The organism is Bradyrhizobium sp. Rc2d (assembly GCF_900099855.1).
Lineage (GTDB): Bacteria > Pseudomonadota > Alphaproteobacteria > Rhizobiales > Xanthobacteraceae > Bradyrhizobium.
The window spans coordinates 1-56,746 of sequence record NZ_FNCU01000051.1 but is presented as its reverse complement, the minus strand read 5'-3'; the positions used below and the strand labels follow the sequence as shown (position 1 = coordinate 56,746).

Here is a 56,746-nt window from a genome sequence, read left to right as displayed (position 1 = left end):
ATTGTGCTGGCCTATATCTGGGCTGGCCTCACCGAGGCCGCCGCGATCGCGGCAATCGCCATCAACAAGCTGCCGACCGCCATCGTCACCTTGCGCGAGGGCGCCCGCGCGCTCGACCGCTCGCTCGACGAGATGGCGAGCGTATTCGCGATGCCGCGCTGGCGCGCTTTCCGCCACGTCGTGCTGCCGCAGCTTGCGCCCTATATCGCAGCCTCTGCGCGCTCCGGATTGTCGCTGGTATGGAAGATCGTGCTGGTCGCCGAGCTGTTGGGCCGTCCGAACGGCGTCGGCTTCGAGATCGGCGTCGCCTTCCAGCTGTTCGACACGCCGCGGCTGCTCGCCTATTCGCTGACCTTTGCCGCCGTCGTGCTCGTCATCGAAACCTTGCTGGTGCAGCCGTTCGAAGCCCGCGCAACACGGTGGCGGCCCCGTGCGGCTTGAGGTCGAGATCACAGGCAAGACGTTCAAAAGTGCCGCCGGCGGAACGCACGAGGTGCTGGCGCCGGTCAAGTTCACGCTTGAATCCGGCGAGGTCGGTGTGCTGATCGGCCCCTCCGGCTGTGGCAAGAGCACGATGCTGCGCATCATCCTGGGGCTCGATCATGAGTTTCAGGGGCGGATCGCGCGGCCGCCGCAGGCGCGGATCGGCATGGTATTCCAGGAGCCGCGGCTGCTGCCGTGGCGTTCGGTCGAGCAGAATGTGCGGCTCGCTGCACCCGATGTGACCGATGCCAGGCTGTCGGAGCTGTTCAAAATCCTGGAGCTGGAGGCGCATCGCAGCCATTTCCCCGGCGAATTGTCGCTGGGGCTCGCCCGGCGCGTCGCGCTGGCCCGCGCCTTCGCCGTCGAGCCGGATATTTTGGTGCTTGACGAGCCGCTGGCATCGCTCGATGACGCTCTCGCTGGACGCCTGCGGGATGAGATTGCGACGCTCGTCGCGAGCCGGCCAGTGATGACGCTTTTGGTGACACACAGCCTGGACGATGCAGTGCACCTGGGCGATCGGCTATTCTTCCTGTCGCCCCGGCCAACGCGGATCGTGGCAGAGGTACCTATCGACATCCCGCGCGACACTCGCGGCGAAGCCGAGATTGCGGCGATCAAGGCCGGCCTCGCCCAACGAACTCAAGGCGACCGCGCCGAGCGAGATATCTCATAGCCGGTCGCCTGGCGGATGTGCTAGATAGGCTGGCGGCGGAGTTGATGATGACGCGGACGGTCGCCCTCTCAACGCTTGCAACGCTTGGGCTTGCACTCGTCACGATGACGGCGGGCGCGCAGGACATGATGCGTGGCGTCGACCTCACCTCCCCCGCGATGGTCTCGGCCGAAATGACCAGGCCAGAGGTCGAGGCCGTGCTGGCCAAAGCGAGCGCCGCGCAGCCTGCCGATTTCACCGGCAAACGCCTGTCGGGCCTCGATCTCTCGGGGCTGGACCTGTCCAACGCCGTTCTCCGCGCCGCGCGGCTCAACAAGACAATACTCCGAGACGCCAAGCTCGACCGTGCTATCCTCGATCAGGCATGGCTGCTGGATGCGGATCTTACCGGCGCAAGCCTGAAGGGCGCCAATCTGTTCGCATCGCAAATGGCCCGCGCGCGTCTCGACGGCGCGAACCTGTCGGGAGCGCGCATCGCTGCGGATCTCACAGGCGCAAGCATGGTCGGCGCCTCGATCGCGGACGCGAAGCTTGGCGCCGATATGCGCAACCAGTCGATGGGGCTGATGCGCGCCGTGCTCAGATCCGCCAATCTGGAACGGCTGAACGCGCGCAACGCCGATTTGTCGCGCGTCGACCTCCAATTCGCGGCCCTCAGGGGCGCCGACCTGAGCGGCGCATCACTGAAAAACGCCGAACTCGGCGGAGCCGATCTGACCGGCGCCATCGTCATCGACGCCGATTTCGACGGCGCCGATCTCGTGTCGGCGAAGCTGATCGCACCGAACGGCCTTGACCGCGCCAAAAATTTCGACAAGGCAAAGAACCGCGAGCGCCTGATCAGGGAATGACGGCCCGCCTTTGGGAGGACTGGCTGATGCGTTGGGTTCTAGCTTTGATCGCGTTGTTGACGCTTGCCGGCGAAGCCGCCGCGCAGGCCAAGGGCAAGGGCATCCGGCTCTGGAATCTGACGACTGAGACGATCTCCGGCTTCCAGCTCGCTCCCGCCGGCAGGACCGACTGGGGTCCGAACCAATGCTTGAACGACAAGGACAAGGAGGTCGACCACGACGAGCGGCTGCGCATCACCGGCGTCGAGCCGGGCCATTACGACGCCAGGGTGAGCTATCCCAATGGCCGGCAGTGCATCGTCCGCGGCATCGAGATCAGGGCCGACGCGGTGTTCTCAATCGCCGATAAGGATTTGAAGGATTGCACCAGGTAGCGCCGCCGCTCACGCCTTGTCATGCGTGTGCGGGTATTCGCAGCGCCACCTCACCGCCTGCCACTTCGGATGCTCGCCCACCCATTGCGCGATATAGGGCGGCGCGGCCATCGCGCATTGTCGCGGCGACCCGGAATAGTTGAACACCAGATGCTGCTCCTCGCAGGTCGCAGGCGAGAGCACCGCACACACAGTCACCACCAGGTCGATCGGGTTCATGCCGGGATCCTCTCGCCTCCGCGATCAAGAAGTAGCACAAAGGCTACGTCCACAGCAGACGGAAGTTTCAATTCCGTGCGAGTAGAACCGGGAACCTAGCAACTGCGGCCTCTCGTGAAAGTGCCCCGACCTTTGCCTATGCTGGCTAAGGTCAAACGGCGCCTTGTCGCCACTTGATTTCGTCAATAAGCTGGTTCCCCACAATTGCTAACAGGCTGATGGCTTTCACGGAAACCTCTTGGCGCGGCGTCGCGGTAACTCTGTGCCTGCTGGCGTTCAGCACCGGCACCTTGGCCATCTCTGGTCAAGGCCGACGAGCCGTTGCGGAGCCGGCGCAGCCGGACGGCGCGAATTCGGGCCGTACCGAGCCCTCCCGCACCGCAAACAGCGATCAGGCGGTAGTCAAGCTTACGCGCAGCCAACAGGGACAGATCGGACTCGAAACCGCAGTTGCCGAAACTGCTCCGCATCCTGAGCAATTCCGCGCATATGGCGCGGTGCTGGATATCTCCCGCATTACGGAGCTCACGAACAGCTACGCCAATGCTCAGGCTCAACTCCAGACGGCGCAGGCCAAGCTCGAAGTCGCCAAGAGCGCATTCGAGCGAACGAAGAATCTCGTCGAATCCGCAGCGCTCCCGAAGAAGGAGGCCGAGACCGCAGAGGGAACGTTGCGGACCGATAAGGCCGCGCTCGCCGCTGCGGAGTCGCAGCTCAGGACTCTCGCGGCCACGGCGCAGCAGGAATGGGGGCCGGTGATCGGCCGGGGAATCATCGAGCGCTCGCCCGGAGTTGTCAGGCTGATCGAACGCAATCAGTTTCTCGTTCAGGTGACGCTGCCGTCCGGCATGACTGTCATTGGGACTCCGGGAACGGCTCTCGCGCAGGCCCCGACGCGAAACGCGAACATCGATCTCCAATATATCTCCCCGGCAACGCGCACAGATCCCCGTATCCAGGGATTGAGCTATTTCTTCTCCGCGCCTGGCGACAGCGGTCTGCTGCCCGGCATGAACACCATCGTTTACGTGCCGTCAGGCAACACTTACGAGGGAGTCTTCGTTGAAGATACCGCGATCGTCCGATGGCAGGGTCGATCATGGGTCTACCTGCGCGTGAACTCCGATAGCTTCCGACGTCATCCGATCAGCACGGATCAACCCGTCTCGGATGACGACTACGTCGTCCGAGACATCCCATCGGGTTCCGAAATCGTGGTCCGGGGCGCGCAGGTCCTGTTGTCCGAGGAGGCCAGGAGCGAGCTTCGGGGCGGCGGTGACAATGACTGACGGCATCGGCTCCAACAGGCCTGGGCCGCAAGCCGCTCTTGTCGCGTTCGCCATCCGCTTCCGCGGCATCGTGCTCGCTCTTGCGTGTGCGCTGCTGGGCTATGGCCTGTTCGCCCTCGGCGAAGCCAAATACGGGGTCTTCCCTGAATTCGCGCCGCCACAGATCACGATCCAGACGGAAGCTCCCGGGCTCAGTCCGGAGCAGGTCGAAATTCTGGTCACCCAACCGATCGAAACGTCGATCAACGGCTTGGCCGGCGTCGAAAGTTTGCGATCGTCGTCGATCCAGGGCCTCTCCGTGGTGACGGTCATCTTCCAGCCGGGCAGCGACATCTACCGGGCGCGCCAATTGGTGACGGAACGTCTCGCGGCCGTGGCCGCGCGGCTGCCGCAAGGCGTGCAGCCGCCGTCGATGACACCATTGACCCCGCTAGCCGGTACGGTGCTGGTCATCGGCCTGACCTCCGACCAACGCTCGCTGATGGATTTGCGCACCATCGCGGACTGGACCGTGGCGAGACGGCTCCTGGCCGTACCGGGCGTGGCGCAAGTATCCACTTACGGCAAAGACGTCAGATCTCTGCAGGTGCAAGTCCGTCCGGACGACTTGATCCGATTCCGGGTCGGCCTGAATGACGTCTTGGCCGCAGCGCGCAAGGCGACCGGCATACGGGGCGCCGGCTTTATCGATACGACCAATCAGCGCATCACGCTGCAAACCCATGGGCAATCTTTGACGCCCGACCAGCTTGCCCGCACCGTTCTCCTGCACGAAGGCGGCGCGAGCGTGGTTCTCGGCGACGTTGCCACGGTCGTGACCGCTCCCGAGCCGCCAATCGGGGCCGCCCTCATCGACGGTGTCCCCGGCATCATGCTCATGGTCAGCCAGCAATACGGAGCGAACACGCGAGAGGTCACCACGCGAGCGGAAGCCGCGCTGCAAGGACTGCGACCGGGACTCGAAGCCGATGGGGTTCAGCTCCATGCGGACATATTTCGCCCTGCCAACTTCATCGACACGGCGACGGAGAACGTGCTGTACGCCCTGTTGATAGGCGGGGCGCTCGTGATCGTCGTTCTGTTCCTATTTTTGTTCGACTGGCGCACCTCGATCATCAGTTGCACCGCTATCCCCCTATCGTTGATAGCGGCCGTGCTCGCCCTCCAATGGATGGGCGAAACCCTCAACACGATGACGCTGGGCGGCCTTGCGATCGCCATCGGCGAGGTCGTCGATGACGCCGTGATCGGCGTTGAAAACGTCGTACGCCGATTGCGCGAAAATCGCCGGGCAACCGCGCCCAGATCCGAAGCTCGCGTCGTGCTCGAAGCCTTCCTTGAGGTACGCACCGCTGTAGCCTATGCGACCTTTGCGGTGCTGCTGGTCTTCTTTCCGATCCTGGCGCTCTCCGGCATTGCCGGCCGTCTGTTCGGCCCCTTGGCTATCGCCTACATCCTCGCGGTGCTAGCCTCGCTCGCGGTCGCCCTTACGGTGACCCCAGCGCTCTCTATGCTGCTGCTCGTCGGGACGACCGGCGGACAACGCCTGCAAGAACCGCCTACGGTGCGGTGGTCCCGTCGCCATTATCAAGCCTTGCTACGTCATATCGGGCGTTTCCCGAAACTCGTGATGACGGCGGCCGCGGTTCTGACGATCGCCGGTGCAGCGATGCTGCCTTTCTTCGGCGGGACCTTCCTTCCGGATCTGCGGGAAGGCCATCTGATTCTGCACGTCTCTGCAATCCCCGGCACCTCGCTCGACGAATCGCTTCGCATCGGGAAACTGATGACGGACACGCTCCGACGTATCCCAGGCGTACGCAGGGTGGCGCAGCATGCAGGCCGAGCTGAGGCCGGCATCGACACGGTGGGTCCGCATTCCAGCGAGTTCGAAGTCGACCTGCAGCCGGGGCTCTCCGGTCAAGAGCAATCGGCGACAGAAGCGCACATCAGGGCCGCTTTGGCCGACTTCCCCGGAGTTTCTTTCTCGAGCAAGACCTACTTGACGGAGCGCGTGGAGGAGACCGTCTCCGGCTTCACCGCGGCGGTGGTCATCAACATCTACGGGCCCGATCTCGATTCACTTGAGAGCGCTGCGCGCGACGTCGCCCGAGAGCTCGACGAAGTCGCGGGTGCGATTGATGTGCAGCAACGATCCCCGCCAGGGATGCCGCAGCTTAATGTGACGCTCCGCCCGACCGATCTGCAGCGCTGGGGCCTCGATGCCGTCGAAGTGCTCGAGCTGATCCGCACCGGCTATCAGGGCGACATCGTCGGCCAGGGATACGAAGGCAATGCCGTCTTCAACGTTGTCGTTATCCTCGACCAGCATGCCCGTGCCCGGCTCACTCAGATCGGTGACCTGCCGGTGCGCACGCCGAGCGGGGCTTACATTCTGCTGAAGCAAATCGCCGACGTCTACGAAACCTCGGGCCGCTATCAGATCCAGCATCAGAATGCACAGCGGGTTCAGACCGTAACGGCGAACGTAAGCGGGCGCGATCTCGAATCTTTCGTGGCCGCCGCCAAGCGCAAGCTGGCCCGCGAGGTCGCACTGCCGCCCGGTGCGCATGTCGAATTTGCAGGAGCGGCCGAGGCACAAGCCCGGTCGCGCCGCGATCTCATCGTCAACTCCTTGCTGGCTGCGACGGGTATTTTCGCGCTGCTCGCGATGGTGACCGGCCATTTGCGAAATCTGTTGCTGGTGATGATCAACCTGCCGTTTGCGTTTGTCGGTGGCGTGTTCGCACTAGCGGTAACCGGTGGTCTGCTTTCGCTCGGATCGATGGTCGGCTTCGTCACGTTGTTCGGAATCACGCTGCGCAATTCCATCCTTATGATCTCGCATTACGAGCACCTCGTCCTCGTCGACGGTCGCGTGTGGGGACCCGATACCGCGATCGAGGGCGCTGCCGACCGTCTCGTCCCGATCCTGATGACGTCTCTTGTGACTGGTCTGGGATTGCTGCCACTCGCACTCGGCGCAGGAGAACCGGGGCGTGAAATAGAGGGCCCGATGGCGATCGTCATCCTCGGGGGGCTCATGACCTCGATGGCACTTAGTCTGCTGGTTCTGCCCACCCTTGCGCTTCGATATGCACGTTTCAAGACGCGCTCCGAGCGCACGCAAGGCGCGTGACGGTCTAGATCACGTTCGCTGCGAAAGCGGAAACAACACTGACCAAGCAGCGTCCCCGACCGTCACTGTGGCCCGACGTCCACCGCGGCGGCCTTGATGAACTCTCATGAAGAGGAGGAGCGCATTGAATTGCGCTGAATAAGCAGAAAGCCGCGAGAATGGCGGCCCGACACTGCCACGGCTTCGACGGCGTTTACCATCGAAGCCGTGGCAGGTCGTCAGTCTTACTTGCGCGAAGCGCAGGCGTACATGTTGATTTCCATGCCGACCGGCACTTCCACGATCTTCGGAGCTTTCCAAGCCATTCGGGGTCTCCCAAGGTATTGAGCGCGACATCGCGCGGGGCAAAACCTAGGGCTCGGTCCCCTATAGTTCAAGCGCCGATTCGAATGCCGAACGCGTCTGTGTCGATTCTTCGCGGCCGCATTTCTCTCTCGGGCAAAGCCAGTTCCCTCTTGGTCAAGCACAGACCTGGAGGACATCACCTTGCGCGACACACCGCGCCTCGAATCGACACGACCAGCGCCACGTCGTCAGCAGTCCTTGTCGGCCATTGCCGGATTCGGCTTGGCGCCTTCGGCCTGCTGAGCAGCCGTCGGTTCACTCTGCATCTGCCGCTGCGCATCCTCGGATGAAGCCGGCGTTTCGCCGCTCGCACGATTCATCGTGCTGGTCGGCGGATGCTGACTGGTGTCGCTCGCCGAACTCGATGGATGGGATTGCGCCGAGCCCACGGTGACCGGGCCAGACCCGGCATCCTTGTCAGTGGCTGCACTGCCGGTTTTGCAGGGGCCCGCGACGGCGACACCGGCGCTCAACGTCAGGATCGCGCAGGCAGCAAGAACGGATCGTTTGGTGTTCATCTGCATGATCTCCTCTCCTCCCGCCGCGCAGCCCCACAACGCCAGGCAGGCCATTTCGGGGAGAACAGGCCCGGCAGCCCGATGTTCCGAGTGTCGGGGCGGAATTAATCGCAATGCCGCCGCCGCCACGTCCGTTCCAGGGGTACGCGCTCAGCGCAGCAGCCGCAGCAGCGCGCGGCCGGCCCGCGAGTTCAGCTCTTTTGCATCGAGCGTGCCATCCTTGTCCGGATTGGCCGCATTGAAGCGCTTCTCCACCACGGACAGGTATTCGTCGAGCGTAAGAGTCCCGTCACGATCGGGATCGGCGGCGGCGAGCTCTTTCGCCGACAACCGCCCGCGCAACTCGCGTGCATCGAGCGTGCCGTCATGATCGGGGTCGAGCTTGGCGAACAATGCGCTGGCCGCCTTCTTCACCTCGGCGAGATCGAGCGTGCCGTCATTGTCGGTATCGAACATCTTGACCGCATTGCCGGATGCCGCAAGGGCCGGACCGGACAGCAATGCAACCGTGAGCGCAAGCGTAATTGAGCGACGTGACCTCATTGAAACCTCCTGCCAACCTCGATTTGAGCGAGCACGAAACTGACATAAGTCCACAATCAAGCCCCGGTTCAAGTCGAAAATTACAACCTGCGCGCGCCAGACTTACGGAACCCCGCGGCGTCAGCCTAGTCGCCTCCGTCGGACCGCTTCGCGTCGCGGAATTTCTCCAGCATCTGCGCACAAGTGAGAGCGGGCTGTCAGGTTTCCGTCAGGTGACTGGCCTCCGGCATTCAACATGTTGGCGTCGCACTCGCGACTTTCGTATTGACGCGTTTTGCATTCGGGCGGAGTGTTGTTCCCGCAGCGTCAAAAGACGCGCATATTGGGAGGAACGGATGAAACGCTTTGCGATGGCCGCGAGCCTCGTCATGCTTGCATCGACGTGTGCAAGCGCACAGACCACCGAGCAACTGGTCAAGGGCGCGACCGATACATCGAACGTTCTCAATTACGGGATGGGCTACAATCTCCAGCGTTTCTCGACGCTGAACCAGATCAACAAGGACACCGTCAAGAACCTCGTCCCGGTCTGGAACTACTCTTTCAACGACGATCGCAGCGAGGAATCGCAGCCGCTGGTGTACCAGGGCGTGATCTACGTGACCTCGCACAATGCGACCATGGCGGTGGACGCCAAGACCGGCAAGCAGATCTGGAAAACCAAGGTCGAGTATCCCGCCGAGACGCCGCGCATCGTCTGCTGCGGCATCATCAATCGCGGCGCCGCGCTCTACGACGGCAAGGTATACCGCACCACGCTGGATGCGAATGTGATCGCGCTGGATGCCAAGACCGGCAAGGAGCTGTGGCGGCAGAAGGCCGCCGACATCAAGGAAGGCTATTCGATGACGGTGGCCCCGCTGGTCGCCGACGGCGTCGTCATCACCGGCATCTCCGGCGCCGAGTTCGGCACGCGCGGCTTCATCGACGGCTGGGATCCGGCGACCGGCAAGCATCTCTGGCGCACCCACTCGATCCCCTCGCCGGACGAGCCCGGCGGCGACACTTGGAAGGGCGACACCTGGAAGCTCGGCGGCGGCTCGACCTGGATCACCGGGTCCTACGATCCCGAGCTGAACACGGTCTATTGGGGCATCGGCAATCCCGGCCCGTTCAACTCGGCGGTGCGACCCGGCGACAATCTCTACACCTGCTCCGTGCTGGCGATGGATCCCAAGACCGGCAAGATCAAGTGGCACTACCAGTTCTCGCCGAACAATCCGTTCGATTATGACAGCGTGGCCGAGATGGTGCTCGCCGACATGAACGTCGAGGGCAAGCCGACCAAGGTGCTGATGGACGCCAACCGCAACGGCTTCTTCTACGTGCTCGATCGCACCAACGGCAAGCTGCTCGCGGCCAACCCTTACGTGAAGGTCAACTGGGCGACCGGCATCGACATGAAGACCGGACGTCCGATCGAGACCGACGTTTCGAAGGACGCGCGCGAAGGCAAGAAGGTGACCGTCTATCCGTCGATCCTCGGCGGCAAGAACTGGGAGCCGATGTCGTTCAATCCGCAGACCGGATTGGCCTATGCCAACACGCTCGCCTTCGGCGGCAGGTACAAGACCGAGCCCGTCACCTTCAAGCAGGGCGAATGGTATCTCGGCATGGACCTGACCGACCTCTGGGAGTACGGAGACGGCCCGCGCGGCCATCTCAAGGCGATCGATCCCTTGACCGGCAAGGCGAAGTGGGAGGCCCCCGTCGACATCCCGCGCTTCTCCGGCGTGCTGTCGACCGCAGGCGGCGTCGTGTTCACGGGCGCGCTGACCGGCGAGTTCGAGGCCTTCGATGCCGACAGCGGCAAGAAGCTCTGGCAGTTTCAGACCGGCTCCGGCATCGAGGGACAGCCGGTCACCTGGCAGCAGGACGGCGTGCAATATGTCGCAGTGACGAGCGGCTATGGCGGCGTCTACTCGCTGTTCTCCGGTGACGAACGGCTGGCCAAGGTGCCGCCCGGCGGCTCGCTGTGGGTCTTTGCAGTCAAGCAGTGACCACAGGCACGATGCTGAAGGAGATATCTCACAAGACGGCGGCGATCTTCGCCGCCGTCGCGGTGCTGGCGGTCGCGTTTGTGCCGACCGTTCGTGCCGCGGACGACGCAACCGGCAATCCTCTGCAGGCACAGATCGACCACGGCAAATCGACCTATGCCGAAAAGTGCTCGCACTGCCACGGCCCCAACCTGATGAACTCCGGCACCATCACGCCGGACCTGCGCGCGATCCCTGACGACAAGACGCGCTTCGTCACCACGGTGAAAAACGGCAAGAACAACAAGATGCCGCCCTGGGGCGACATCCTCAACGACGACCAGATCGGGGACCTCTGGGCCTTCATCTCCAGCCGGAGGAAGCCATGAGGCGTTGGCTCGCCGCGTGGAGCGTTGCCGCGATCCTCGCGGCGGCGCCTACGGTTGCGCACGCGGCGGATGACCCGCTGAGGATCTGTCTCGATGAAGGCCGGCCGCCGCTCTCGGTGCATCAAAAGGGCAAGCCGGATGCGGGCTTCGACGTGCTGCTGGCGCAGGCGGTCGCCGAGCGCCTGCGACGGCCCCTGACGATCCAGTGGTTCGAGAGCAAGCTCGATGAGGATTCCAGCCCACAGCTCGAGGCCAATGCGCTGCTCTCGGACGGACGCTGCGCGCTGGTCGGCGGCTACGCGCTGACGACGGATTCTCTCGTCAAGCCCGGCATGAAGACGGCGCGCCTGCCGGATTTCGCTGGCGCCACGCGCGAGGACCGGCGGCGCCGCGTCGCGCTCGGCGTGCTCACGCCGAGCCAGCCCTACGTCTATTCGCCGATGACGGTGGTGCTCGGGCCGAAGGTGAAGGGCCGCAAGATCGGCGACATTGGCGATCTCGCCGGCCTTCGCCTCGTCATCGAAAGCGGCTCGCTCGGCGATGCCATCCTGATGACCTTCGACAAGGGCCGCCTGATCGACAACATCACCCATCTCGTGCCCGGCCGCGACGACCTCCTCGGCGCGCTCCAGCGCGGCGACCATGACGCGACGCTGATCGATCTTGCGCGCTTCGATGCCCATCGCGCCGCGCACCCCGATACGGCGATCACCGCGTCCGGCTACTACTATCCGATCGGCGCCAATCGCGGCTATGTCGGGCTTGCCAGCGATCCCGCGCTGATCGAGGCCGTCAACACGGCGCTTGGCCAGCTTGCCGCCGAAGGCAAGATCGCCGAATTCGGCAAGCAGGCCGGCCTCACCTATCTGCCGCCGCGCGAGCCTGCGATCCTCGGCGACGTCTGGATGAAGATCATTCAGCGGTGAGAGTTGGTCGCGAAGAGCGATGGCGCCGCCACGCGCTCCATTGTCATCGCCCGCGAAGGCGGGCGATCCAGTACCCCAGAGGCGGTTGCGATTGAACCGAAAGGCCGCAGCGTACTGGATGCCCCGCCTTCGCGGGGCATGACAGCGAGCGTGCGGCGAATGCGCGCCAAAATCGGCTCGCTGGCTTAGGAGGCTCCCGACATGCGGAAAGCGCGGCCGCCCGGATGAGCCGAACAGGACAACCTCCCTCCAATGCGCCAATCTGTCTCGCCTGTCGGCCATGGCAGTGACGGCTTGATGCAGTACCAAGGAAACCAAGGCGCTGTATCAGCGCGAACTGCCGGTCTGGATCGAGAGCGCGAAGTCGCTCGGCCTCGAGCCGGCTTGAACCGGGAGAAGGCGCGGTCGCGCTTGCTTGCCGCTCTCCTGGCCAGCGTTCCCTATATCGCCATGTCGGCGTGACAGACCTCGCAGCCGACGCGACGCGGCCGGCACAACATTGTCGGTGACCGGCCGCAGCGCGACGAGCCTAAAGCGAGATGGGATTAGGACGAGTCGTCGTCGCGCTTGAGGCTATTGTTTGAGCATGATCCTTTCGGAAAACCGCTGCACACTTTTCCGGGTCACGCTCTAATGCTCGTTCGAGCTCGCGGTGCCCTGCTGCGCCTTGTGGATCGAGGACGGCACCACGCCGAAATATTTCCGGAACACGCGGCTGAAATGCGATGAGCTGGAGAAGCCCCAGGAGAACGCGACGTCGGTGATGGTCTTGCCGGCGTGGGCCTCGAGCTCCTGGCGGCAGTTCTGCAGGCGCGCCTGCCAGATGTAGTCGCTCACCGTGGTGCCGCGCTCCGAGAACAGCATGTGCAGATAGCGTTTGGAGCAGCCGAGCTCGGTCGAGATCTGATCGATGCACAGATCCGGATCGCGCAGATGCTCGCGGATGAAGAACTGCGCGCGCACATACATCGCTTCCGGTCCGACACGGTCGAACATCGTGTCGGCCTCGCGCAGCGGCAGCAGCAAGAGGTCGATCAGCGAATCGGCCACGCCGACCGCGCTGTTCGCCGACAGCTTCGCTGCCTCGTCGAAAGTGGCGTGAACGAAATCATGGGCAATCCGCCCCGTCCCGGTCTTCGCCGACAATTTGCACGCCGGCATCCGCTGCGAGGGAAAGCCGCGGTCGCGCAGCAGCGCCTTCGGCACGATCACCACGTCGTGGCGGGTGAAAGCGGGGCTGATGATCGAATGCGGGCAGGAGACGTCATAGGCGATGATGTCGCCAGGGTTGAGTTCGATGTGGCGGCCCTCTTGTTCGAAATAGGACACGCCGTAGGTCTGGAAGTGAATCTTGATGTACGGATGTTCGTTGGCCTTGGCGCGCGCCATCGTGTGCGCGATGCGGTGCTGGCTGACCTCGATCTGGCAGAGCTTCAGACGCGAAACGGTGGTGTAGTCGATGCGACCTTCGAGCGAGGAGGCCTCCAGCGGATCGACGTCGAAATAGCCGCACAGGCTCGTCAGACCATCGATCCAGCTCTGGATCTGCCGCTTCGGCGTCAGCCCGGTCGTCGAGAGCGTGTGAATTGTGTCGGACATTGATCCAGCCACTGGTTTGATCTGGAGATTCGACGCGAATCGCGACCAGCGCTGCTGGAGCCCTCAGCCGTGATTGCGTGACGTTTACCTCAAACTTAGGCGATCTTTTGGAACTTGCGCCTCCGTTCCATTGCCACCCTTGAAACTTAATCCTCCGCCTTAGTTGCAGCGCCGTCAAGGGGAACATGGGCGCGGACGGCCGCGCAAGCCGGCGCGGAAACCGCTGAATTCGCTACTGCAAAATCAAAATCTTCGCGCCCGTGCGCTGTCGAGCAAACCGGCTTCTCTCTTGGGCAAGTTTCCCGTTGACGAAGTCGTTAGGGATTGCGGCAGGAACAACAAGAACGGGCCGCTCCTGCACACACGGACCCGTGGCTCTCATCAGGAGGAGGAAACAGCACAGCATCGTTTCTGGTCTCGATCGTGACCGCCCTGCACGAGCAGACGCCGGACGAGAAGCCCGGTGATTAAGCAATGCTTCGGAAACAATAAACGACCAACGGAGGAATTAACTATGCGCAAGGTGCTACTGGCGACCTATCTTGGCTCCGCGGCGGCTCTCGCCGTCGGCAGCGCCTCAGCCAATGACGAGCTGATCAAGATGTCGCAGAACCCGAAAGACTGGGTGATGCCGGCGGGCGATTACGCCAATACCCGCTATTCCAAGCTGAACCAGATCAATGCACAGAACGTCGGCAAGCTCCAGGTCGCCTGGACCTTCTCGACCGGCGTGCTGCGTGGTCACGAAGGCGGCCCGCTGATCATCGGCAACGTGATGTACGTCCACACGCCGTTCCCAAACAAGGTCTACGCTCTTGACCTTTCCAACGAGAACAAGATCATCTGGAAGTACGAGCCGAAGCAGGATCCGAACGTCATCCCGGTGATGTGCTGCGACACGGTCAACCGCGGCCTGTCTTACGGCGACGGCAAGATCATCCTGCATCAGGCCGACACCAACCTCGTCGCGCTCGACGCCAAGACCGGCCAAGTGGCCTGGTCGGCGACCAACGGCAATCCTGCGAAGGGCGAGACCGGTACGTCGGCCGCGCTGGTCGTCAAGGACAAGGTCCTGGTCGGCATCTCCGGCGGCGAATTCGGCGTGCAGTGCCACGTCACCGCTTACGATCTCAAGAGCGGCAAGCAGGTCTGGCGCGCCTATTCCGAAGGTCCGGATGATCAGATCAAGCTCGATCCGGCCAAGACGACGTCGCTCGGCAAGCCGGTCGGAGCTGACTCCAGCTTGAAGACCTGGCAGGGCGATCAGTGGAAGATCGGCGGCGGCTGCACCTGGGGCTGGATCTCCTACGATCCCGCTCTGAACATGGTCTATTACGGGTCGGGCAACCCCTCGACCTGGAATCCGAAGCAGCGTCCCGGTGACAACAAATGGTCGATGACCATTTTCGCGCGCGACGCGGACACCGGTATGGCCAAGTGGGTCTACCAGATGACGCCCCATGACGAGTGGGACTATGACGGCGTCAACGAGATGATCCTCACGGATCAGCAGATCAATGGGCAGCCTCGCAAGCTCCTGACCCATTTCGACCGCAACGGCCTCGCCTACACCCTCGACCGTGAGAACGGCGAACTCCTGGTCGCCGAAAAGTACGATCCGAAGGTGAACTGGACCTCCGGCGTCGACATGAACAAGAGCTCGCCGACCTACGGCCGTCCGAAGGTGCTTGACGCAGCTTCGACCGACAAGGCGGGCGAGGACGTCAACGTGAAGGGCATCTGCCCGGCCGCGCTCGGCACCAAGGACGAGCAGCCGGCAGCCTACTCGCCGGACACGCAGCTGTTCTACGTTCCGACCAACCACGTCTGCATGGACTACGAACCGTTCAAGGTGAGCTACACCGCGGGCCAGCCCTATGTGGGTGCGACGCTCTCGATGTATCCGCCGCAGGGTGAAAGCCACATGGGCAACTTCATCGCCTGGGACGGCAAGACCGGCAAGATCGTCTGGTCGAACAAGGAGCAGTTCTCGGTCTGGTCGGGTGCGCTCGCAACCGCCGGCGGCGTGGTGTTCTACGGCACGCTCGAAGGCTATCTGAAGGCAGTCGATGCCAAGTCCGGCAAGGAGCTCTACAAGTTCAAGACTCCCTCCGGCATCATCGGCAACGTCACCACCTATGAGAACAATGGCAAGCAGTACGTTGCCGTGCTCTCCGGCGTGGGTGGCTGGGCCGGCATCGGTCTGGCAGCAGGTCTGACCGATCCGACCGCCGGTCTCGGCGCCGTCGGTGGCTACGCGGCCCTCAGCAACTACACGGCGCTCGGCGGTACGCTGACCGTGTTCTCGCTGCCGAACTAGGCCCCGCTCAGCATCGCTCCGGCGCGTGGATCAACTCCACGCGCCGGCTCGTCTCCACCGAACGCCTTCGAGGAAAAATCTCTTGCGTAAAATCTGCTCTGCCATTGCTGTGATAATCTTCGTTGCGTCCGGAGGAGTTGCGGTCGCGGACGGTCCGGGAGACCCGACCGCGGTGAAGAAGGAAGACGACGGGAAGTGGCTCGATAAGGAAGGAAACCCGACCTACAAGATTTCGGCCGACGGCACCGTGGACTGGTTCACCTATTCCGGATACCGCCGCTATCACTCAGACTGCCATGTGTGCCACGGCCCCGACGGCATGGGATCGACCTACGCACCGGCGCTGAAGGATTCCGTCAAATCGATGAGCTATGGCGACTTTATCGGCGTGATCGCCTCCGGTCGCAAGAACATCTCGACCGCGCAGGAGAACGTCATGCCGGCCTTCGGCGACAACCCGAACGTCGCCTGCTACATGGACGATCTCTATGTCTATCTGCGCGCCCGCTCCACTGACGCGTGGGGCCGGCAGCGTCCCTCCAAGAAGGAGGAGAAGACAGAAGCCTACACCAAGGCGGAAGACGCCTGCATGGGCAAGAAATGAACGTTGCCAGGATCGCCGCGACGACGTCCTGGCGTCCTACGAAGATTTGAGGAGTTTACGATGAAGACACGTGCAGCCGTTGCTTTCGAAGCCAAGAAGCCGCTCGAGATCGTCGAGGTCGACCTGGAAGGACCGAAGGCCGGCGAAGTCCTGGTCGAGATCAAGGCCACGGGCATCTGCCATACCGACGCCTATACGCTCGACGGTTTCGACAGCGAAGGAATCTTCCCGTCGATCCTGGGCCATGAGGGCGCCGGCATCATCCGCGAGATCGGTCCCGGCGTGACCTCGGTGAAACCGGGCGACCACGTCATTCCGCTCTACACGCCGGAATGCCGGCAGTGCAAAAGCTGCCTCAGCCAGAAGACCAATCTCTGCACCGCGATCCGCGCGACGCAGGGCAAGGGCGTGATGCCCGACGGCACCAGCCGCTTCTCCTACAAGGGCAAGCCGATCTACCATTACATGGGCTGCTCGACCTTCTCGAACTTCACCGTGCTGCCGGAGATCGCGGTCGCCAAGATCCGCGAGGACGCGCCGTTCGACAAGAGCTGCTACATCGGCTGCGGCGTGACCACCGGCGTCGGCGCCGTCGTCAACACTGCAAAGGTCGAGCCGGGCTCCAATGTCGTCGTGTTCGGCCTCGGCGGTATCGGCCTCAACGTGATCCAGGGCGCCAAGATGGCCGGCGCCGACAAGATCGTCGGTGTCGACATCAACGATTCCAAGGAAGATTGGGGCCGCCGCTTCGGCATGACCCACTTCGTCAACCCGAAGAAGGTCACCGGCGACGTCGTCCAGCACCTCGTCGGCCTCACCGACGGCGGCGCCGACTACACCTTCGACTGCACCGGCAACACCACAGTGATGCGCCAGGCACTGGAAGCCTGCCATCGCGGCTGGGGTACCTCGATCATCATCGGCGTTGCCGAAGCCGGCAAGGAGATCGCCACGCGGCCGTTCCAGCTCGTTACGGGACGCAATTGGCGCGGCACGGCGTTCGGCGGCGCGCGCGGCCGCACCGACGTGCCGAAGATCGTCGACTGGTACATGAACGGAAAGATCCAGATCGATCCGATGATCACCCACACGCTCAAGCTCGAAGAAATCAACAAGGGTTTTGAACTCATGCACGAGGGCAAATCCATCCGTTCTGTCGTCGTGTTCTAGCTCACAGCCATCACACCCCAGGAGGATCGACCCATGACTGTTGCACTCCATCCATCGATCGACAACGGCATCAAACAAGGCAGCGGCAGCTTCGCCGGTGGCACGCTGGTCTGCAAATGCACGGACCATCCGGTGAAGGTCGGCATCAAGGGCGACGTCGCGCACAACCACGCCTGCGGCTGCACCAAGTGCTGGAAGCCGCCGGGCGCGACCTTCTCGGTCGTCGCCGTGGTCCCGCGCCAGAACGTCACCGTGCTCGAGAACGGCGACAAGCTCCAGATCGTCGATCCCTCCGCGGTGATCCAGCGCTATGCCTGCAAGGCCTGCGGCACGCACATGTACGGCCGCATCGAGAACAAGGGCCATCCGTTCTACGGCCTCGACTTCATCCATCCCGAGCTGTTCCAGGAGCAGGGCTCGCAGGCGCCGCAATTCGCCGCCTTCGTCTCCTCGGTGATCGAATCGGGCGTGAAGCCGGAGCAGATGGCGGGCATCCGTGCGCGGCTGAAGGAAATCGGGCTGGAGCCCTATGACTGCCTGTCGCCGGCGCTGATGGACGCGATCGCGACCCACGTGGCGAAAGCCAAAGCCGCCTAAGGCCGCCTGAGCGGGGCCGCCGAGCCCTCTCAAGCCCTATCGGTTCGCTGGTGCCTATCACCGCCAGCGAACCGAGTCGGTCCCCATCCGGGACCATCGCCGCGGTGCCGAGCTTCTGCACCACGCGTATGTGAGGGCCATCAGCTCCTCAGTCCTGGTCTCTGAATGACTGCGCAGGGCCGCCGGCTTCCTGCTTGAAGTTCGCGGTGCTGCGCTCTCCCTCCCTCGACTGAGGCATCCTGCTTCGTCCGTGCAGTCTTCCTGGCGGACGAAGCTTTTTTGGTTGCGCCCGTTTCGCAAGCAGCGCGGCATGAAGCCGCGCCCTGCTTTTGACAAACCATCGATGCAATCTTTCCGGGTGAGAACACTCGGCTGTGAACGCCGGGCCGGCGCGATCTCTGCTACGGTCGCGCCGTCACGATGCCGCGCGAAATGCAATCAAATAAGAACAACAATCAAATAAGAATAAAACGGGAGGTATCGAGCACATCCGGACATTGCGATTCGTATTCCTGCCGCCCGCCGGGATCTGTCCGCGCGGGATAACGCGGCCGGGATGCGGCGGCACGACGCGACCGGCATTGCACCCCGGTGGCGTCGTTAGTTTTGAATCGAACAGGCTTATGAAGAGCGAGGGACGATCATGATCAAGGTGAAGATCAACGGCCAGGAACAGAGCTGGGACGGCGACCCGGATCTCCCGCTACTCTGGTTCCTGCGTGACGAGGCCGGACTGACCGGCACCAAATTCGGTTGCGGCCAGGCCCTGTGCGGCGCCTGCACCGTCATCGTCGACAAGCAGGCCGTGCGCGCCTGCATCACGTCGGTGAACGACGTTGCCGGACGCGAGGTCACGACGATTGAGGGACTGCACCCTACCGGCGATCACCCGGTGCAGAAGGCCTGGCGCGAGCTCAACGTGCCCCAATGCGGCTTCTGCCAGGCCGGCCAGATCATGCAGGGCGCAGCACTCTTGATGGACAACCCAAAGCCCTCGCACGACCAGATTCGCGAGGCGATGTCCGGCAACATCTGCCGCTGCGGCTGCTACCAGCGCATCGAGAACGCCGTCCATCTCGCATCGACTGGAGTGTGACATGAATTTCATCGACAATCCTCGCAAGCTTCGCGGCTTCGAAAAGCACGTCAGGGTCGAGAAAGTCTCGCGCCGGAGCATCCTGAAGGGGCTCGGCATCACCGGCGGCTTCGTGCTTGCCGCGCCCGTGATGTCGCGCCAGGCGTTCGCCTATGAAACAGGCGCGGGAAAGATGCCGCACGGCGTCGTGGTCGATCCGCGGGTGTTCGTTTCGGTCGCGCCGGATGGCATCGTCACCATCGTCGGGCATCGTTCGGAAATGGGCACCGGCGTGCGCACCAGCCTGCCTCTGATCGTGGCCGAGGAGATGGAGGCCGACTGGTCCAGAGTCAAGGTGCAGCAGGCCCATGGCGACGAGGTCAAGTTCGGCAACCAGGACACCGACGGCTCGCGCAGCACGCGGCACTATCTGATGCCGATGCGCCAGATCGGCGCCTCCGCCCGCACCATGCTCGAGCAGGCCGCGGCCAAGCGCTGGGGCGTGCCGGCGACCGAGGTCAAGGCCGTCAATCACGAGATCATCCACAGCGCCAGCGGACGCAAGCTCGGCTTCGGCGAGCTCGCCGCCGATGCCGCCAAGGAATCGGTGCCTGCTATCGAAGGCCTCAAGCTGAAGAACCCCAAGGACTTCCGCTATCTCACCAAGGGCCAGATCGGCATCGTCGATCTCCACGACATCACCACCGGCAAGGCGCGCTACGGCGCCGACGTGCGACTGCCCGGCATGAAATATGCCGTGATCGCCCGCCCGCCGGTGACCGGCGGCAAGCTGGTCTCGTTCGATCCGGACGCGGCGCTGAAGATCGACGGCGTCGAGAAGGTGATGCAGGTGCGCGGCTGGCCATGGCCGTCGAAATTTCAGCCGCTCGGCGGCGTCGCCGTGATCGCGCGCAACACCGGTGCTGCGATCAAGGGCCGCGACGCGCTTAAGCTCGTGTGGGACGACGGCCCCAACGGCAAATACGACTCCGTCGCCTATCGCAAGGAGCTTGAGGAAGCCTCGCGCAAGCCCGGCCTCGTCCTGCGTCAGGAGGGCGATGCGGACGCCGCCTTGAAGAGCGCCGACAAGGTCATTGTCGGCGAGTACTATATCCCGCATCTCGCCCATGTCAGCATGGAGCCGCCGGTGGCGGTCGCCGACGTCAAGGGCGACAAGGCGGAGATTTGGGCGCCGGTTCAGAGCCCCGGCGGCACCCGCGAGGACGTCGCCAAGACGCTCGGCATTCCCGAAGGCAACGTCACCGTCAACGTCACACTGCTCGGCGGCGGGTTCGGACGCAAATCGAAATGCGACTTCGCGCTCGAAGCCGCGCTGCTCTCCAAGGAGCTCGGCGCGCCGGTCAAGGTGCAGTGGACGCGCGAGGACGACATCCATAACGGCTTCCTGCACACCGTCTCGGTCGAGCGAATCGAGGCCGGCCTCGACAAGACCGGCAAGGTGATCGCCTGGCGCCACCGCAGCGTGGCGCCTAGCATCGCCTCGACGTTTGCCGCCGGCACCGTGCACCAGGCCCCGTTCGAGATCGGCATGGGTCTCGTCGACATGCCGTTCGAGATCGCCAACATCTCCTGCGAAAATCCGGAGGCGGCCGCGCATACCCGCATCGGCTGGTTCCGGTCGGTCTCGAACATCCCGCGTGCCTTCGCGGTGCAGTCGATGGTCGGCGAGATCGCGCAAGCGACCGGCCGCGACCAGAAGGAGACCCTGCTCGCGCTGATCGGCAGCCCCCGCATCGTCAAGCCCGCGGTGAAGGACCTCTGGAACTACGGCGAGCCCCAGGACAGCTACCCGATCGACACCGCGCGCCTGCGCAAGGTGGTCGAGCTGGTCGCCGAGAAGGGCGAATGGGGCCGTCAGGTCCCGAAGGGCCACGGCCTCGGCATCGCCGTGCATCGCAGCTTCGTCAGCTACATCGCGACCATCGTCGAGGTCGCGGTCGACGACAAGGGCAAGCTGACCGTACCAAGGGTCGACACGGCGATCGATTGCGGCACTTATGTCAACCCCGAGCGCATCGCCTCGCAGATCGAGGGCGCCGCGATCATGGGGCTGAGCCTCGCCAAATACGGCGAGATCACCTTCAAGGACGGCAAGGTCCAGCAGAAGAATTTTGACGACTTCCAGGTCGTCAGGATCGACGAATCTCCTGTGGTGACCAACGTCTACATCGTGCCGCCCGGACCTGACACGCCGCCGAGCGGCGTCGGCGAGCCCGGCGTTCCGCCGTTCGCGCCGGCGCTGATCAATGCGATCTTCGCGGCGACGGGAAAGCGTATTCGCTCGCTTCCGATCGGCAAGCAATTGGAAGCGTGAGTCGGAACACAAGCGGCCTCGGGCCGTTTGCATCGATCTGACAGGAGCGGATCGATGACCAACATCTCAAAGGCGCTCACAGCCTCGCTGTCGGGCGCCTTTCTTTTGACGACCGCCGGCGCGTTCGCCCAGAGCAACACCGCCCCGCCGACCACGGCGACGCGCCCCACCGCGCCGGACCAGAACTCCCTGCCCAACGCCAACGCCCCGCCCGCCTCGACCAGCCAGACCACCGGGCAACGCAACCCTGATCCGAAGGTTCGGGATATGAACCAGAAGGAAAAGGACAAGGTCGAGCGCCAGGGCAAGTAGCGCTCCGAGTTTGGTGCACTGATGTTGCCACGCCGTCATGGCCGGGCTGGTCCCGGCCATCCACGACCTTTGTCTCAACACGAAGAACGTGGATGCCCGGGACAAGCCCGGGCATGACGAGATCGCGCCGCAAGGGCGTCATCACTTTAGCAAAAATGCGACGGACGTTGCCGTCCGCCGCATTCGCCACCCCCCGGCTGCTCCGCCTCTTTCGATCCGCCTGCGGAGCTATTTCTTCAGCGCGAACACCCAGATGACGCCACCCTGCGGGACGTTGGCTTCGATCCCGATGTTGTTGGTCGCAAGTGCATCCTGGATGCGCTGTGCGTCCACACCCCATCCCGACTGGATCGCGACATACTGCGTGCCGTCGATCTCATAGGACACCGGCATGCCCATGATGCCGGAGTTGGTCTTCTGCTCCCACAACAATTCGCCGGTCTTGGCGTTGAAGGCGCGGAAGTTGCGGTCGTTGGTGCCGCCGACGAAGACGAGATCGCCTGCGGTCGCCGTCACCGATCCGAACAGTTGCGACTTCGGAAAGTTGTGCTGCCAGACCTTCTTGCCCGTTGCGGGATCCCAGGCCTGCAGCTCGCCGAAATGATCCGCGCCGGGCTTCGCCTTGAGACCGATATCCTCCGGCTTGGTGCCGAGCCAGAGTTCGCCAGGCTTCAGCGCGACTTTCTCGCCGGTGAACCCACCGCAGAAATTCTCGTTGGCGGGCACGTAGACGAGGCCAGTCCTCTGGCTGTAGGCCGCCGACGGCCAATCCTTGCCGCCCCAGAGCGATGGACAGAACTCCACGCGCTTGCCGATCACCGGCTTGTGCGCGGGATCGACGATCGGCTTGCCGCTCTCCGGTTCGATGCCTTTCCAGACGTCCGTGGAGACGAACGGCCAGCCGGCGACATAGTTGATCTTGGTCGGCGTGCGCTCGAGCACCCAGAAGATGGCGTCGCGTCCCGGATGGACCAGGCTCTTGATGTTGCGGCCGTCGCGCTGCAGGTCGATCAGCATCGGCGCATCGACCTCATCCCAGTCCCAGGAATCGTTCTGGTGGTACTGATGATGGGTCTTGATCTTGCCGGTATTGGGATCGAGCGCGAGCACCGAGGAGGTGTAGAGATTGTCGCCGGGATGGGTTTCGCCGGGCCATGGCGCGGCGTTGCCGACACCCCAGTAGATCGTCTTGGTCTCCTTGTCGTAATTGCCCGTCATCCAGGCCGAGCCGCCGCCGTTCTTCCAGTCCTCTCCCCGCCAGGTGTCGTGACCGGGCTCGCCTTCGCCGGGGATGGTGAAGGTCCGCCACAACTCCTTGCCGTCCTTGGCATCGTAGGCGGCGACGTAGCCGCGCACGCCGAATTCGCCGCCGGAGCCGCCGACGATGACCTTGCCGTCGACGATCAGCGGCATCAGGGTCATGTACTGGCCCTTCCTGTAGTCCTGCACCTTGGTGTCCCACACCATCTTGCCGGTCTTGGCGTCGAGCGCGACGACGTGGTCGTCGGTGGTGGCGAGATAGAGCTTGTCCTCCCACAGGCCGACGCCGCGGCTGGTCGGATGCAGCTGGAACAGATCGTCGGGGAGCTGCCGCTTGTAGCGCCAGTATTCGTCGCCGGTCTTCGCGTTCAGAGCGATCACCTGCCCCATCGGGGTCGCCACGAACATCACGCCGTTGTTGACGATCGGCGGCGCCTCGTGGCCTTCGACGACGCCCGTAGCGAAGGTCCAAGCCGGCGTGAGGTTTTTCACGTTCGAGGCGTTGATCTGGTCGAGCGGACTGTAGCCTTGCCCGTCATACGTGCGCCGGTAGAGCATCCAGTTGCCAGGTTCCGGATTTTCCAGCCGTTGCGCGGTGACCGGAGAATAATTCTCGATCGGGCCTGATATGGCGGCGGTCGAGGCAAGACACGTGAAGGCGACGAAGCCGGACAGTAACCATGGCTTCCTGGTCATGGACGTTCCCCTTTTCATCCGTTTGAATTCTTGTTGTGAATTCTTGTCGTTCGTCCCGTCCGCCCATCGGCGGATGCGGCCTCTCGTGACGCGGGCACGGCCCGCACCGTCCGTCATCCTGGCTGCGCGCCACCTACCTTTCCGATGAAATTTCCGGCGACGCTGAGCGAACCGTCAGCGAGCGCCAGCGGCAGCGCTGCAAGCCGTCGCGGCGCCGGCCCGAACACGACCTGCGCGCCCGCGCGGGGATCGTACTCGGAGTTATGGCACATGCACTTGAACACCTCCTTGTCGCCGACATCGCTCTTCACCCAGGCGGTGACGGGACAGCCCGCGTGCGAGCAGATCGCCGAATAGGCGATGATGCCGTCGACGGCACGCGCGCGGGTCTTCTCATCAAGCTCGGCGGGATCGAGCTTGATGATCAGGATCTCGTTGAGGCGCGAGGCGCTGCGCACCACTGACGTGTTGGGATCCTTCGGCCAGGCATGGATAGGCGGTCCGCCGGCCGGCACATCGGCCGCAGTAATGAGTTTCCCCTCCTTGTCGCCTTCGGAGAAGACGAGCACGTCACCCTTTTGTGGCCGTTCGTCGGAGCCGGGCGGATCTTCACCCGCGCGCGCCTGCGGCGAACAGCCGAGGCAAGCGGTGCTCGCAAGCGCGCCGAGCAGCAGCGCTCGCCGCGTCTGCTCGACGCCCGCGTCGGCTTCGGGTTCTGTGGAATTCTCGGAGGATGCAGAATTGGGAGTGAACGATGAGCACGACATGCACACTAGCAGGCGCCGGAACTCTGCCGAAAACAAGGCGAAGAGTTGGCGCCGCAGTGCATCAATATGGCTTTGCTCGCTTTGATTGAGCGATAGTGAACGCAATCAAGCGCGTTTTCGCAATTTCAACGTCACGCCGCGCGATTGGCATGATGATTTTGCAGATCAGGCCGATGCTGTTGGAATTGGTGCACCGCGATCTCAGTCGCAACGCAAAAGCGAAGGAGCTGCGTATCTTGCAGACAGGCCGATCAGTCGTCAGGACCGGAGCACGTGACGCGGAGACGCGATACGGCCCGCGACTGTCGCCGACGCCATTTCGAAACTGTCGGCGATGCGCCGTGCCTTGTCGATGAAGAGCGCGGCCGCCGCCGGCGGGCAGACCTCGCGCGCAGTCTGCTCGAACAGGTCGAGCCAGCGATCGAAATGATCGCCGACCAGGCTCAGCGGCAAATGCGCCCGCATCGGCGAGCCATGATAGCGGCCGCTCATCAGGACGACCGACGACCAGAAATCCCTGAGCTTGACGAGATGCTCATCCCAGTTCTGGACGATCGCAAAGACCGGACCGAGCCGTGCGTCCTCGCGCACGCGTCCGTAGAAGCGGGTGACGAGTTCCCCGATCATCTCCTCGGTGATCCCGGTGCGCTCGATCGCATCCTGGGTCAGCAGATTCCGCCGCGCAGCCGCCGCCTCGCGCTCGGCCTTCAGTCGATCCGACATGCCCTTCGTTATCCGTTCCGATGTTCCCGCGAGCCGCCCATTCGACATTGTCGGGCCAATTGCGCGCGGCGTCTTTGTCGCAGCGCAAATTGCGGAATCTGGCGGCGACACTGAGTGCCTGCCGCCGATGCCTTCATCAGGCGCTATAGGTGTAGAAGCCCTGTCCGCTCTTGCGGCCGAGATGGCCGGCATCGACCATTTCCTTGAGCAAGGGGGCTGGACGGTATTTGGGGTCGTTGAAGCCTTTGTAAAAGACCTCCATCACCGAAAGCATGGTGTCGAGGCCGACGAGATCGGCCAGCGCCAGCGGCCCGATCGGATGGTTGCAGCCGAGCTTCATGCCGGCGTCGATCTCTTCCGCCGTCGCGATCCCTTCCTGGAGCGCGAAGATCGCCTCGTTGATCATCGGACAGAGGATGCGGTTGACGGCGAAGCCCGGGCTGTTCTTCGCCGTGATCGCCACCTTGCCGACGCGCTTGGCGAAATCCAGCGCCTTGGCGTGGGTGTCGTTGGAGGTCTGCAGGCCGCGGATGAGCTCGAGCAGCGCCATCACCGGCACGGGGTTGAAGAAGTGCATGCCGATGAACCGGTCGGGACGATCGGTCGCCGCGGCGAGCTTGGTGATCGAGATCGAGGAGGTGTTGGTCGCAACCAGCGTGCGCGGCGACAGCGTCGCGCAGAGGTCCTTCAGGATCTTGACCTTGAGCTCCTCGTTCTCGGTCGCCGCCTCGATGACGAGGTCGCAATCCGACAGCTTCGACCGGTCGGTGGTGCCGGTGATGCGCTTGAGCGTCGCCTCACGATCGGCAGCCGACATCTTGTCCTTCTTGACCAGCCGCTCGAGGCTGCCGCCGACGGTCGAAAGTCCGCGGTTCACCGCAGCATCGGAAATGTCGACCATGACGACCGAAAGCCCGGCCGCCGCGCAGACCTGCGCGATGCCGTTCCCCATGGTCCCTGCCCCGATGATGCCAACGGTTTGGATCATTGCCTCACATCCTTCATTCTTGGGGGCTAGGACGGCCCAGCCCTGTTGTTCCTGCACCAGGGTCTAGCACCCCCACCGGGCGGGTGCGACCTGATCGTGCCCCTTCCATAAAGCATCCGAGGCGGGAATAAAGCGCCAAGCGCTGAACGGCGGCGACCGACCGTCAAATCGAGATTGGGCTGGACCCACCACAATCTCGATTGACAGCCGCTCGTTATTTCCATAATCGTTGAAATATGGAAATGAACGATGCCGTCGCGGCGCTCGCCGCGCTTGCACAGGACAACCGTCTCGAGGTCTTCCGCCTGCTGGTGCAGGCCGGCCCCGACGGCATGACTGCCGGCGCGGTCGCCGAAACGCTGGATCTCGCCCCCAACACGCTGACCTTCCATTTCGACCGGCTGCGGACGGCCGGACTCGTGACCGTCCGGCGCGAGGGACGCTCGATGATCTATGCGGCGCGGTTCGAGACCATGAACGCGCTCGTCGGTTTCCTGACCGAGAACTGCTGCGGCGGCGTGTCGTGCGCTCCGGCCACGCCTTCGAAACCCGCGCGAAAGCGCAGCAAAGTGCCAGCCTGAAAGGACCGACCATGAAGCGCCTGCACGTTCACGTGTCCGTCGAGGATCTCTCCCACTCGATCGGATTCTACTCGGCCTTGTTCGCCAGCGAGCCCTCGGTCGTGAAATCCGACTATGCCAAATGGATGCTGGAAGACCCTCGCGTGAATTTTGCGATCTCGACGCGTGGCCGCGCGGCTGGCCTTGACCATCTCGGCATCCAGGTCGAGACCGGCGAGGAACTCCAGGAAGTCTATGCGCGGCTGCGCCGGGCCGGCGGCAACGTGGTCGAGCAAGGGCAGACCACCTGCTGCTATGCCAAGTCGGAGAAATCCTGGATTGATGATCCAGCCGGCATCGCCTGGGAAACCTTCTACACCACGGGCGAGAGCACCGATTACGGCGACGGCAGCGGCGAGAACCGGGCGCGGGTCGCTCACGAGAAGCAGGAGCAGCAATCGGCCTGCTGCGCGCCGCAGGCAGCGCCCAGGGCGTCGCAGGCGTGCTGCTGAGCACGAGGATTCCACCATGGATGCGATCATCTATCACAATCCCGATTGCGGCACCTCGCGCAACACACTGGCGATGATCCGGAACGCCGGCATCGAGCCGCACGTGATCGAATACCTGAAGACGCCGCCATCGCGGACGCTGTTGCAGCAGCTCATCGCGCGTATGGGAATTTCGGTGCGCGAGGCGGTTCGCGAGAAGGCGGCGCCCTATGCGGAGCTCGGGCTCGACAACGCGGCGCTGACCGACGATCAGCTGCTCGACGCCATGATGGCGCATCCAATCCTGATCAACAGGCCGATCGTAGTGACGCCGAACGGCGTCAGGCTCTGCCGCCCCTCCGAACGGGTGCTCGATCTGCTGCCGGCGCAACAAGGCGAATTCGTCAAGGAAGATGGCGAGCGCGTCAGGCTCGATCGCGGCGCCTAATGCCGGGCCTGGGACAGCGTGCCTTCGCCGAATCGCTAGGGACGGCGTTTCTGCTCGCCGCCGTCGTCGGCTCCGGGATCATGGCGCAAAAGCTCGCCGGCGGAAACGTCGCGCTGGCACTGCTGTGCAATACGATTGCCACGGGCGCAATCCTCGTCGTGCTGATCCTGATGCTCGCTCCGATCTCGGGAGCGCATTTCAATCCAGCGGTGACACTGGCCCTGGCTTTGCGCGGCGAAACGTCATGGACGGACGCCGCGATCTATCTTGTCGCTCAGGTGGGCGGCGGCATCGCCGGTGTTGAGATCGCACATCTGATGTTCGAGCTTCCAGTTCTCCAGCGTTCGCTCACGGAACGCGCCGGCGCCGGACAATGGCTGGCCGAGGCCGTGGCGACCTTCGGCCTGCTGTCGACGATCCTTGGCGTCCGGTATCGGACACCCGCCGCGGTTCCTTACGCCGTCGGCCTCTTTATTACTTCGGCTTACTGGTTCACGTCATCCACGTCGTTCGCCAATCCTGCGGTCACCATCGCCCGCGCACTGTCTGATACGTTCGCGGGTATCGCCCCGCGAGACGTGCCAGGCTTCATCGCCGCTCAATTCGTCGGGGCAGTTCTTGCCGTTGTGCTGGCGCGCTGGCTTTGGAGCCCAGCCTCTGTAAAGCCGAACGCCGCCCAGACCGCGTCGGGAAAGCCTGCATAACGCGGCACTTGACGGTTATTTTCCGCTAAATCGCCTGTCCAAATCGTCTCGCCCGAGTATTCTGTCGATGTCAAAAGACTCGCAGAGACCAATCCGTGATGCGATTGCGCGATATCGACGATCCCGACGCATCCTGCCCGACGCGAAAGCGTCCGGCCGGATGAACGATTTCGCACGATCCACCGGTGCCGCCTTCACGCTGATCGGCGAAGCCGACGCCGAACTGCTCGGGATCGTCGCCTTGTCGGTGCGCGTCAGCCTGACCGCGAGCATCGTCGCGCTGCTGATCGGTGCACCATTCGGAGCCCTGCTTGCGATCACGCGCTTCCGCGGACGTCAGGTCATCATCATCCTGACCAATGCCTTGCTCGGCCTTCCGCCGGTCGTGGTCGGGCTCGCGCTCTACCTCCTGCTGTCGCGGTCCGGCCCGCTCGGGGCGGGAGGACTATTGTTCACGCCGACCGCCATGGTGATCGCGCAGACGCTGCTCGCGACGCCGATCGTGGTGGCGCTGGTGCACCGTCCGGCCAGCCTACTTTGGGCGGAGTATGGCGATCTGGCGCGGATCGACGGACTGTCCGCCCTGCGCAGCATGGCACTGCTGTTCGCGCTGGGACGGACCTCGCTGTTGACGGCCTTTCTCGCGGCTTTCGGCCGCGCCATCGCGGAAGTCGGCGCCATCATCATCGTCGGCGGCAACATAAGGGGCTTCACCCGCACGATGACAACCGCGATCGCGCTGGAGACCAGCAAGGGCGACCTGCCGCTGGCGTTGGGGCTCGGGCTGATCCTGCTCGCGCTCAGCGTCGCGGTGTCGACCATCGCATTCTTGCTAGTGGGACGCGTTGGGGAAAAATAGCTGCTCGCCGCCCACCTTATAGCCGGCGATCGCATCCTGCCCCTTCGATGAGATAAGCCAGTCGATGAAGGCCTGCCCGTCCTTCGCCTTGACGTTCGGATGCTTTGCCGGATTCACCAGCATGACGCCATACTGGTTGAACAGTCGCTTGTCGCCCTCGGTCAGGATGGCAAGTTCGCCCCTGTTCTTGAACGAGAGCCAGGTGCCCCGGTCCGACAGAAGATAGGCATTCGACGACGAGGCCATGTTGAGCGCCGGTCCCATGCCCTGGCCGATCTCCCGATACCAGCCGTCCTTGCCGGCCCCAATGTCGACACCCGCTTCCTTCCACAATCGCAGCTCGGCCGCGTGGGTGCCGGATTTGTCGCCGCGCGAGATGAACGGCGCTTTCGCAGCCGCAATCTTGCGCAGCGCATCAGTGACCTCCTTGCCGCCGGCGATCTTCGCGGGATCGCTCTTTGGACCGACGATGACGAAGTCGTTGTACATGACGTCGAAGCGCTTCACGCCCTGGCCTTCGGACATGAACTTGTCCTCGGCAGCCCTATCATGAACGAACACCACGTCGGCATCGCCGCGCCGCCCGATGTCAAGAGCCTGGCCGGTGCCGACGGCAACGACCTTCACCTCGATGCCTTCGGTCTTCGAGAACAGCGGCAGCAGATAACCGAACAGCCCCGACTGTTCCGTCGACGTCGTCGAGGCCACGGTGATGGTGCGATCCTGCGCGAAAGCGATGGTGGACCAGAGCAGAACCGCTCCGATGGCGACAATCCTTCTCATACGTCCTCCCCAAAACGAATGATGAGGGTCTTGAATAGCCGCTGGCGATGAAGACGGGAACCCCGACGTTAGGCCGCAGAGAGTTGAAGAGATGGCGACAGATCGGCAGGAACGTCGTTGGCGGAGGCGGATTGTCCGGGATGCCAAGTCAAGGAGAATCCAATGAAGAAGATCATTCTGGCATCCGCGTGCATCATGGCGCTGGCGACCGGTAGCGCCTTCGCGCAGACACAACCTGCTCCAGGCGCATCCAGTCAGGGCGAGGTTGGTCCCTCTTCGCGGGGGCCCGCGACCAAAGGCATGACGACGGGCCGCGCATCGAACATGCAGAACGAGGCCAGCGACAGCAAGGGCGCACAGTCGCCATCCGCAGGTGGCACCAAAACGAATAACATGGGCAGCCAGGCCGGCAGCGGCGCGGGTTCTGGCAGCGGTGCAGGCTCCGGTTCCGGCGGGAAATAGCGCGAGAGAGGACGTTGCAGCTTCATTGGGGGTTCGCTGCCAAGCACGAGCCCCCCACTCATGCCGATCGCTAACCACCGCTATTCGCACGTTTGGCGTCCGCTTCGGAATTTTCTCTTCCAGTTGAAGCGGCGGCCGTCACCAGACGATCGCGCGATGCGCACGATGGCGCGCGGATGTTCTGCAATTGGTCCCACCTAGATTGACATCGGTGTGACGGCCGGGGCAGTTTTTCACATTGCTGACGAATCAGCGATTGCCTCACGCCGAGTACCTCTTGGACAACTCCCAGTGCTTTCGAGACTGATATCGTTGCTGCGCCGCATCCCTGCGGTGAAATGGGCGTTCACCCGGCTTCGGCCCCCGCCGCACAGCGGCAGTGTCGACGTCGCACCGAGTGCCGCAAGCGACTCACCCGCCGTCACCACCGACATTGCAGAAGCAGCTCCGTCTCTCGACACCGGCCTCAGCACCGCTCCGTGCTGCAGCGACGCCGAGATCGCGGTCGCGACTCCGGTGGCAGGGAATGATACCGTCAGCGCGGAAAGCCCGTCGGCAGCGCCAATTGATATCGACGTCGGCGACCACCCAGCCCTGGAGACGCCGGTAGACGTCGAACCGGTCGTCGTCGAAGAAGTTGCGGTCTCGTCGGCCGAGAGCGAGCCGGTTGATGCTCCTGAAGTCATAAGCAACGATCCGCCCGCAGAACTCCCAGCGAACCCTGAACCCGCCGTCGTGGAAGAGACAGCGGTCGCAACCGCCGCCGTCGAGGTCGAGCCGGTCGATGTTCCCGAGCCCCTCGTCAACAGCGATCCAGCTTGCGAACTCCAGGCCAACGTCGGACCCATCGCGGAGGAGGCGCCGGTCGCGGCCGCCGAGGTCGCGATTGCGGCGGCTGACGCACCCGTTCTCATCGTCAACGATGACACCTCCACCGGCCTCGCAGCAGATGTCGAGCTGGCCGTCGTGGACGATTCGCGTGTCGCGCTTGCCGATAGCGAAGTCTCGGCGGAGGATATTGCCGAGAGCAGCATCGACAGGGCTGCGTCTCCCAGTGTCGCCGTAGAGATCGAGCCCGGCTTCGCCGGCGATTCCGCGCTTGTCGCAACGATCGTCGCAGCGGACGCTTCCGCCAACACACCGATCGTCCTCACGGATGTCGCGCCGGAGCCGATCCTCGAGTCTCCCGCTGCGAAGACACTCAGCACGCGGAAGCCTCGGCCAAAGGTCGCAGAGCCCACCGACCGCGCCGCGTTGATCCGGCAGCGCTGGGCCGAGACCGGGATCAGGATGTGGAATCCGCGCCTGCACGGCACCGGCGATGCCACTCTCAACATCCAGGGCAGTGTCGGACTGCTGCCGCCGGCGCCCGGCGAGACGATGCCGCGCTACGACAAGCTGGAATTCAGGATGCTCGGCGGGCAGATCGTCTGCGAGGGCGTCATCGTCGAGGCGCCTGCGCATGCGAGTCAGCGCAGCTTCACCCGGCTCGCCGAGCCCGGGAAACACGACCGCGCCCGCGAGCCGATGCGGGAGCGCCAGGTCGCCCTCGCCTGATCCTTTCTTCTGCGGCACACCGATGCGATGTGCTAGGTTGATGTCCCGACATGGGAGATCGCATATGCGCGCAAGGTCATTGTCTCTGATCCTGATCGCCGCCTTCTGCATCTCGCAGCCCGCTCTGGCCGCGGGCAAACGGCCACGTCATGCGTCTGCTCCTGCCACCGATCCGGCCGCGCCTTACAAGGCCGATCGGCTCTCTTCCTCGCACGGCGAGACGATCCTCAACACGCCCGGCCAGACCACCGTGCTGACGCGGCAGGTCCTCGACGACATGAACGCGACGAGCCTCCGGGACGCCATGCGCTCGACCGCCGGCGTGACGATCGGGCGCTAGGCGTCTCGCACCGCTTTCGGCCGACCGGCGTTGTTCCCGCGCGGCACATCCATATTTCCAGGCACGAAGCAGTTGCCCGCAACGCCGGCCACGACGTAACTTGCGCACCGGTCGAGCCACACGAGTTCCGCGCCCGATCAAACGACAAGAACACTGTGGGAGGCAAACTATGACGAAGCTCGCGGCCGCGCTGTGCGCGCTGGCATTGTTCGCAACGGGCGCGCAGGCGCAGACCATCAAGGATTTCCTGGCGACGGCCATGCAGAAGTGGACAGCGCCGTTCGAGCCGTTCCAGCTCATCGGCAACATCTACTATGTCGGAACCGGCGGCATCGCCGTCTACGTCATCAAGACATCGCAGGGCCTGATCCTGATGGATACCGCGATGCCCCAGTCGACCGGCATGATCAAGGACAATATCGCAAAGCTCGGCTTCAAGGTTTCCGACATCAGGATCATCCTCAACACGCATGCGCATCTCGACCACACTGGCGGTTTTGCCGAGATCAAGAAGGAGACCGGCGCGCAGCTGATCGCCGGCGAGCGCGACAAGCCGCTGCTCGAAGGCGGCTACTATCCCGGCGACGAGAAGAATGAGGACCTCGCCTTCCCAGCGGTGAAGGTCGACCGCACGGTGAAGGAAGGCGACAAGGTTACGCTCGGCGACGTCACGCTGACGGCGCATGCAACGCCCGGCCACTCGCCGGGCTGCACGAGCTGGGAGATGAGCGTCAAGGACGGCGATCAGAACCGCGAGGTGTTGTTCTTCTGTAGTGGCACGGTTGCGCTGAACAGGCTGGTCGGTCAGCCGACCTATCCCGGCATCGTCGACGACTATCGCGCGACATTCGCCAAGGCCAAGGCGATGAAGATCGACGTGCTGCTCGGGCCGCATCCGGAGGTCTATGGCATGCAGGCCAAGCGCGCCCAGATGAAGGACGGCGCGCCGAACCCGTTCGTCGCGCCGGGGGAGCTTACAACCTACGTCACCGGCCTGTCGGAGGAGTTCGACAAGCAACTCGCCAAGCAGACGGCCGCGCTGGAGAAAAAATAGCGGCTATCAAACGCCGCACCACACCGTCGCCCGAATGGAGGCGTGGTGCGGCATACGTTATGCCGCCGCACATGGTTAGCAGAACGTAGCCGCACGGCGTTGACCGGCGGCGAAGCGCCCGGCTCTGCCGCCGCAACATCCTTAACAGACCCTCACCAATGCACGCCGACGGAAAATGCCGCAGTCACGTGCAACCTGCGCTGGCTTTTCCCGCGGAACCCACCTAACGCGACCTTTACCCGCGCCATGCAAGATCGCCCGGTTTTGAAGGACCCGGGGCGCGTATTGCAATGCCTGTTGCCGATTTGAAGTCTCATCTCGCCGCCGCGATGCGGCTGTTTCGCGTGCCCGCCGACAACCCGGATCTGACACGCGCGCAGTTCGACGCCTTCTCCAAGCAGGTCCCGCTCCTCTACTTCCTACTTATGAGCAACTCGATCGCTGTCGCCTACACCTATGTGAACGTGGCGCCGGACTGGCTCACGATGATCGTGCCTTCTGTGCTGACCGTGCTCGCAGCGCTCCGTACGTTCTGGTGGCTGCGTCAGCGCCACCTCGTGCGCAGCGATGCCGACATCCTGCGCAATCTGCGCGCCACCAACTGGCTGACACTGCCGATCGGCGCCGGCTTCACCGTCTGGTCCTTCGCGCTCTACCCCTACGGCGATCCGTTCGCCAAGAGCCAGGTCGCCTTCTACATGGCGGTCACCGTGATCGGCTGCATCTTCTCGCTGATGCATCTACGCTCGGCGGCGCTGATCGTGACGCTGATCGTCGACGTGCCCTATGTGTTGTTCTTCTTCGCTACGGGCGAGCCGACGCTGAAGGCGATCGCCGTCAACAATTTGCTGGTCTCGGGCGCGATGGTCACGGTGCTGTTCATCTACTACCGCGACTTCGCCGATCTCGTCGCGAGCCGCAAGTCGCTGCTTGCGCAGCAGGCGGCGACACAGGCGCTCTCGGACGAGAACTTCCGCCTTGCCAATCTCGATTCCCTCACCGAGCTGCCGAACCGCCGCCGCTTCTTCGCCGAGCTGTCGAGCGCCTTTACCGATGCCGAGCGCAGGAGCGTTCGCGTCGCGGTCGGAATCATCGACCTCGACGGTTTCAAGCCGATCAACGACAATTACGGCCATACTGTCGGCGACCGCGTCCTGATCGAGGCGGGCCGCCGCATCCGCGAAGTCTGCGAGGGCTTTGGCCCGCAGCGCGTGGAATTTGCAAGGCTCGGCGGCGACGAGTTTGGCCTCGTCGTGTGCGGCGATCCCGATGATGCCGATCTGATGCGGCTCGGCGAGCGCATCGGTAACCAGGTCAAGCTGCCCTACCAGCTCGACACCGCCCATACCGGGCTGTCCTGCTCGATTGGTTTTGCCCTGCTCCCGACCTCGGCGACGACGTCGGAAGCGCTTTATGAATGCGCCGACTACTCGCTGTATCATGCCAAGCGCCATCTGCGCGGCCGCACCGTGATCTTCTCGCGCGAGCTCGAGGCCGAGATCCGCAGCCGCGGCGTCATCGAGAATTTGCTCCGCAGTGCCGATTTCAGCACCGAGATGGACCTGGTGTTCCAGCCGATCGTGGACGCCATGAGCGAGCACACCGCCGGCTTCGAAGTCCTGGCGCGTTGGCATAGCTCGCGCCTTGGTCTGGTGTCCCCGGCCGATTTCATTCCGGCTGCCGAGCGCATCGGCCTGATCCGGCCGCTGACGCAGGCGCTGCTGGTTCGCGCGCTCGCGACCGCCAGGACCTGGCCCAACCAGATTCGCCTGTCGTTCAACCTCTCCGCGCACGATGTCTGCGCGGCCGAAGGCATTCTGCCGCTGATCGCCATCATCGAGAAGAGCGGGCTGCCGCCGCACCGGATCGATTTCGAGATCACCGAGACCGCCGTCACTTTCGACTTCGTGCGCGCGCAGCAGTCGATCGCGACGCTGAAGGCGATGGGCTGCGGCATTTCGCTGGATGATTTCGGCACCGGCTATTCCTCACTCAGCCACGTGCACCGGCTGCCGCTCGACAAGATCAAGGTCGACCGCAGCTTCGTCGCCGACATCAACGACAATCCCGTGAGCTACAAGATCATCAAATCGCTTACGGGCCTGTGCGACGACATGGAGATCGCCTGCGTCGTCGAGGGCGTCGAGACTCGTGCTCAGCTCGACACCCTGCGCCGCCTGGGGTGTGACTTCATCCAGGGTTATTATTTCGCAAAGCCCATGCCGGCCGATGCGATCGGCGACTATCTCGCCAAGGAACAGCTGCGCCTCGACGGCGCCGGCGCCAAGGTCGTGGCCTGAGGCGCGGCTACTTCGCCAAGCTCGGCAGATCGAGACCCTTGTCACGGGCGCAGTCGATCGCAATGTCATAACCCGCGTCGGCATGGCGCATCACGCCGCTGGCGGGATCGTTCCAGAGCACGCGTTCGATACGTTTTGCGGCTTCCGGCGTGCCATCGGCGACGATCACCATTCCGGCGTGCTGCGAATAGCCGATGCCGACGCCACCGCCATGGTGTAGCGAGACCCAGGTCGCACCGCTGGCGCAATTGAGCAGCGCGTTCAGCAAAGGCCAGTCGGATACCGCGTCCGATCCATCCTTCATCGCCTCGGTCTCGCGGTTGGGGCTTGCCACCGAGCCGCTGTCGAGATGATCGCGGCCGATGACGATCGGCGCCTTCAATTCGCCGCGCGCCACCATCTCGTTGAAGGCAAGGCCGAGCCGATGGCGATCGCCGAGGCCGACCCAGCAGATCCGCGCCGGCAGGCCCTGGAACTTGATGCGCGCCTTGGCCATGTCGAGCCAATTGTGCAGATGCTTGTCGTCAGGCATCAGCTCCTTGACCTTGGCGTCGGTCTTGAAGATGTCCTCGGGATCGCCCGAGAGCGCGGCCCAGCGGAACGGCCCGACGCCGCGGCAGAACAGCGGACGAATATAGGCCGGAACGAAGCCTGGGAAATCGAAGGCGTTCTTCAGGCCCATGTCCTGCGCCATCTGGCGGATGTTGTTGCCGTAGTCGAGCGTCGGGATGCCCTGCGCGTGGAAATCCAGCATGGCCTTCACGTGCTCGACCATCGACGTCTTCGAGGCACGCTCGACCGATTTCGGATCGGCGGCGCGCTTGGCTTCCCACTCGGCCAGCGTCCAGCCTTTCGGCAAGTATCCGTTGATCGGATCATGCGCGCTGGTTTGGTCGGTGACGATGTCGGGCTTGACACCGCGGCGGACCAGCTCCGGGAATATCTCGGCGGCATTGCCGAGCAGGCCGACCGAGACCGCTTTCTTCGTCTTCGCGGCCTCTTCCATGATGGCAAGCGCTTCGTCGAGGGTTGCGGCCTGGCGATCGAGATAGCCGGTGCGTAAGCGCATCTCGATGCGGCTCGGCTGGCATTCGACCGCGAGCATCGAAGCGCCGGCCATGGTCGCGGCCAGCGGCTGCGCTCCGCCCATGCCGCCGAGGCCGGCGGTGAGAATCCATTTGCCGGCGAGGCTGCCGCCATAGTGGCGACGACCGACCTCGACGAAGGTCTCGTAGGTGCCCTGCACAATGCCCTGGCTGCCGATATAGATCCAGGAGCCCGCAGTCATCTGGCCGTACATCATCAGGCCCTTCCGATCGAGCTCGTTGAAATGATCGAGCGTCGCCCAGTGCGGCACGATGTTGGAGTTCGCGATCAAGACACGCGGCGCGTCGGCATGGGTGCGGAAGACACCGACCGGTTTTCCGGATTGGATCAGCAAGGTCTGGTCGTTTTCGAGCTTGCGCAAGGCCGCCGTGATCCGGTCGAAGCTCTCCCAGTCGCGCGCGGCGCGGCCGATGCCGCCATAGACGACGAGCTCGCTCGGCCGCTCCGCCACATCGGGATCGAGATTGTTCATCAGCATGCGCAAGGGCGCTTCCGTCAGCCAGCTCTTGGCGCTGATCTCGCTGCCGCGGGGCGCGCGGATGGTACGGTCATTGTCCAGTCGGCGGTTCATGCGGACCTCTTAGTCAAGTCTCGGAAACGGATCGGATGGAAGTGCAGTGATCGCGATGGCCGGCAACGCGTCGGCCTCGATCAGCGCAGCTGCCTTGGCGAGATCGCCTGCCATGTAGCGGTCGGCACCGAGTGCGGGCACTTGTTCACGAAGCGCGGCAATGACAGCAACGAGCGGCGCGCTGGTCGCATGCGGCGCGCGCAGCGTGATGCCTTGGGCGGCAACCAGGAGCTCGATGCCGAGAATGGCGGTGAGATTGTCGGCCATGTCGGACAGGCGCCGCGCGGCATGTGCGGCCATCGAGACGTGATCTTCCTGGTTGGCGCTGGTCGGCGTCGAATCGATCGAGCAGGCGAGCGCGCGCTGCTTGTTCTCGGCATAGAGCGCGGCCGCCGTGACCTCGGCGATCATGAAGCCGGAATTGAGGCCGGGGTCGGGCGTCAGGAACGGCGGCAAGCCGAAGTTGAGCGCGGGGTCGACCAGCGTCGCGATGCGCCGCTCGCTGATCGCGCCGATCTCCGATAGCGCGAGCGCAATCGCGTCGGCGGCAAAGGCCACCGGCTCGGCGTGGAAATTGCCGCCGGAGACGATCTCGCAGGTCTCGACCAGCACCAGCGGATTGTCGGTGACGGCGTTGGCCTCGATGATCAGCGTGCGCGCCGCCTGCGTGATCAGGTCGAGCGCCGCGCCCGCGACCTGCGGCTGGCAACGCAGGCAATAAGGGTCCTGCACGCGCTCGTCGCCTTCGAGATGCGACAGGCGGATGTCGCTGCCGTCGAGCAGCGCCGTTAGCGTCGCGCCCGCCGCGATCTGCCCGGCATGACCGCGCAGCGCCTGGATTTCGGGACGGAACGGCGCCGTCGAGGCCATCGCCGCATCGACTGACAGCGCCCCAGTGACCAGCGCGGCGCGAACGAGGCGAAATGCGCGCAGCACGCCGGCGATGGCATAGGCGGCCGAGAACTGCGTGCCGTTGATCAGCGCGAGGCCCTCTTTGGGGCCAAGCGTCAACGGCGCGAGACCGGCGGCCTTTAGTGCCTCAGCGCCTGATACAGTTTTCCCGTCAACGATCGCCTGCCCTTCGCCGATCATCACCGCCGTCATATGCGCTAGAGGTGCAAGATCGCCGGAGGCGCCCACGGAGCCCTGCTGCGGCACCAGCGGATAGACACCCTGCGCCAGCATGTCCTGCAGCTGCTCGATCACCTCGCGGCGGACGCCGGAGGCGCCGCGGCCGAGCGAGACGATCTTCAGCGCCATCATGAGCCGCACGATCGATTCGGGTGTCGCGGGGCCGACGCCGCAGCAGTGCGAGACGATCAGGTTGCGCTGGAGCAGCGCGGTCTGGTCCGGCGGAATGCGCTTCGACGCAAGCTTCCCGAAGCCGGTGTTGATGCCATAGACCGGGACATCCGCGCACGCGGCTCTTGCGACGATCTCCGCCGCGGCTTCGACGCGCGGCCAGAACGAGGGATCGAGCACGACGGGCGCACCATCGAGCACACACGCGAGATCATCGAGACCGACCGTGCCCGGTCTGACGACGATCGCTGTGTCCTGCTCCGTCACTGCCCCCTCCATACCCGCCCGTACAGCGGATTGAAGCCGATGCGGTAGACCAGCTCGGCCGGCCGCTCGATGTCCCAGATCGCGAGATCGCACCATTTGCCGGCCTCCAACGTGCCGGTCTCATCCAGCACATCAAGCGCCCGCGCCCCCTCGCGCGTCACGCCGGCAAGGCATTCGGTCACTGTCATCCGGAACAGGGTCGCCCCCATGTTCATCACGAGCAGCAGCGAGGTCAGCGGCGAGCTGCCCGGATTGCAGTCGGTCGCCAGCGCCATGTGCACGCCAAGCCTGCGAAACGTCTCGACCGGCGGCTTTTGCGTCTCGCGGATGAAGTAGAAGGCGCCGGGCAGAAGCACCGCCACCGCTCCGGCCTTCGCCATCGCGGCAGCGCCGGCTTCGTCGGTGTGCTCGAGATGATCGGCAGAGAGCGCCGAGAATTTCGCGGCAAGCGCAGCACCGCCGAGATTCGAGAGCTGATCGGCATGGAGCTTGACCGGCAGTCCAAGCCCCCTCGCCGTCTCGAACACCCGCTCGGTCTGCTCGGCGGAGAACGCTATGCCCTCCATGAAGGCGTCGACCGCGTCGGCAAGGCCAGCCTTGGCCACCGCGGGGAGCATCTCCCTGCAGACCAAATCGATGTAGCGATCCTTGTTGCCCTCCGCCTCCGGCGGCAGTGCATGCGCGCCGAGGAAGGAGGTGCGGATCGCAACCGGCCGCTGGCCACTGAGGCTGCGCGCGGCGGCAAGCTGACGCATCTCGGTTTCGGTATCGAGGCCGTAGCCGGACTTGATCTCGACCACGGTTGCGCCCTCGGCGATCAACGCATCGAGCCGCGGCAGCGCGCCTGCGACGAGCTCGGCCTCGCTCGCCTTCCGCGTCGCAGCCACCGTCGAGACGATGCCGCCGCCGGCGCGCGCGATCTCCTCGTAACTCGCCCCCTTCAGGCGCAGCTCGAACTCGTGCGCGCGGTTGCCCCCATAGACCAGATGGGTATGGCAATCGACGAGGCCGGGCGTGATCCAGCGTCCCTCGCAATCGATCCTCTCGGCCGCATCGGCATCCGACGGAAACTCGGTCTGCGCACCCGCATAGACGATACGGCCGCCGCGCGTGGCGATTACGCCCCGCTCGATCTCGCCAAGGTCAGGACGGTCAGCCCGCATCGTGGCGAGCCGGGCATTGTGCCAGATCCGGTCGAAGCGCTCTGCCATGCAACGGCCCCTTCGTGGGATGCTTGACTTATATGTCTAGACATATAATCGTGGGGCGGTTCTGTCCAGCCGGCGTGTAATCATGACCCGACTGCATTTCGCCTCCGCGCTCCTGCCCTCGGGCTGGGCCAATGACGTGCAGGTGGTCGTCACCGCCGGCGCGATCGCGGCGGTGACGCCGAATGTGGCGCCGGCGACCGGCGACGAGCGCCACGCCATCGCGCTTCCGGGATTGGCGAGCCTGCACAGCCACGCGTTCCAGCGCAGCATGGCGGGCCTCGCCGAGTTGCGCGGCGACAGCACCGATACCTTCTGGACCTGGCGCGAGACGATGTATCGCTTCGCGCTGGCGATGACGCCGGATGACGTCGTGGCGGTCGCGACGCTGCTCTATGTCGAGATGTTGGAGCAGGGTTTTACCCGCGTCGGCGAATTCCACTATCTCCATCATGATCGCGATGGCTCGCCCTACGCTGATCTCGGCGAGATGGCCGCGCGCATCGCACAGGCTGCCGAAGCTTCAAGCATTGCACTGACACTGCTGCCGAGTTTTTATGCGCATGGCTCCTTCGGCGGCGCAGCGCCGCATGGCGGCCAGCGCCGCTTCATCTGCTCGGTCGATCAGTTCGCCGCCCTGATGGCTGCATCACGGACGGCCATCGCAACATTGCCGGGCGCCAATATCGGCATCGCGCCGCACAGCTTGCGCGCGGTGACGCCGGACGAACTCGCCGCGATCATTCCGCTGGCCGATGGCGGACCGGTGCACATTCATGCCGCCGAACAGGTGAAGGAAGTCGAGGATTGCCTGGCCTGGTCGAGCCGGCGGCCGGTGCAATGGCTGCTGGAGCACGCGCCCGTCGATCAACGCTGGTGCCTCATCCACGCCACCCACACGACGGATGAGGAAGTCACTGCATTCGCCAAGACCGGCGCGGTCGCGGGTCTCTGCCCCATCACCGAAGCAAGCCTCGGCGACGGCATCTTTCCGGCGCGCGAATTCCTCGCCGCCGGCGGCGCATTCGGTGTGGGCACCGATTCCAACGTGCTGATCGGCGTCGCCGACGAGTTGCGCCAGCTCGAATACGGTCAGCGTCTGAAGCATCGTCAGCGTAACGTACTCTCCAGCGGCGCGGGGCGCTCGACCGGACGCACGCTGTTCGATCAAGCGCTCGCGGGCGGCGCGCAGGCGATGGCACAGACGACCGTCGGCCTCGCGCCGGGTGCGCGCGCTGACATCGTCACGCTCGACACGGCACATCCGTCGCTGGCGGGGCGCGCACGCGACGCCATCATCGACGGCTGGATCTTCGCGGCCGGCGGCGGCGCGATCGATTGCGTCTGGGCCGGCGGCGACAAGGTCGTCGAGAATGGCCGGCACAAGCTGCGCCAAGCCGCACGGGAGCGCTTCAACGCCTCCATCCGGAGGCTCGTCGCATGAGCCTCGCGACCGATGCGAGCGACAAGCCCACGCTCTACAAGCGAATCCGCGCCGATATCGAAAAGCGCATTTTGACCGGCGAATGGCCGCCCGGGCATCGCATCCCCTTTGAGCACGAGCTGGTCGCACGCTACGGCTGCTCGCGCATGACAGTGAACAAGGCGCTGTCGGAGCTGGCGCAGGCCGACCTGATCGAGCGACGGCGGCGCGCCGGCTCCTTCGTGCGCCGCCCGCTGCACCAGTCCGCCGTGCTCAAGATCGCCGACATCCGCGCCGAAATCATCGCGCTCGGCCGCGCTTACGGCTACGAGCTGATCGGCCGCAAGCTGCGCACGGCGACCGCCGCTGACCGCGACCGCCTCGGCGTCAAGAAGGCCGGCAAGGTGGTCGCGATCGCCTGCCGGCACAGCGCCGACAACGTGCCCTTCGCCGTCGAGGACAGACTGATCGATCTGTCGTCCGTGCCGAATGCTGCGACCGCGGATTTCTCGCGCGAGCCGCCGGGCTCGTGGCTGCTACATCATGTGCCATGGACGGAGGCCGAGCATACCATCAGCGCCATCGTTGCGGATGATCGCGCGGCGAAGGCGCTCGACATCGCAATCGGCGCGCCCTGCCTCGTGATCGACCGCTATACCTGGCGCAGCGCGCGCACCATCACCGCGGTGCGGTTGCTTTATCCCGGTGACTCTCACCGCCTTGTCGCCCGATTCAAGGGAGGCTGAGAGAATAATGTCGGCACAGTTCGTGCAATGCTTCGGGCAACGGTCCAAATGGACCGACAAGGATCAACAGGACGTCAATCCATCGATCGGCAAGAGGACGACAATCATGCGTAGTTCGAAAGTATTTGTGACAATCATTGCCCTCGCGACCGCCACTCCGGTGCTCGCCGACGACGTCAAGGTCGGCATCGGCATCTCCGGATGGACCGGCTTCGCGCCGCTGACGCTGGCGAAGGAGGCCGGCATCTTCAAGAAGAATGGCCTCGACGTCACCATCAAGAAAATCCCGCAGAAGGACCGTCACCTCGCGATCGCCTCCGGCGACGTCCAGTGCGCGGCAACGACCGTCGAGACCTGGATCTCCTGGAACGCCAACGGCGTTGCGACCAAGCAGATCTTCCAGCTCGACAAGAGCTACGGCGCCGACGGCATGGCCGTGCGCAACGACCTGGCTTCGATCAAGGATCTGAAGGGCAAGACCGTCGCGGCCTCCGCGCCCGGCACCTCGCCTTATTTCGCGCTGGCCTGGATGCTCAAGAAGAACGGTCTGTCGGTGAAGGACGTCACCGTCGTCAACCTCGAGCCGGCTGCGGCTGCGCAGGCCTTCGTCTCCGGCCAGAACGATGCCGCGATGACGTATGAACCGTATCTTTCGACGGTTCGCGCCGCGCCCGACAAGGGCAAGATCATCGCGACCACGCTCGACTACCCGATGGTCATGGACACGTTCGGCTGCACGCCGAAGTTCCTCACCGAGAACCCGAAGGCCGCCAAGGCGCTCGCCGACAGCTATTTCGAGGCGCTCGACATGATCGCCAAGGATCAGGCAAAGGCCTACGAGATCATGGGCGCCGACGTGAAGCAGTCCGGCGAGCAGTTCGGCAACTCGGCGAAATATCTGCGTTGGCAGGACAAGGCCGCGAACCAGAAGTTCTTTGCCGGCGATTTCCTGACGTTCAACAAGGAGGCCGCCGAGCTCCTGCTCGAGATCGGCATCATCAAGACCGCGCCGAAGGTCGAGGACCTCTTCGACGCGAGCTTCATCAAGTAACTTCTGCAAGCTGCCGGTTCCGCCAGGAGGCGGAGCCGGCACATGATCGACTATTCGGATAGACAGTTTGATGCGTCCCCTGGATCCCGTGACATCGAAGCAACGCATGGCGTACGGCCTTGCATTCTTCGTGCTGTTCGTTGCCCTCTGGTCCTGGGCGACGCTCGGCGGCCATGTGTCGAAGACGTTCCTCGCGAACCCGCTGACCATGGTGCAGGAAGGTTATGATCTGCTAGCCAAGCAGGGCTTCGTGTACGACATCGGCATGACGGTCTGGCGCGTCGTCGGCGGCTTTGCACTCGCGGCAATCATCGCTGTGCCGCTCGGCGTGCTGATGGGGGCCTACAAGCCGGTCGAAGCGTTCCTGGAGCCGTTCGTCTCCTTCGCGCGCTACTTGCCTGCATCCGCCTTCATTCCGCTGCTGATCCTCTGGGCCGGCATCGGGGAATTGCAGAAGCTGCTGGTCATCTTCATCGGCTCGGTGTTCCAGGTCATCCTGATGGTCGCCGTGACGGTCGGAGCGACGCGGCGTGATCTGGTGGAGGCGGCCTATACACTCGGAGCCAGCGACCGCGGCATCATCCGCCGCGTGCTGCTGCCTTCCTCCGCCCCCGAAATCGCGGAGATCCTGCGGCTGGTGCTCGGCTGGGCCTGGACCTATGTCATCGTCGCCGAGCTGATCGGCTCGTCCTCGGGCATCGGCCACATGATCACCGACAGCCAGGCGCTGCTCAACACCGGCCAGATCATCTTCGGCATCATCGTGATCGGACTGATCGGCCTCCTCTCGGACTTCATGTTCAAGGCGTTCAACGCCTGGCTGTTTCCGTGGAGGCTCGCATGACGATCCTCAAGATCGAGCAGGTCTCGCGCACCTTTCCTGCGCGCCACGGCAATGCGCCGACCAGGGCGCTGGAGCCGACCGATCTCGTCATCGGCAACAACGACTTCGTCACCATCCTCGGCCCGTCCGGCTGCGGCAAGTCTACGCTGCTCCGCATCGTCGCTGGCCTCGATCGCCCGACCAGCGGGCGTGTCACGCTCGACGGGCGTGAGGTGACCGGCCCGGGCGCCGATCGCGGCATGGTGTTCCAGTCCTACACGCTGTTCCCCTGGCTGACCGTACGCGAGAACATCGCCTTCGGCCTGCGCGAGCGCGGCGTGTCGCAAGACGAGCGGAACAGGATCGCCGACGCTTTCATCCGCCAGGTCGGATTATCCGGCTTCGAGAACCACTGGCCCAAGCAGCTCTCCGGCGGCATGCAGCAGCGCACGGCGATCGCCCGCGCGCTCGCCAACGATCCGAAAATCCTGCTGCTCGACGAGCCCTTCGGCGCGCTGGACAACCAGACCCGTGCCTTGATGCAGGAGATGCTGCTCGGGATCTGGGAGCGCGACCAAAAGACCGTGTTGTTCGTGACCCACGACATCGAGGAGGCGATCTTCCTCGGCAGCCGCGTCATCGTCATGAGCGCGCGCCCCGGCCGCATCAAGGCCGAGATCCATGTGGACCTGCCGCATCCGCGTTCCTACAAGATCAAGACCACGCCGGAATTCGTCCAGCTCAAGGAGCGGCTGGTCGAGGAGATCCGCACCGAGGCGCTGAAAGTTGCCGAACATGCCTGACACCCAGCCCCGCGCCGACGGGAAGCGCGTCCTCGCCGACCTCAATGCGCTGCGCGCCATCGGCGCCTACAAGACCGGCGTGCACAAGCCGACCTTCTCCGAGCCACACAAGCTTTCGCTGGACTGGCTGGTGCGGAAGCTGCCCGACGCCGGCCTCTCGGCCGCGATCGACGGCATCGGCAATGTCTTCGGTACCTCCGCAAAACCCGGGCCGAAGCTGCTGGCGGGATCGCATCTGGAAAGCCAGAATTACGCCGGCTGGCTCGACGGTCCACTCGGCGTCGTCTATGCGCTCGAAGCCGCACGCGTGCTCAATGCCGATCCCTCGTTCAAGGGCGCGGTCGAGGTCGCCGCCTGGTGCGACGAGGAAGGACATTTTGGGCATTTCCTCGGCTCGCGCTCCTATGTCGGCCAGGTGACCGAGGCCGACGTCGATGCTGCCCGCGACCGCACCAGCGGCCGCACCATGCGCGATGCACTCGCCGAGATGGGGCTCTCGGGGCGCCCGCGCATCACCGCCCCGCCAGGCCGGCACGTCGGGTATCTGGAGGCGCATATCGAACAGGGCGACACGCTTGAAAGCGGCCGCCTCGCGATCGGCGTCGTGACCTCCATCGTTGGCATCTGGCAATACCGGATCAATTTCGTCGGCGAGCAGAACCACGCCGGCACCACCCGCATGGCCGTGCGAAAGGATGCCGGCCTGGCGCTGGCCAAATTCTGTGTCGCGATCGATGAACGTTTCCCTGATGCCTGCGGCCCGCGCACGGTGTGGACCACCGGTCGCATCACGCTCGATCCCGGCGCTCCGAGCATCATTCCGGGTGGAGCAGAAATGCTGTTCCAGATCCGCGACGACGACCCGGCGGTCATCGCGCGGCTCGAGCAGTTGCTGCGGACCATGGCGGACGAGGTCAACGCGAAGGGGCCCTGCACCGTCACCGTGGAGAAACTGCGCACCGGGGCGCCGGCCATGATGAACACCGGCTTTCAGGATGCCATCGAAGCCGCGAGCAAGGCCCTGGCCGGCGGACGATCCGTCCGCATGCCCAGCGGCGCTGGGCACGATGCGCAGATGCTTGCAACGATCATGCCCGCGGCGATGCTGTTCGTGCCATCGATCGGCGGCATCAGCCATCACTGGACCGAGAACACCGCCGATGCCGACATCGTCACCGGCGCGCAGGTGTTCGTCGACGCCTGCCGTCGCATTCTCGGCGGCTGAGCATACGGGTTGTCGCTGCCCGATCGATCGTGGCGGGATCGGGCAAATCGTGCCCGCTTTGGGAAAGACTCATGACCCGAAGCGTGCCTAGAAGCGGGGCCCGCATGCGAGAGGTCCGCCTTGTCAGAGAGCCCGAACGGCGTCGCAACACCCGCCTCCATCGTCGATGCCCTGAAGACGGTCGCCGGCAATCCGCCGAAAGTGCGCGCGAGCTTCGCCAAGGGCTGGTGTGTTCGCGGCACCTACACCCCGTCGGACCGCGCGGGGGACGTCACGAGATCGCAGAGCTTCACGAGACCGTCGCGCGTGCTGGCACGCTTCTCGGTAGGCGGCGGCAATCCTGACGTGGCTGATACCAACCGCGTGCTGCGCGGCTTCAGCTTCAGACTGGGCGACGGGGATCATCGATCCGACATCCTCACGGAGAGCGCTCCCGTGCATTTTGCAAGGACGCCCGAGCAGATGCTGGCCTTCCTCGAGGCGCGCATCCCCGGGCCGGACGGCAGGCCAGATGAGGCGAAGGTCGCAGCTTTCTCGGCGGCTAATCCCGAAACGCTCAATCAGGCGAACTATGTCGCCGCGCGCCCGCTGCCCGCGAGTTTTGCCGGCACGACTTATTGGGGCGTGCACGCCTTTCCGGCGACCAGCGCGCGAGGCGAGACGCGCTTCGTCAAGTTCAAGGTCGCCCCGGTCGGCGACGACGTCACGCTGACCGAGCAGGAAGCCGAGACGAAGCCCGCCGACTTCCTGCACGTCGACCTGAACACACGAATCGGCACCGGCGATGTCCGCTTCAACGTGATGGCGCTGCTCGACCGTCCCGGCGACCCCGTCATGGACGTGACCATACGCTGGCCGGACGAGGACAGCCGCGAAGAGGTGCGCCTGGGCACGATCGTGATCACGGGATTCGAACCGAACCAGGCTTGCGACGCGTCCATTTTCAATCCAGCCAACCTCGCCGATGGCATCGGTCATCCGCCGGATGAGATCTTTGCGGCGCGGCGCACCGCCTACGCCATTTCACTGGCGAAACGCCGTTGAGGGCACTGGCGCCCCAGATCAGCGGGCTCACGTCCCGGCGCGCAAGGCGCCGAGCGCCTCGCGGCGCCACACCGCCGGGCTGACGCCGGCAATCGAGGAAAACACGCGCGTGAAGTGACTCTGGTTGGCGAACCCGGCCGAGATCGCGATCTCCGTCAGCGGCAGGTCGCGAACGGTCATCAACTGCTTGGCGGCCTTCACCCGCTGATGAAGCAGCCATTGGTGCGGTGGCAGGCCGACGGAAATTCGAAATGCACGGGAGAAATGGCTGACTGAGAGGTCGAGCTCGGTCGCGATCTTCTGTAGCGAGAGCTTGCCGCCGAGGTCGGATTCCAGTCTCTCGCAGGCACGTTTCGCCTGCCACGGAGCGAGCCCGCCGCGGGTGGGTCCGGCCCTGCGCTGGAGCCCGCCATAAGTCTGGGCGACATGGGCAGTCAGCCCGAGCATCATGTGGTCGATGAAAAGCTGGTTGGCCTCGTCCGGCCTGCGCAGGCCTTGCTGCAGCGACGCGCCGATGTGGCGGATGATTCCGTCGTCATGGCCAACGCCGATCTGACAGTCGAGTTCGTCGATGCGCGACGCATTGCACTGCTCGGAGATGCTATCGAGTGCCGATCGCGGAATGTAGAAAAACAGCGAGTGGAACGGCTTGTCGATCACATAGCGCGGATCGCGCTTGAGATCGTAGAGATAGGTCGTACCGGCGTGGACGTCCGCCTTCATGATACACTTGCCACGCTCCCAGAGCTCGCAATCCGGGTAGTCGTGAAGCTTCAGGCTGACGAGAAAGGCGTCTTCGGCCGTCAGCGAACCGGACAGACCGGGCACCGGGCGATCATTCCGGGTTTCGGTGACCGCGAGCTCGGCGCTGCGCAGCGAGCGCGTGATCAGGGCCGGCGGCGCCTCCTTCAGACGCAGGAACTGCCCGAGCCTTTGTCCATAGGCGCCTGCCTGCGTCATCGGATTTGCCTTTCTGTGGAAGTCAGAGCGCAGGCCACAGTGTCCTGCAATTTCAGGTACGCATTATCCAACATCCGGAAGCGACTGTCCACGTGCGCGCACGAGGCGAGCTTCACACGTTTTCACAAACGCACGATCAAATGGAGCGACGTGCTTCACGTGACGAGAGAAGCGCGGTGCCGGCGCCGCATCGCTAGAACGACGTGCCGCCGCCGAACCTGAACTCCTGGACGATGTCGTATTTGCCCTTGGTGATCGGCACGGCATAGTCGAAGCGCAGCGGCCCGAACGGCGAGGCCCAGATCAAGCCGACGCCGACCGACGATCGCACCACATTGCCGTCGTCATATTGCAGCCCGCAGGTCGGACAGGCCGCCGTGTTGACTTCGCCGGTGGCCGTCCATGACGTTGGCCCCTGATAGCCCCAGAGCGAGCCGGCATCGGCGTAGATCGCGCCCTTCAGGCCGACCTCCTTGGGCAGGAACCAGAACGGCATCTGCAACTCCATCGACGCGCCCCAGTATTTCGTGCCGCCGAGCGCATCGCCGCTCGCGCCCAGGCTCCAGTAAGTGATGTCACGCGGACCGATGCCGTTCGAAGCGAATCCGCGCACAAGGTTCGGTCCCATCTGGAAATGGTCAAGCATGCGCAGATCCTGGTCGCCGATCTTGTTGAGGATGCCGCCCTGAAGGTGGATCACGCTGACGATCTCGGACACGAGCGGCGTGTAATACTTCGTGTCAATCGCAGTCTTCAGATAAGTCACATCGCCGCCGACCCCGGCGAAATCCTGCCGGAAGTCGATCAGCAACCCGTCGGTGGGGTTCTTGGTGTTGTCGAGCGTATTGTAGTTCAAGGTGTAGCCGAGCGCCGACGTCCAGGTGGCGCCGTTGGCCAGCTCTTTCCTGACCGGCAAGCTCGATTCGCCGTCGCCGTAGCAGCCGTATCCATAAACGCCGGAGTCCGTGGAATTGGTCGGGTCGACGCCGCCCAGAACATTCTTGATGTAGGCCGGCGTCGGGTTGAAGGCCAGTGACGTGTTCGATGCGCTGTTGTTACAATTATTGTACGCGCTGGAGAGCGTGATGCTCTGCTGATAGAGCGAGTAGCGGAGCTGGAGTGAGAGGTCCTCGCGCAACGCAAAGCCCAGGCGCGGAGAGAAGCCCAGCGTCGTCACGCCGTAGCTCGTATAGCTGTTCGACAATTGCTGGCGCCAATAGGTGTCGAATCCGAGCGCCAGCCTATAGTCGAGCAGGTAGGGCTCGACAAAGGATAGAGATATGCCACGCGAGTACTGGCCATAGCTGACGGACGCCTTGGCGTAGAGTCCCTTGCCGAGCAGGTTGCGCTCGGAGACCGAGACCTCGGCCAGTGCGCCATCCGTCGTGGAGTAGCCGCCCGAGATCGAGAAATCGCCGGTCGATTTCTCTTCCATGTCGACGATCAGGATCACGCGGTCACTCGACGAGCCGGGCTCGGTGACGATCTTGACGCTCTTGAAGTAATCCAGGTTCTTCAGCCGCCGCTCGGCGCGGTCGACCAGGGCGCGGTTGTAGGCATCGCCTTCCGAGAGGTCGAATTCGCGGCGGATCACGTAGTCGCGCGTGCGGGTGTTGCCGCGCAGGTTGATGCGCTCGATATAGGTGCGCGGGCCCTCGTCGATGTTGAACACGACCGAGACGGTGTGGGTCTCGAAATTGCGGTCGCCGCCGGGACGGACCACGGCGAAGGCGTAACCGCGGCGCGAGGCCTCGATCTGCATCTCCTCGGTCGACTTCTCGACCGATTCGACGTTGTAGAGCGAGCCGACGCTGACGCGCGAATAGGTGCGCAGCGAGCCTGCATCGAAATTGGGAATGCTGGAGCGGAAATTCACCGCTCCGACCCGATATTGCTGTCCTTCCTCGATCTTGAAGGTGACGAGAAAGCCCTTCTTCTCCGGATCGTATTCGGTGAGCGCGGCCACGACCTGGACGTCGGCGAAACCATGCTTGAGATAGAAACGACGGATCAGGTCGCGGTCGGCCTCGACGCGATCGGGATCGTAGATGTCGCCGCTGGCGAGGAAGCTCAGCAGGTTCGATTCGCGCGTCTTGATGACGTCGCGCAGGCGATAGGACGAGAACGCGCTGTTGCCGATGAACTCGACCGATTTGACCGAAGTCTTGACGCCCTCCTCGACCGTGAAGATCAAGTCGACGCGATTGTTCGGCTGCTCGATGATTTCAGGCGTGACGCGCACGTCGTAACGGCCGGACCGGCGATATATCTCGGCGATTCGCAGCGTGTCGGATTGCACCAGCGCCCGCGAGAAGGTGCCACGCGGCTTGGACTGGATCTCGGCCGAGAGTTGCTCGTCCTTGATCTTCTTGTTGCCCTCGAAGGCAACACGACCGATCACGGCGTTTTCGACCACCGACACCACGATGCGGCCGCCGGCCCGGTTGATCTTCACGTCCTGAAACAGGCCGGTCCCGATCAGCGCCTTGAGACCCTCGTCGACCGCCGATTGATCGAAACGCCCGCGGGGCCCCGGCCTGAAGTAGGAGCGGACCGTCTCGGCCTCCACGCGACGATTGCCTTCGACGACGATCGTCTCCACCGCCTGCGCGGCCGCCGGCCGCGGCAACAGCGCAAGCGGCAGTGAGATTGCAATCGACACGCCACTCACCGCCGCAACGACCAGCCAGGCCCGCAAAAACGACATTCCACACCTCAACAGTACCTCGCCTGCTCTGAAACGAGACGGCTGTGGCCGCGGTGTGGCTTTGAGATTGCTGTAGTGTTTCCGGTCGTTGAATTTGATTGGTTGATCAGTGGCGTGAATGTGGAGGCCACGACAAGCGCGCGGGCTGTCAATGGCAACCGACCGGCGTCGAAGCTGCCGCGCAGGCGGCTTGCCCTTGCTGACGTTCAGCAACATCGCGCAACGCCCGGATTCTTTACAGGCCCTTAAGCCGGTGCGAGAGGCGGCGACATCAGGAACCCGCAAGGATGTTTGCCGATGAACACGATTGCCATGACCAGAGCGGTGCTGGTCGCCCTTCTCGCTTCGACCTTCACCGCATATGCCGCCACCACCGGCAAGCGCGACCAATCGCGAACGGCACAAAATGCCGTTTATGAGTATGGCCCGCACGGTCCCAATCGTTCCTACCGGTCCAGTCCGCATACGCGGCTCTATGTCAGCAAGCGGTCCTGGCTGGATGGCGGGACCGAGGTGCTCCCCGGCGAGCGCAAGTTCAGCGACTATGCCTTGCCGCCGGGCGCCTCGTTCGCGCGCGAGAACAACAACCGGCCGCTCGACCGCCAGCCGTTGGGTCCTGATTCGGATTTGGGTGGATTTGCGCAGAGAATACCGATTTCGTGGTGATGGGACGCTCTCGTGTCCGTCCGGTGTACGAGCGCGCAGCGTGGCGCTCGCTCTCTCAACATTGCGAGCGCAGCGACTTGTCCGCCGAAGCCTTGGCGTAGGCGGAAGCAATCCAGAATCCCTCCGCGGAAAGACTCTGGATTGCTTCGTCGCAAGGGCTCCTCGCAATGACGGAGTATGGAGCATCGCCGTCGTCCTCCAAATGACGCTGTCATTCCCCGCGAATGCGGGGAATCCAGTACGCCGCGGCCTCTCGGTTCAATCACTGCCGTCTCGGAGTACTGGATCGCCCGGTCAAGCCGGGGGATGACGGCGCGTGTGGTCGCAGACACAGGTTCGCCTCCTCGCGGCGCTTTTCGCCCGAGCTTTGCTTCATCTCTCCACCCTCTTATCCAAGAGGGCGCAGGGAAGGCCGGGTGCCGGCTGGCACCCACGGTCCGCTGTGCGAAGGCACACGCAGAAAAACTGCACAGCGGCATACAGGTGAAGCCGAACACACGGCCTTCCCTGCGCAGTGGTCGGACGGCTTATGCCGCGCTCTCCCGGGAGCCGAGTTCCTTCTGGCCTCCCTCACCCCAGCGAAAGTCGCCGGCACCGCGCCGGTTGACACGAATGCCGCATCCGCCAGAGCTTGACCGTAGCAACGACGGCCAGGACCACACGTCTATATTTTGTCAATCGGCGAGACCCGCCGGGACTACAAAAACCCTTTAAAACAAGCCCTTTTTGTCTAGCCTGTTTCGGGACGCTTCGGTGGGTTTCGTCAAATCTAGGGCCCGGCCCTAAGTCTTTCAGCGTCCGCACGACAAAACTGAAAGGCCCAAGCCGAGCCCTTTGGTCCCAAGCCTTAGGAGCCGAAACCGAATGGATACTACCATCACCACCGCCTCCGGTGGCAAGCGCGCCCGCAATGGCAGCGTCATCTTGACCGACCGCCTCTGCGAAAAGCGCGTTGCCAAACGGACCAAAATCTACGACCGCAAATGCCCCGGCCTCTATGTCAGCATCATCCCGATAGGCATCGCCACTTTCAATTTCAAGTTCACCGACCCGGCCACCGGTAAGCAACGGTCCAAATGGCTCGGCATCTACAATCGCGAAACCTTCACCGTCGAGCATGCCCGCACCGAGGTCTATGCCCTGAGAATGCGGATCGGCAACGGCGAGAACATCGCCGAGAGCCTGCGGCAGCAGAAGGTGCTCAAGGCGCGGCGGGGCAAAACCGTTGATGAGATCATTGAGGAGCGGATCGAGTGGATGCAGACGCCGGTTCGCAAGGCGGACGGCGAGATGCGGCCCCGGCTGGAAAGTTGGGAGAACACGGCGAGCCATCTGCGCCGCTTCATCGGCCCGAAGCTCGGCCGGAAGATCGCGGCCGATGTCACCCGAGGCGACATTCAGGCGTTGTCGGACGACATCGTGGCGGGTCGGCACGGCGGCAAGCCGTCGGTCAGCAACGCGCGTCACATGCGCAAGGCGGCATCGGGCATGTTCCGGTGGGCATTGCGGCGCGAGTACATCACCGCCAACCCTTGCAGTGATCTGGAGCCGCTCGACCCGGAGCATCCGCGCACCCGCGTGCTGACCGAGGACGAGATCAGGATTTTCTGGCACGGCCTCGACCGCGACGACCTGATGGCGTCATGGGACCGGAGGACCCGGCTCGCGCTCAAGTTCGAGTTGGCGACCATGCTGCGCTCGGGCGAACTGCTCGGCGCGCACCGCAACGAACTGATCGACCTCGATGGCGAGCAACCGCGCTTCGACGTGCCACTCAAGCGGGTGAAGAAACGGCGAATGATCCAACAGCCGCTGCCGAGCCTCGCGGTGGAGATCGTCCGGGAAGCCTTGAAGGGCAACAACAAGGATTTCATATTCGCCAGCCCGCTCGACAACAAGCCGATGCACCGCAAGGCAATGGCCGACGCGCTGCGTGGCGACAAGCGCAAAGGCAAGGTGAGGACGCCCGGCATCTGCCAGTTGCTCGGGTTGAAGCCGTTCACGCCGCACGATCTGCGGCGGACAGCGGCGAGTTGGGCGCGTCGGATCGGTCAGCCGATGGCGAAGATTGCGCTTTGCTTGGATCATCGCGTGATGACGGAGGACGGCATCAAGCTCCCGCCCGTCACCGGCAAGCACTACGTGCACGCCGAGGATCGCGAGGTGAAAGAAAAACGGGAAGTCCTGCACGCGTGGGCCGCAGAACTGCGGCGGATCATCGCCGAGCCTGCACCATTGCGAGAACCGGACACCGGGCTGCGGCTCGTCGCCTGACAGCCGCGCTCTGATCGCCTGATCGTCGGCCCGATCCCGCCTCGCCGGGGTCGGGCTTTTCCAGTGGGCCGATCGCGGTAGCTGTGGAAATCCGAGTGGCAGGCGTGTGCTGCTCGCAATCCGTGCGGATATGTTGGCGATGCCGTCGCGCGTCGTGTCGCGACTGTCGCATCTGACGACGCATGACATTGCCGAGACGTATCAGTGGAAGGTGGTCGAGTGAAGGTGCGCACCTGCTGTTGCCGGAGGGGCGCCCGAAATTATCCGGATCTAAAGAGGATATGTTGCACGGCGTACAGAAATGAGATGCGATGCTGCGCAATGACCATCGCTCTCGAAGCGCGACGTTAGTGCGCAAGTCGCGCGAAAATTGCGATGCACTGAAACGGTGCACAACGCGAGGCTCAGCGTGGCATTGCCCTCAACGGCTCACCACCAGTTGACAATCGCGCGACATCAGCGGGGACGACATCCATCAAACAACCCGTCCTCAGGTATAGAAAAAGACCAGAGGCAGAAAGACGTATGTCCACCAGGCTAAGCCGGCCAATCCGGCCAGGACGAGCATATCCTCGTCGGTCATGGGGATCTCCGCCAGCAGTTTCGATTACCCACCAACGGGCGAGCGGCGGTGCGCGTTTCAATCGCGCATCAAATATCCTTCAAAGGGGAACATTTTTATGTTAGCCGCCGAGATCACAGCCGCGGACGCCGCTTAGTCGGCCGTCCGGTGGTCATTATCAGCATCCGCCACGACGCGCTGCGCTCCCTGATCCCGCCGCCGCGCCTCAATTGCCCGGCATCCAGCGATCCTCATCTCGATGCACCCACGGATACGGCGCGATCTCGCGGGTCTTGGTGGGTCATGTGCGCAGGCGGCTCAATGTGCAAACGAGGGAGCATCACCGCTAGGCAACCGCGCGGTCTTGCCATCTAGTCAAACGCTTGGTCGGCAGTATCGCGGTTCACGCTTCGATCCAATGTGGGTCAAGGCCCGAAAACAGCGGACACTCCAACCAGAGCCCGCCACGCGGGCGTCGCTTGAACGCCGTTGTAGTTGTTTACGATTGGAAATGCCGACCATCGCGTAACTTGACCAGTTATCGACCGTGAGCCGAAGGCCCGGCGAGACGAATATCGTGTTGCCGCCCGAATTCGGATCGATGACGCCGGCTATACGCTGCTTGTCATGCCACTCGCCGTTGATCTCAAGTAAGGCGTCGAGCGCCACGTGGCCGTGCGGAGCGGCGACCACCGGAGCCTTCGTGACCATTGGCGGATGGTCATGATCGGCATGCGCATAGGCATTTCGCAGATCGTGCGAGTGCGGCTCACTCGCACTCTCGCCGAAGACGCGGTAGGAAAGCGCGGCGTTGTAAAGAAAGCGGTTTCCGAGATTGGTGTTTTGCGTTCCGGTGCCGGCAGCAATCGCCAGCACATTGGCATGGAAACTCAAGGCTGGATTTAAGCGCTGGCTTAAAGCCGCACCGAAAAGCCCGTCCCAAGAGCCCGATCCCTGCTGAAATTCGGCCTCGAATAGTTCGCCAAACCTATCAACTAGGTCGGTTGTGCCCGTCGGCGCTTTGACGCCAAACAACACTGCCGCCTGCGTTCCGCTGACCTGATTATTCAGAAAGCGGTATTGGCCGAGTAAGGTGACATCGCCGAAGCCCGATGTATTGCCACGGTCACGCACCATGGCGGGAGCAGCCGGATCTTCTTGCACGGCTTCGAGGATGCCGGTGCGGCGCACCCATGGCAGGCGCACTGACACTGTGAGATCGTTGGTAAAGCCATAGGCAAACGCAACAGCGTAGCTTTCGACTGTTTGCAGACCATGGACATTGTTGCCGACGTTCGCGAGCAGCGTCGGTTCGCTCAGTTGCTTGAGCCGAAGATAATCGACGAAAGCGGAAAAAGCGAACTGCCCATCATCGAGGGTGCCAGCGCCTATCGTCAAGATACCGCCGGAACCACCGATACCGCCGATGCCGGGATGATGCGCCGAGGCGGCACTCACGCCGATGGCCATCGATGCGACTACCGCAGCGAACCGGACTAGGTTTGTCATTTTTCCGCCCCGCATTTTGCGCCGCTACGCGCTACAGATGCTTCATGGCAAGGCGCTCGTCAAATCGCTGAGCCCGGGGTACAGGGCAATCCCGGTGATCCTGACCCCCGATGAGGAACGGGACGTTCGGATGCGCGCCCGTGGGACGAGGCGAAGGCATTGCAGCGACCGTTGCCGGATGACGCGCTCAAGATCATGGTGCGCGGGGCTGAGAAGGAAGATAGGGTGGCGGCCTGAAAATTGGTCGAGCTTTGACTTCTCATCTGATCCTTGAGGTCGCCGCGCGCAAGCGCCGTGCCCTTCCGCCGTCTACCAAACCCCGAGAGCCATCAAAAAGGCAATGATGAGGGACGAGCCGCAAGCGACTATGACAGTATAACATTCGGGTGTGTTCATTGTTGTTGCCTCCCGAGCCATCGCCGCTTGATAGTTATTGCGGCATCGAGGAGAGCCATCGCGGCCGCTTCAATTCGGCGCGCCGTAACTGATTTCGTGCTGCGTGTCTGTCCTGCCAAGACTGCCCTGATCAGCTCGATCATAATCGGCTTCTAGGCTTTCAGGATTTTGTCCCGCAATCAGAAGCTGCTTCCGCATTTCAGCGAGGCGGGCGCGGCAGTATTCGCGGTAGAGCAGGTCGAATATGGCGGGCATGGAGGCCCCCACCGTTTGAGTATCGCTATGAGATATTCCACCACGGATTTTCGGATAATCTTAGCCCCAGCGATGGCTGTCCGATGTGAGCCCATCCACAGGCTGCGCCAAT

General features: G+C 63.7%; 52 protein-coding genes (1 of these 52 cut by a window edge). 35 read left to right on the top strand and 17 right to left on the bottom strand.

The features are described 5' to 3' along the window. The 4 genes in view from BLV07_RS38085 to BLV07_RS38070 are tightly spaced (at most 47 nt apart) and all read left to right on the top strand, a layout consistent with a single transcriptional unit that may run on beyond the window. A protein-coding gene (locus BLV07_RS38085) for an ABC transporter permease (RefSeq protein ID WP_091896428.1) crosses the window boundary here: on the top strand, window positions 1–441 show its 3' portion. The gene continues 297 nt to the left of window position 1, outside the view; the window shows 441 of its 738 coding nt (coding positions 298–738); the start codon falls outside the window, past its left edge; its stop codon occupies window positions 439–441. After that, window positions 431–1,159, top strand: a complete 729-nt coding sequence (locus BLV07_RS38080; RefSeq protein ID WP_091896425.1) for an ABC transporter ATP-binding protein — start codon at window positions 431–433, stop codon at window positions 1,157–1,159. Before BLV07_RS38085 ends, BLV07_RS38080 begins: the two co-directional genes overlap by 11 nt. A 47-nt stretch (window positions 1,160–1,206) precedes the next feature. Further along, window positions 1,207–2,010 carry a pentapeptide repeat-containing protein gene (locus BLV07_RS38075; RefSeq protein WP_176946033.1) on the top strand — a complete coding sequence of 268 codons (804 nt, stop codon included), beginning with the start codon at window positions 1,207–1,209 and terminating at the stop codon, window positions 2,008–2,010. Window positions 2,011–2,036: 26 nt separating this feature from the next. Further along, entirely contained in the window at window positions 2,037–2,384 is a 348-nt protein-coding gene (locus BLV07_RS38070; RefSeq protein WP_091896460.1) for a hypothetical protein, read from the top strand. Between the two features lie 9 nt (window positions 2,385–2,393). Here BLV07_RS38070 and BLV07_RS38065 read toward each other — a convergent pair whose 3' ends face one another. After that, entirely contained in the window at window positions 2,394–2,603 is a 210-nt protein-coding gene (locus tag BLV07_RS38065) for a hypothetical protein (RefSeq protein ID WP_091896419.1), read from the bottom strand. Window positions 2,604–2,821: 218 nt separating this feature from the next. Between BLV07_RS38065 and BLV07_RS38060 the strand changes: the two genes are divergently transcribed. Together BLV07_RS38060 and BLV07_RS38055 are read left to right on the top strand one after the other, a co-directional pair. Beyond that, window positions 2,822–3,892: an efflux RND transporter periplasmic adaptor subunit gene (locus tag BLV07_RS38060; protein WP_091896416.1), complete on the top strand. Its 1,071-nt coding sequence runs from the start codon at window positions 2,822–2,824 to the stop codon at window positions 3,890–3,892. After that, on the top strand, window positions 3,885–7,031 hold the full coding sequence (locus BLV07_RS38055; protein WP_091896414.1) for an efflux RND transporter permease subunit: 3,147 nt from the start codon (window positions 3,885–3,887) through the stop codon (window positions 7,029–7,031). The genes BLV07_RS38060 and BLV07_RS38055 overlap by 8 nt, the downstream gene beginning before the upstream one ends. 224 nt (window positions 7,032–7,255) lie before the next feature. Here BLV07_RS38055 and pqqA read toward each other — a convergent pair whose 3' ends face one another. The 3 genes from pqqA to lanM all read right to left on the bottom strand — a co-directional run bounded on the left by pqqA (window position 7,256) and on the right by lanM (window position 8,437). Beyond that, window positions 7,256–7,336 carry a pyrroloquinoline quinone precursor peptide PqqA gene (gene pqqA / locus BLV07_RS38050; protein ID WP_008562446.1) on the bottom strand — a complete coding sequence of 27 codons (81 nt, stop codon included), beginning with the start codon at window positions 7,334–7,336 and terminating at the stop codon, window positions 7,256–7,258. A gap of 228 nt (window positions 7,337–7,564) precedes the next feature. Further along, on the bottom strand, window positions 7,565–7,900 hold the full coding sequence (locus BLV07_RS38045) for a hypothetical protein (RefSeq protein ID WP_091896457.1): 336 nt from the start codon (window positions 7,898–7,900) through the stop codon (window positions 7,565–7,567). 144 nt (window positions 7,901–8,044) lie between these two features. Beyond that, entirely contained in the window at window positions 8,045–8,437 is a 393-nt protein-coding gene (gene lanM, locus BLV07_RS38040) for a lanmodulin LanM (protein ID WP_091896411.1), read from the bottom strand. A 335-nt stretch (window positions 8,438–8,772) separates the two neighbouring features. On the opposite strand from lanM, the gene BLV07_RS38035 reads away from it, so the two are divergent. Genes BLV07_RS38035 through BLV07_RS38025 form a run of 3 tightly spaced genes read left to right on the top strand, consistent with a single transcriptional unit; the run spans window position 8,773 to window position 11,731 of the window. Further along, window positions 8,773–10,437 carry a methanol/ethanol family PQQ-dependent dehydrogenase gene (locus BLV07_RS38035; protein WP_091896408.1) on the top strand — a complete coding sequence of 555 codons (1,665 nt, stop codon included), beginning with the start codon at window positions 8,773–8,775 and terminating at the stop codon, window positions 10,435–10,437. 11 nt (window positions 10,438–10,448) lie between these two features. Further along, a complete protein-coding gene (locus tag BLV07_RS38030; RefSeq protein ID WP_091896405.1) occupies window positions 10,449–10,805 on the top strand; it encodes a c-type cytochrome in 357 nt (118 codons plus the stop codon). Further along, window positions 10,802–11,731 (top strand): type 2 periplasmic-binding domain-containing protein, encoded by a 930-nt coding sequence (locus tag BLV07_RS38025; protein WP_091896402.1) that lies wholly within the window; start codon window positions 10,802–10,804, stop codon window positions 11,729–11,731. The genes BLV07_RS38030 and BLV07_RS38025 overlap by 4 nt, the downstream gene beginning before the upstream one ends. 630 nt (window positions 11,732–12,361) lie before the next feature. On the opposite strand, the gene BLV07_RS38020 is transcribed toward BLV07_RS38025, so the two are convergent. Further along, entirely contained in the window at window positions 12,362–13,330 is a 969-nt protein-coding gene (locus BLV07_RS38020) for a helix-turn-helix domain-containing protein (protein ID WP_091896399.1), read from the bottom strand. 514 nt (window positions 13,331–13,844) lie between these two features. Between BLV07_RS38020 and xoxF5 the strand changes: the two genes are divergently transcribed. From xoxF5 to BLV07_RS37985, 7 genes are all read left to right on the top strand, one after another. Beyond that, complete coding sequence (gene xoxF5 / locus BLV07_RS38015; protein WP_091896396.1) at window positions 13,845–15,650, top strand: lanthanide-dependent methanol dehydrogenase XoxF5; 1,806 nt, start codon at window positions 13,845–13,847, stop codon at window positions 15,648–15,650. 112 nt (window positions 15,651–15,762) lie between these two features. Next, window positions 15,763–16,254 carry a c-type cytochrome, methanol metabolism-related gene (locus BLV07_RS38010; RefSeq protein ID WP_091896454.1) on the top strand — a complete coding sequence of 164 codons (492 nt, stop codon included), beginning with the start codon at window positions 15,763–15,765 and terminating at the stop codon, window positions 16,252–16,254. A gap of 60 nt (window positions 16,255–16,314) precedes the next feature. Continuing rightward, window positions 16,315–17,424: an S-(hydroxymethyl)glutathione dehydrogenase/class III alcohol dehydrogenase gene (locus BLV07_RS38005; protein WP_091896393.1), complete on the top strand. Its 1,110-nt coding sequence runs from the start codon at window positions 16,315–16,317 to the stop codon at window positions 17,422–17,424. Window positions 17,425–17,457: 33 nt separating this feature from the next. Further along, window positions 17,458–18,021, top strand: a complete 564-nt coding sequence (gfa, locus tag BLV07_RS38000) for an S-(hydroxymethyl)glutathione synthase (RefSeq protein WP_091896390.1) — start codon at window positions 17,458–17,460, stop codon at window positions 18,019–18,021. Window positions 18,022–18,664: 643 nt separating this feature from the next. Beyond that, the gene (locus tag BLV07_RS37995) at window positions 18,665–19,117 is read left to right on the top strand and encodes a (2Fe-2S)-binding protein (RefSeq protein WP_091896387.1); all 453 of its coding nucleotides are present in this window, start codon (window positions 18,665–18,667) and stop codon (window positions 19,115–19,117) included. 1 nt (window position 19,118) lies between these two features. After that, window positions 19,119–21,431, top strand: coding sequence for a xanthine dehydrogenase family protein molybdopterin-binding subunit (locus tag BLV07_RS37990; protein ID WP_091896383.1), 2,313 nt, complete (start codon window positions 19,119–19,121; stop codon window positions 21,429–21,431). Between the two features lie 54 nt (window positions 21,432–21,485). Further along, the gene (locus BLV07_RS37985; RefSeq protein WP_091896379.1) at window positions 21,486–21,743 is read left to right on the top strand and encodes a hypothetical protein; all 258 of its coding nucleotides are present in this window, start codon (window positions 21,486–21,488) and stop codon (window positions 21,741–21,743) included. A gap of 228 nt (window positions 21,744–21,971) precedes the next feature. Here BLV07_RS37985 and BLV07_RS37980 read toward each other — a convergent pair whose 3' ends face one another. The 4 genes from BLV07_RS37980 to BLV07_RS37965 form a co-directional block, all read right to left on the bottom strand. Next, entirely contained in the window at window positions 21,972–23,699 is a 1,728-nt protein-coding gene (locus BLV07_RS37980; RefSeq protein ID WP_091896376.1) for a methanol/ethanol family PQQ-dependent dehydrogenase, read from the bottom strand. A 113-nt stretch (window positions 23,700–23,812) separates the two neighbouring features. Beyond that, the gene (locus tag BLV07_RS37975; protein WP_091896373.1) at window positions 23,813–24,466 is read right to left on the bottom strand and encodes a QcrA and Rieske domain-containing protein; all 654 of its coding nucleotides are present in this window, start codon (window positions 24,464–24,466) and stop codon (window positions 23,813–23,815) included. Window positions 24,467–24,724: 258 nt separating this feature from the next. Continuing rightward, window positions 24,725–25,189, bottom strand: a complete 465-nt coding sequence (locus tag BLV07_RS37970) for a group III truncated hemoglobin (RefSeq protein ID WP_091896370.1) — start codon at window positions 25,187–25,189, stop codon at window positions 24,725–24,727. Between the two features lie 136 nt (window positions 25,190–25,325). Next, window positions 25,326–26,177: a 3-hydroxybutyryl-CoA dehydrogenase gene (locus tag BLV07_RS37965; RefSeq protein WP_091896368.1), complete on the bottom strand. Its 852-nt coding sequence runs from the start codon at window positions 26,175–26,177 to the stop codon at window positions 25,326–25,328. Window positions 26,178–26,419: 242 nt separating this feature from the next. On the opposite strand from BLV07_RS37965, the gene BLV07_RS37960 reads away from it, so the two are divergent. The 5 genes from BLV07_RS37960 to BLV07_RS37940 all read left to right on the top strand — a co-directional run bounded on the left by BLV07_RS37960 (window position 26,420) and on the right by BLV07_RS37940 (window position 29,239). Then, entirely contained in the window at window positions 26,420–26,758 is a 339-nt protein-coding gene (locus tag BLV07_RS37960) for an ArsR/SmtB family transcription factor (RefSeq protein ID WP_502690282.1), read from the top strand. A gap of 11 nt (window positions 26,759–26,769) precedes the next feature. Further along, window positions 26,770–27,249, top strand: a complete 480-nt coding sequence (locus BLV07_RS37955; RefSeq protein WP_091896362.1) for an ArsI/CadI family heavy metal resistance metalloenzyme — start codon at window positions 26,770–26,772, stop codon at window positions 27,247–27,249. A 16-nt stretch (window positions 27,250–27,265) separates the two neighbouring features. Further along, window positions 27,266–27,676, top strand: a complete 411-nt coding sequence (arsC, locus tag BLV07_RS37950) for an arsenate reductase (glutaredoxin) (RefSeq protein WP_091896359.1) — start codon at window positions 27,266–27,268, stop codon at window positions 27,674–27,676. Continuing rightward, window positions 27,676–28,380: an MIP/aquaporin family protein gene (locus tag BLV07_RS37945; protein WP_091896356.1), complete on the top strand. Its 705-nt coding sequence runs from the start codon at window positions 27,676–27,678 to the stop codon at window positions 28,378–28,380. Before arsC ends, BLV07_RS37945 begins: the two co-directional genes overlap by 1 nt. 160 nt (window positions 28,381–28,540) lie before the next feature. Beyond that, entirely contained in the window at window positions 28,541–29,239 is a 699-nt protein-coding gene (locus tag BLV07_RS37940; RefSeq protein WP_091896353.1) for an ABC transporter permease, read from the top strand. Here BLV07_RS37940 and BLV07_RS37935 read toward each other — a convergent pair. Next, entirely contained in the window at window positions 29,213–30,022 is an 810-nt protein-coding gene (locus BLV07_RS37935) for an ABC transporter substrate-binding protein (protein ID WP_091896350.1), read from the bottom strand. The genes BLV07_RS37940 and BLV07_RS37935 overlap by 27 nt on opposite strands. A 162-nt stretch (window positions 30,023–30,184) precedes the next feature. On the opposite strand from BLV07_RS37935, the gene BLV07_RS37930 reads away from it, so the two are divergent. The 5 genes from BLV07_RS37930 to BLV07_RS37910 all read left to right on the top strand — a co-directional run bounded on the left by BLV07_RS37930 (window position 30,185) and on the right by BLV07_RS37910 (window position 35,735). Then, window positions 30,185–30,484, top strand: a complete 300-nt coding sequence (locus tag BLV07_RS37930; RefSeq protein WP_091896347.1) for a hypothetical protein — start codon at window positions 30,185–30,187, stop codon at window positions 30,482–30,484. Between the two features lie 312 nt (window positions 30,485–30,796). Next, window positions 30,797–32,041, top strand: coding sequence for a hypothetical protein (locus BLV07_RS37925; RefSeq protein WP_091896344.1), 1,245 nt, complete (start codon window positions 30,797–30,799; stop codon window positions 32,039–32,041). Between the two features lie 64 nt (window positions 32,042–32,105). Beyond that, window positions 32,106–32,381: a TonB-dependent receptor plug domain-containing protein gene (locus BLV07_RS37920; RefSeq protein WP_091896341.1), complete on the top strand. Its 276-nt coding sequence runs from the start codon at window positions 32,106–32,108 to the stop codon at window positions 32,379–32,381. A 169-nt stretch (window positions 32,382–32,550) separates the two neighbouring features. Next, complete coding sequence (gene blaBJP, locus BLV07_RS37915; protein WP_091896338.1) at window positions 32,551–33,435, top strand: BJP family subclass B3 metallo-beta-lactamase; 885 nt, start codon at window positions 32,551–32,553, stop codon at window positions 33,433–33,435. A gap of 290 nt (window positions 33,436–33,725) precedes the next feature. Beyond that, a complete protein-coding gene (locus tag BLV07_RS37910; RefSeq protein WP_091896335.1) occupies window positions 33,726–35,735 on the top strand; it encodes a putative bifunctional diguanylate cyclase/phosphodiesterase in 2,010 nt (669 codons plus the stop codon). A gap of 7 nt (window positions 35,736–35,742) precedes the next feature. Here the strand turns inward: BLV07_RS37910 and hutU are convergent, their stop codons facing one another. The 3 genes from hutU to hutI are packed head-to-tail and all read right to left on the bottom strand — an operon-like array spanning window position 35,743 to window position 40,193. Then, window positions 35,743–37,413, bottom strand: coding sequence for a urocanate hydratase (gene hutU / locus BLV07_RS37905; protein WP_091896332.1), 1,671 nt, complete (start codon window positions 37,411–37,413; stop codon window positions 35,743–35,745). 9 nt (window positions 37,414–37,422) lie between these two features. Then, window positions 37,423–38,982 (bottom strand): histidine ammonia-lyase, encoded by a 1,560-nt coding sequence (gene hutH / locus BLV07_RS37900; RefSeq protein WP_091896451.1) that lies wholly within the window; start codon window positions 38,980–38,982, stop codon window positions 37,423–37,425. Beyond that, the gene (gene hutI, locus BLV07_RS37895; RefSeq protein ID WP_091896329.1) at window positions 38,979–40,193 is read right to left on the bottom strand and encodes an imidazolonepropionase; all 1,215 of its coding nucleotides are present in this window, start codon (window positions 40,191–40,193) and stop codon (window positions 38,979–38,981) included. Before hutI ends, hutH begins: the two co-directional genes overlap by 4 nt. Before the next feature lie 82 nt (window positions 40,194–40,275). Here hutI and BLV07_RS37890 point away from each other — a divergent pair, with 82 nt between their 5' ends. The 7 genes from BLV07_RS37890 to BLV07_RS37860 all read left to right on the top strand — a co-directional run bounded on the left by BLV07_RS37890 (window position 40,276) and on the right by BLV07_RS37860 (window position 47,305). Then, complete coding sequence (locus tag BLV07_RS37890; RefSeq protein WP_091896326.1) at window positions 40,276–41,634, top strand: formimidoylglutamate deiminase; 1,359 nt, start codon at window positions 40,276–40,278, stop codon at window positions 41,632–41,634. Next, the gene (gene hutC / locus BLV07_RS37885; protein WP_091896324.1) at window positions 41,631–42,359 is read left to right on the top strand and encodes a histidine utilization transcriptional repressor HutC; all 729 of its coding nucleotides are present in this window, start codon (window positions 41,631–41,633) and stop codon (window positions 42,357–42,359) included. The genes BLV07_RS37890 and hutC overlap by 4 nt, the downstream gene beginning before the upstream one ends. A gap of 106 nt (window positions 42,360–42,465) precedes the next feature. Beyond that, complete coding sequence (locus tag BLV07_RS37880; protein ID WP_091896448.1) at window positions 42,466–43,410, top strand: ABC transporter substrate-binding protein; 945 nt, start codon at window positions 42,466–42,468, stop codon at window positions 43,408–43,410. Window positions 43,411–43,480: 70 nt separating this feature from the next. Continuing rightward, entirely contained in the window at window positions 43,481–44,254 is a 774-nt protein-coding gene (locus BLV07_RS37875) for an ABC transporter permease (RefSeq protein WP_091896321.1), read from the top strand. After that, window positions 44,251–45,036 carry an ABC transporter ATP-binding protein gene (locus BLV07_RS37870; RefSeq protein ID WP_164939435.1) on the top strand — a complete coding sequence of 262 codons (786 nt, stop codon included), beginning with the start codon at window positions 44,251–44,253 and terminating at the stop codon, window positions 45,034–45,036. The genes BLV07_RS37875 and BLV07_RS37870 overlap by 4 nt, the downstream gene beginning before the upstream one ends. Further along, a complete protein-coding gene (locus BLV07_RS37865) occupies window positions 45,029–46,261 on the top strand; it encodes a Zn-dependent hydrolase (RefSeq protein ID WP_091896315.1) in 1,233 nt (410 codons plus the stop codon). Before BLV07_RS37870 ends, BLV07_RS37865 begins: the two co-directional genes overlap by 8 nt. A gap of 120 nt (window positions 46,262–46,381) precedes the next feature. Continuing rightward, window positions 46,382–47,305 (top strand): catalase family peroxidase, encoded by a 924-nt coding sequence (locus BLV07_RS37860; RefSeq protein ID WP_091896312.1) that lies wholly within the window; start codon window positions 46,382–46,384, stop codon window positions 47,303–47,305. Window positions 47,306–47,332: 27 nt separating this feature from the next. Here the strand turns inward: BLV07_RS37860 and BLV07_RS37855 are convergent, their stop codons facing one another. Then, window positions 47,333–48,265 carry a helix-turn-helix domain-containing protein gene (locus BLV07_RS37855; RefSeq protein WP_091896309.1) on the bottom strand — a complete coding sequence of 311 codons (933 nt, stop codon included), beginning with the start codon at window positions 48,263–48,265 and terminating at the stop codon, window positions 47,333–47,335. A 193-nt stretch (window positions 48,266–48,458) separates the two neighbouring features. Next, window positions 48,459–50,972, bottom strand: coding sequence for an outer membrane protein assembly factor BamA (gene bamA, locus BLV07_RS37850; protein WP_091896306.1), 2,514 nt, complete (start codon window positions 50,970–50,972; stop codon window positions 48,459–48,461). A gap of 297 nt (window positions 50,973–51,269) precedes the next feature. Here bamA and BLV07_RS37845 point away from each other — a divergent pair, with 297 nt between their 5' ends. Then, window positions 51,270–51,638 (top strand): hypothetical protein, encoded by a 369-nt coding sequence (locus tag BLV07_RS37845; RefSeq protein WP_091896304.1) that lies wholly within the window; start codon window positions 51,270–51,272, stop codon window positions 51,636–51,638. Window positions 51,639–52,562: 924 nt separating this feature from the next. Further along, window positions 52,563–53,912: a tyrosine-type recombinase/integrase gene (locus BLV07_RS37835; protein ID WP_244551356.1), complete on the top strand. Its 1,350-nt coding sequence runs from the start codon at window positions 52,563–52,565 to the stop codon at window positions 53,910–53,912. Between the two features lie 937 nt (window positions 53,913–54,849). Here BLV07_RS37835 and BLV07_RS37830 read toward each other — a convergent pair. Further along, entirely contained in the window at window positions 54,850–55,944 is a 1,095-nt protein-coding gene (locus BLV07_RS37830) for a transporter (RefSeq protein ID WP_176946031.1), read from the bottom strand. Window positions 55,945–56,448: 504 nt separating this feature from the next. Beyond that, complete coding sequence (locus BLV07_RS37825; RefSeq protein WP_176946030.1) at window positions 56,449–56,634, bottom strand: hypothetical protein; 186 nt, start codon at window positions 56,632–56,634, stop codon at window positions 56,449–56,451. Window positions 56,635–56,746: the final 112 nt, after the last annotated feature.

What these genes read in the sequence shown, in the direction of transcription:
- BLV07_RS37920 (WP_091896341.1), top strand. Translation starts at nt 32,106, where the DNA reads ATGCGCGCAAGGTCATTGTCTCTGATCCTGATCGCCGCCTTCTGCATC.
- xoxF5 (WP_091896396.1), top strand. Translation starts at nt 13,845, where the DNA reads ATGCGCAAGGTGCTACTGGCGACCTATCTTGGCTCCGCGGCGGCTCTC.
- BLV07_RS37845 (WP_091896304.1), top strand. Translation starts at nt 51,270, where the DNA reads ATGAACACGATTGCCATGACCAGAGCGGTGCTGGTCGCCCTTCTCGCT.
- bamA (WP_091896306.1), bottom strand. Translation starts at nt 50,972, where the DNA reads ATGTCGTTTTTGCGGGCCTGGCTGGTCGTTGCGGCGGTGAGTGGCGTG.
- BLV07_RS37995 (WP_091896387.1), top strand. Translation starts at nt 18,665, where the DNA reads ATGATCAAGGTGAAGATCAACGGCCAGGAACAGAGCTGGGACGGCGAC.
- arsC (WP_091896359.1), top strand. Translation starts at nt 27,266, where the DNA reads ATGGATGCGATCATCTATCACAATCCCGATTGCGGCACCTCGCGCAAC.
- lanM (WP_091896411.1), bottom strand. Translation starts at nt 8,437, where the DNA reads ATGAGGTCACGTCGCTCAATTACGCTTGCGCTCACGGTTGCATTGCTG.
- BLV07_RS37965 (WP_091896368.1), bottom strand. Translation starts at nt 26,177, where the DNA reads ATGATCCAAACCGTTGGCATCATCGGGGCAGGGACCATGGGGAACGGC.
- BLV07_RS38070 (WP_091896460.1), top strand. Translation starts at nt 2,037, where the DNA reads ATGCGTTGGGTTCTAGCTTTGATCGCGTTGTTGACGCTTGCCGGCGAA.
- blaBJP (WP_091896338.1), top strand. Translation starts at nt 32,551, where the DNA reads ATGACGAAGCTCGCGGCCGCGCTGTGCGCGCTGGCATTGTTCGCAACG.
- BLV07_RS37970 (WP_091896370.1), bottom strand. Translation starts at nt 25,189, where the DNA reads ATGTCGGATCGACTGAAGGCCGAGCGCGAGGCGGCGGCTGCGCGGCGG.
- BLV07_RS37935 (WP_091896350.1), bottom strand. Translation starts at nt 30,022, where the DNA reads ATGAGAAGGATTGTCGCCATCGGAGCGGTTCTGCTCTGGTCCACCATC.
- BLV07_RS37990 (WP_091896383.1), top strand. Translation starts at nt 19,119, where the DNA reads ATGAATTTCATCGACAATCCTCGCAAGCTTCGCGGCTTCGAAAAGCAC.
- BLV07_RS37945 (WP_091896356.1), top strand. Translation starts at nt 27,676, where the DNA reads ATGCCGGGCCTGGGACAGCGTGCCTTCGCCGAATCGCTAGGGACGGCG.
- BLV07_RS37940 (WP_091896353.1), top strand. Translation starts at nt 28,541, where the DNA reads ATGAACGATTTCGCACGATCCACCGGTGCCGCCTTCACGCTGATCGGC.
- BLV07_RS37975 (WP_091896373.1), bottom strand. Translation starts at nt 24,466, where the DNA reads ATGTCGTGCTCATCGTTCACTCCCAATTCTGCATCCTCCGAGAATTCC.
- BLV07_RS37830 (WP_176946031.1), bottom strand. Translation starts at nt 55,944, where the DNA reads ATGGCCATCGGCGTGAGTGCCGCCTCGGCGCATCATCCCGGCATCGGC.
- BLV07_RS38055 (WP_091896414.1), top strand. Translation starts at nt 3,885, where the DNA reads ATGACTGACGGCATCGGCTCCAACAGGCCTGGGCCGCAAGCCGCTCTT.
- BLV07_RS38075 (WP_176946033.1), top strand. Translation starts at nt 1,207, where the DNA reads ATGACGCGGACGGTCGCCCTCTCAACGCTTGCAACGCTTGGGCTTGCA.
- BLV07_RS37855 (WP_091896309.1), bottom strand. Translation starts at nt 48,265, where the DNA reads ATGACGCAGGCAGGCGCCTATGGACAAAGGCTCGGGCAGTTCCTGCGT.
- BLV07_RS37960 (WP_502690282.1), top strand. Translation starts at nt 26,420, where the DNA reads ATGAACGATGCCGTCGCGGCGCTCGCCGCGCTTGCACAGGACAACCGT.
- hutC (WP_091896324.1), top strand. Translation starts at nt 41,631, where the DNA reads ATGAGCCTCGCGACCGATGCGAGCGACAAGCCCACGCTCTACAAGCGA.
- BLV07_RS37865 (WP_091896315.1), top strand. Translation starts at nt 45,029, where the DNA reads ATGCCTGACACCCAGCCCCGCGCCGACGGGAAGCGCGTCCTCGCCGAC.
- BLV07_RS37955 (WP_091896362.1), top strand. Translation starts at nt 26,770, where the DNA reads ATGAAGCGCCTGCACGTTCACGTGTCCGTCGAGGATCTCTCCCACTCG.
- gfa (WP_091896390.1), top strand. Translation starts at nt 17,458, where the DNA reads ATGACTGTTGCACTCCATCCATCGATCGACAACGGCATCAAACAAGGC.
- BLV07_RS38005 (WP_091896393.1), top strand. Translation starts at nt 16,315, where the DNA reads ATGAAGACACGTGCAGCCGTTGCTTTCGAAGCCAAGAAGCCGCTCGAG.
- hutI (WP_091896329.1), bottom strand. Translation starts at nt 40,193, where the DNA reads ATGGCAGAGCGCTTCGACCGGATCTGGCACAATGCCCGGCTCGCCACG.
- BLV07_RS38030 (WP_091896405.1), top strand. Translation starts at nt 10,449, where the DNA reads ATGCTGAAGGAGATATCTCACAAGACGGCGGCGATCTTCGCCGCCGTC.
- hutU (WP_091896332.1), bottom strand. Translation starts at nt 37,413, where the DNA reads ATGAACCGCCGACTGGACAATGACCGTACCATCCGCGCGCCCCGCGGC.
- BLV07_RS38025 (WP_091896402.1), top strand. Translation starts at nt 10,802, where the DNA reads ATGAGGCGTTGGCTCGCCGCGTGGAGCGTTGCCGCGATCCTCGCGGCG.
- BLV07_RS37930 (WP_091896347.1), top strand. Translation starts at nt 30,185, where the DNA reads ATGAAGAAGATCATTCTGGCATCCGCGTGCATCATGGCGCTGGCGACC.
- BLV07_RS37870 (WP_164939435.1), top strand. Translation starts at nt 44,251, where the DNA reads ATGACGATCCTCAAGATCGAGCAGGTCTCGCGCACCTTTCCTGCGCGC.
- BLV07_RS37875 (WP_091896321.1), top strand. Translation starts at nt 43,481, where the DNA reads ATGCGTCCCCTGGATCCCGTGACATCGAAGCAACGCATGGCGTACGGC.
- BLV07_RS38045 (WP_091896457.1), bottom strand. Translation starts at nt 7,900, where the DNA reads ATGCAGATGAACACCAAACGATCCGTTCTTGCTGCCTGCGCGATCCTG.
- pqqA (WP_008562446.1), bottom strand. Translation starts at nt 7,336, where the DNA reads ATGGCTTGGAAAGCTCCGAAGATCGTGGAAGTGCCGGTCGGCATGGAA.
- BLV07_RS37890 (WP_091896326.1), top strand. Translation starts at nt 40,276, where the DNA reads ATGACCCGACTGCATTTCGCCTCCGCGCTCCTGCCCTCGGGCTGGGCC.
- BLV07_RS38065 (WP_091896419.1), bottom strand. Translation starts at nt 2,603, where the DNA reads ATGAACCCGATCGACCTGGTGGTGACTGTGTGTGCGGTGCTCTCGCCT.
- BLV07_RS37910 (WP_091896335.1), top strand. Translation starts at nt 33,726, where the DNA reads ATGCCTGTTGCCGATTTGAAGTCTCATCTCGCCGCCGCGATGCGGCTG.
- BLV07_RS37980 (WP_091896376.1), bottom strand. Translation starts at nt 23,699, where the DNA reads ATGACCAGGAAGCCATGGTTACTGTCCGGCTTCGTCGCCTTCACGTGT.
- BLV07_RS38060 (WP_091896416.1), top strand. Translation starts at nt 2,822, where the DNA reads ATGGCTTTCACGGAAACCTCTTGGCGCGGCGTCGCGGTAACTCTGTGC.
- BLV07_RS37880 (WP_091896448.1), top strand. Translation starts at nt 42,466, where the DNA reads ATGCGTAGTTCGAAAGTATTTGTGACAATCATTGCCCTCGCGACCGCC.
- BLV07_RS38035 (WP_091896408.1), top strand. Translation starts at nt 8,773, where the DNA reads ATGAAACGCTTTGCGATGGCCGCGAGCCTCGTCATGCTTGCATCGACG.
- BLV07_RS38020 (WP_091896399.1), bottom strand. Translation starts at nt 13,330, where the DNA reads ATGTCCGACACAATTCACACGCTCTCGACGACCGGGCTGACGCCGAAG.
- BLV07_RS37985 (WP_091896379.1), top strand. Translation starts at nt 21,486, where the DNA reads ATGACCAACATCTCAAAGGCGCTCACAGCCTCGCTGTCGGGCGCCTTT.
- BLV07_RS37825 (WP_176946030.1), bottom strand. Translation starts at nt 56,634, where the DNA reads ATGCCCGCCATATTCGACCTGCTCTACCGCGAATACTGCCGCGCCCGC.